Source organism: Halomonas sp. DP3Y7-2, assembly GCF_019800795.1.
Classification (GTDB): domain Bacteria; phylum Pseudomonadota; class Gammaproteobacteria; order Pseudomonadales; family Halomonadaceae; genus Halomonas; species Halomonas litopenaei_A.
On record NZ_JAHVKJ010000014.1, the window covers coordinates 169,364 to 225,593 of the forward strand.

Below are 56,230 nucleotides of genomic sequence, written 5' to 3' on the forward strand. Positions count from 1 at the left end.
GCCGCTGCGACTCGGGACCTGAGAATCCGGAGCTGAGGACCTTGAACCGAGGATGGTGACTAGAGTCTCTTGAAGACAGGGCTTTGAAGACAGGGCTTTGAAGACAGGGCTTTGAAGACAGGGCTTTAAAGACAGTGCCTTGGTAGAGAGGGGGCGGAAAACAGCCCCTGAAACTGGGCCCTTGAAAAAAGATCCGGTAAGCCCTCCCGGAAGAGGGCTTGTCATGCCGGGCCCCGGCGCTTCGGCCGCTGCCTCAGGCGGGGGTGTCGCGGGTGAACACCAGGGTGTTGCCCTCGGATTCGGCGGCGCTGAAACGGTAGCCGGCCACGTTGAAGTCCTTGAGGCCTTCCTTGTCATCCAGGCGCTGCTGAATCATCCAGGCGGCCATCAAGCCACGTGCCTTCTTGGCGTAGAAACTGATGATCTTGTACCGATCGTTTTTCCAGTCCTTGAACACCGGTGTGACCACGTCTGCGTTGAGGGTCTTGGCGTCGATGGCCTTGAAGTACTCGTTGGAGGCCAGGTTGACCAGCACCGGGGAGCCACTGCGCGTGACTGCGGCATCCAGCTCGGCGGTCAGCAGTGGCTTCCAGAACGCATAGAGGTCCTTGCCGCGCTCGTTGGCAAGCCGAGTGCCCATTTCCAGTCGATAGGGCTGAATCAGGTCGAGCGGGCGCAACAGGCCATAGAGACCAGACAGAATCCGCAGATGCTCCTGAGCGAAGGCATTGTCGTCATCGCTGAAGGTGTCTGCCTGCAAGCCGACATAAACGTCGCCCTGAAAGGCTTGGGCCGCGACCTTGGCGTTGTCCGGCGTGAAGGGTGTCTGCCACTGACCAAAGCGCGCTGCATTGAGGCCAGCGATCTTGTCACTGACTCCCATCAGCTCCGAGATCCTGGCCGGGCTGTAGTCCCGCAGGATGTCGATCAATTCGCGAGAATGCTCGAGATAGTCGGGCTCCGTCCAGGTGGCAGTGGTGGCCGGGGTCTCGAAATCCAGCGTTTTGGCAGGTGAGATCACGCTCAGCATGGGCGGGCTCCTGGGGTCGTTATAGGCCGTCAATCAAAGAGGGGTAGTGTATCAAGCCCCGGCGAAGGCCGGGGCTATGATGCAGATAAGGCCAGAGTATCAGGCTAGCTGGCTCACGCCCTTATGCCTGGGACGTCATGGCAAGGGCGTGCGCCAATGGTGTGTCGAAGGAAAGTCGCAGCTCACGACAAAGCCTAGGCCTTGATCAGGGGCTAGGGTTCGGGATCCGCTGGTGGATCGCCTCGATGCCCTCCAGCACTTCTTCCGACAGTGTCAGTGCCTCCGAGGCCAGGTTGCTCTCCAGCTGATCCATGGTGGTGGCGCCGATGATGTTGCTGGTCAGGAAGGAGCGGGAGTTGACGTAGGCCAGTGCCATCTGGCCCGGGTCGAGGCCGTGCTCGCGTGCCAGCGCCACGTAGGCTTCGGTGGCGGCCGTGGCCTGTTCGGAGCTGTAGCGGCTGAAACGGTCCCACAGCGTCAGGCGTGCTCCCTCGGGGCGAGCGCCGTTCAAGTACTTGCCCGTCAGCACGCCGAAGGCCAAGGGAGAGTAGGCCAGCAGGCCCACCTGCTCGCGCTGGGCAATCTCCGCCAGCCCGACTTCGAAGGTGCGGTTGAGCAGGCTGTAGGGGTTCTGGATCGATGCCACCCTGGGTACGCCGAGAGTGTCAGCCAGCTTAAGACAGCGCATCACCCCCCAGGGCGTCTCGTTGGACACGCCAATGGCACGTACCTTGCCCGCGTCGACCAGTTCTTTCAGGGCTGACAGCGTTTCCTCTAAAGCGGTGGCCTGCTCGTCCTCGTCGTGGGTGTATCCCAGGCGGCCGAAGAAGTTGGTGGAGCGATCAGGCCAGTGCAGCTGGTAGAGATCGACGTAGTCCGTGTTCAGCCGCGACAGGCTGCCATCGATCGCCTCGTGCAGGTGCTGGCGGTCCAGGCGAGGGCCGCCGCGGATATGGCTGATACCGGGGCCTGCGGCCTTGGTGGCAATCACCACGTCATCGCGGCTCTGGCGGCCCTTCAACCAGGAGCCGATGTAGGACTCGGTCAGCCCCTGTGTCTCGGCCTTGGGTGGCACCGGGTACATCTCGGCGGCGTCGATGAAATTGACCCCAAAGGCCACGGCTCGGTCGAGCTGGGCGTGGGCTTCTGCTTCCGTGTTCTGTTCGCCGAAGGTCATGGTGCCAAGACAAATGCGGCTGACGTCGATACCGGTAGTGCCGAGAGGGCGGGTCTGCATGGGAGCTCCTTGTGTCGGTGCGTGCACAATGGCACGACCGAACGGTGAATGCTGCATAGCACCGAAATGTTACCTTTGCCCGATATACGTCGCCACCCTCAGGGGTTGAGTCCTCTTCGGGCCAGGCGTATGCTTGCCAACCCGTTGCCCCGGAGGAGTCCGTGGCACCGCAGATTGAACCAGAAGAGCGCCCGTGACACAGGAGGTGTCCGGTCCGACTTCCACGCTTTGGATTCAAGGTTGTTGCCATGCAGCAGGCATCGTCACTGAAGACGCGGCTCGAGTATCGTCTGGCCCAGCAGTTGTTTCATACCCGCTGGCTGCCCCGCTCGCCGCGAACCCAGAGGCTGACCATGCGTCTGTTTCAGCGTTGTGCGGACGCCGGCCATCCGGCGGCTCTATCCCTTTATGGGCACATGCTGTTTCACCGGTCACGGGCTCCCCAAGACAAGGCACGTGGCGCCCGCTATGTGCTTCAGGCCGCTCACGGCGGAGACGCTCGCGCCCAGTATCAGGCCGGGCAAATCCATGAGAATGGGTGCGCCCTGTATCCCGCCCGTCACGACCATGCCGTCACCTGGTACGCCAGAGCCGGCGAGGCCGGTCATGCGCTGGCCGCCGCGCGTCTTGAGCGGGCCTACCGCCATGGAGAGCTGTCGCTGCCCGTTGATCGGGAGCGCGCTGACTACTGGGCATCCTTGGCCCGCCCCGGCCAGGCTCCGGCGACAAGCGACGGTGGAGACGATGTCGCTACCGCTTCGCTGGACAAAGCAGAAGGCCAGCAGCGACACTAGGGTGATCTAGCGCGACCACGGGTTGCGCGCGGGTCCCGGTAAGGCCGATGCGAGCGGCGGTTCAGGCTACCCTGACCGCCGCTGACAGTTTGGGCGTCGGGAAGGGTTTTCGTTGTCGGATAACGTCGAGTCGGCGTTTCGGCCGGCAGTCACTTCGAGGTTCTCAGCCTGTGGCGTTACCGACTCTGCTCGATATCGAGGCGTCTGGTTTCGGGCGCGGTAGTTATCCCATCGAGGTTGGGCTGGCCCGCCCTGATGGCAGTTGCTGTGCCTTTCTCATTCAGCCGCTTGATGAGTGGACCCATTGGGATCCCAAGGCCGAGCTGTTGCATGGCATCTCCCGCGCACGCTTGCAGCGGGAAGGCTACCCCGTGCGGCACGTGGCGCGCTGGCTGAATGATGAGCTGCATCAGGTGGGTATCGCCTATAGCGACAGCTGGGGCTATGACAACACCTGGCTGTCACTCCTCTTTCATCATGCCGGAATGATCCCCGCTTTCCGTCTGGAAGCCTTGAGGCGTTTGCTGGACGAGGCCCAGATGGCCATGTGGAGCGACGTCAAGGAAGCGATGATTGCCGAGCAGGGTATTCAGCGTCACCGAGCCGGTGACGACGCCAAGCTGCTGCAGATGACCTTTGCACGGACCCAGGCGCTCAGTGCGCGACGCTGAGCGCTGGCGTCAGTCAGACAGCTTGTCCACAGTGGCCAGTCAGTGACTGTCTGTGGACAAGTCGTGTTTCAGAGCTCGGCCACCTGGAGCAGCACCTTGCCGGTGTTGGCGTTGGCGTCGACGTGGCGATGGGCGGCCTCGACTTCCTGAATGGGCCATTGGGCATCAATCTGCGGTATCAGATCCCCGCGCTCTATCCTGGGCCACACGTGGCGTGCCAGCTGATCCAGTATCTTGCCTTTGGCCTGGGGGGATTTGGCGCGCAGGGTGGAGCCGATCAGGCGCTGGCGTTTCATCAGCATTCGCCCTAGATCCAGCTCGGCGTGGCGCCCTCCCATCAGGCCGATGAGCACCAGTCGGCCATCGGCGGCGAGCACGCGCTGGTTGTCTGCCAGATAGCTCGCGCCTACTGGGTCGAGAATCACATTGATTTCGCCAAACGCCTTCACCGCTTCGACAAAACTTCCGTGATGACGATTGACCCCGGACTTGGCGCCCAACGCGAGGCAGTGCGCCAGCTTGTCGTCGCTGCCCACGGTGACAAAGCAGGGGTGGTCGAACTCTCGGCATAGCTGAATGGCGGCAGTACCGACGCCGCTGGCGGCCGCGTGGATCAGCACGCGCTCTCCCGGCTCCAGCGCCCCCTCCATGAACAGGTTCAGCCAGGCGGTGGCATAGACCTCCGGCAAGGCAGCGGCCTCGCGCAGGTCCACACCGGCCGGAACGGGCAGGACCTGGCGCTCGTCGACGCACACGCGCTCGGCATAGCCACCGCCGGCCAGCAGGGCACATACGGGCTGTCCACGTCTGAGCTGCTCGACGTCGGGACCGACGGCTGCCACGCGGCCACTGACCTCCAGCCCCAGCACGCTGGAGGCCCCCTCAGGGGGAGGATAGTGCCCGGCGCGTTGCATCAGGTCGGCGCGGTTGACGCCGGCCCAGGCCACCTCGATATGCACCTCTCGACCTTGCGGTGGAGCGAGATCCTGGCTGCGTTGCCACCGTAGCTGGTCGCCGTCTGGTTGAATGGCGTACATGTGACATCCTCCTTGTCGGTGTTCAGTGGTGGCGCAAGGCGCCGAGCCGACGGCTCCGCGGTCAGCCCGGCAGATGGGCCAGCCGTTGCTCCAGTCGGTCCAGTAACTCGTCCGGGGTAGCGGCCGTGACCAGCGTCTGCAAGGTACGGGCGTCCAGGAAGCCCTGGGCAACGCCGGCTTCCAGAAAGTCCAGCAGCGGACGGTAGAACTGGCAGCTATCCAGGATGCCGATCGGTTTGGCGTGCAGTCCCAGGTAGTGCCAGGTCCAGGTCTCGAAGAATTCTTCCAGCGTGCCGATGCCACCAGGCAGCATGACGAAGGCGTCGGCACTGGCTGCCATCTGAGCCTTGCGCTCGTGCATGTCGGCGACCCTGATCAGCTCGCTGAGACCCGTGTGGGCCAACTCTCGATCCACCAGGTGATGGGGCATGACGCCAACGACCTGGCCACCGGCGTCCAGCGCTGCATTCGCCAGCGCCCCCATCAGGCCGACGCTGGCGCCCCCGTAGACGAGTCCATGTCCGCGCTCGGCCAGGCGACGGCCAAACACGCGTGTGTCGTCGATAAAGCGTGGATCCTCTCCCTGGCGCGAGCCGAGATAGACGCAGATCTGGGCCATTTGAGGCCTCCCTGAGGTAATGATGGGGTCGCGAGGAAGGCCCGAGATGAGGCACGGGCCAGGGGATTACGGCAGCAGGTCGATGATGCCGTAGTGCTCGTCGACCCATTGTCCGATCACATTGTGGCCGCACAGGTGGTGGGCGTACTGCGTGTGCAGGCAGCGAACCTGGTCGTGGTTGGCGATGCCGCCGATTCCTCGCTCGCGCAGTACCCGGTCATAGCCCAGGCGCTCGACCTCGGCGCGCTGGGCGTCGCTCATCAGCGCCCAGCGGGTGTCGATGTAGTCCTGGTGGCTGGCGTGATAGGCCGCGCGAAATTCCTCGTCTTCCTGCAGGCGCGCTTCCAGCGACTTGATCACGCCGGCGGCTTCGATTCTCGACAGCTCGACCTTGAGCAGGTCGGAGCTCAGCCAGAACAGGGTCGGGAAGGGCTTGCCATCGACGATGGGAGCCATGCGCAGGACCAGAGGAGTGCCTTTGCCGTCGGTGGCCGCCAGGGCCTCGATGCCGCGAGGCTCGCGTCCCAGCTGCTCGGCGATGATGGCCATCTGGGCAGCGTCGGGGGTCGTGTCAGGATGGATCACCATCGGGGTTGTCTCTTACAAATTTGGTGGAGCGGCCCACGGCACGGAAGAACGCGCGATTGAGCTGTTCCGGGGTGGGTACATAGGCATGTTCGCGCTCGAGGTACTCGCTGCCTCGTGCGATCAGAACGTCGTAGAGTCGATTGAAGGGCGCATCATAGTCGTAGGGATCAGCACCGAACAAGCGGATGTGCGGGTAGTCCGCGAAGCGCTCGAGAAAGAAGGTCTCGAGGCTGGTCTCAGCCGCGCGGTGGCGCACCTTATCGTCCGGATCGAGCCAGAGGGTATAGCGGATCGCCATGCAGTGCATCCTAGTTGACGTTGCGCCAACCTAGCATTTTTTGCGCCTTAGACCCAGCGTATCAGGACCTCCGCCATCGCCTGGCCGCCGCGCCAGACCCCGTGGCTGCGGATAGCGCACTAGTGGCAACGGACTAGCGCAAGAGCGGAGCCACGGTTGCCCGCGTCAACACCACCAAGTCCTCCGGGGCCAGGCAGATTTCAAGGCCCCTACGTCCTCCGCTGACGTGCATCTGGGGCAGCCTCTGGCAGCTGTCGTCGATGAAGGTAGCCAGGCGCTTCTTCTGCCCAAGGGGACTGATTCCCCCGACGATATAGCCCGTGGCGCGCTCGGCGTCGGCGGGGTCAGCCATGCTGGCCTTGCGGGCGCCCGCCGCGCGGGCCAGCGCCTTGAGGTCGAGCTTGGCAGAGACCGGGACGATGGCCACTACCAGTCGATGGCCGTCCAGGTTCGCCAGCAAGGTCTTGAACACACTCTCGGCGTCTAGCCCAAGCTGTTCGGCGGCCTCTTCGCCGTAAGCCGCCGAGCGGGCATCGTGTTCATAGCTCAGTACGCTGAAGTTGACCTTGGCCCTTTCCAGGGCCTTGATGGCGGGGGTCATGGCGATGAAGGTTCCTTGGGGTGGGGCAGGCAGGCCATTATCCGCGAGGCCAGGCGAACGGCCAACCGTACCCTTATCGGATGATCTGGCCTGCCATCGGGGCAACGTGCTCAGGCTTCGGTCATTGCCGCCTCGTGCAGGTGTTCCATCAGCGCCTCACGCAGCGCGCCGGTAATTGGTACCGACGCCTTAGTGTGATGGTCGAAATGCACCAGCACGGTATGGCCGATGTTGGTCATGACCCCTTGCTGGTGCGCTTCCTGGGTCACGGTAAAGGAACTCTTGCCGAGTCGCGACAGATAGGTGCGGATCTCGATGTCGTGACCGTAATGAAGCTCAGCCCGGTAGTCGATCTCCATGCGCGCCATGATCAGCCGCCATTTGGCGGGATCCAGGTCTGGAGTGAACAGCCGGAACAGCTCGTTGCGGGCCAGCTCGAACCAGGCCGGCAGGCGTGTGTTGTTAATATGGCCGAGGGCATCAGTGTCGTAGAAAGCGGGCTCGATGGTGCGGGTCAGCATGGACATTCTCACGTGCAGGAAGGTGTGCTTCAGGATTGACCCAAGCAAGCGCTAGGTCAAGCCCGCTTCCAGGTCACGACGTGCGCTGCTGGCGCCGACGATGGCGGCGAGCTGCCCACCACTGTTGCAGTCGCATCCAGCCCAGCAGCCACAGCGTGGCGGCGACGAAGCCCAGCAGCGTGCCCTGCCAAAGTCCCATCGTCGCGTAGGTCAGCGATACCACCAGGGCATAGCACAGCAGTGAGCCAAGACCGGCAGGGTAGTGCTTGATGACCGTGGCCACTGGAGCGGTACCCTGGGTCAGGTGCAGAATCACCAGAAAGGGGTACATGGTCACCGGGAAGGCGGCCATGACCCCGGCCCAGGCGCTGGGAACGGCGTGGGCAAGACCGGTGATCAGGAAAATGATGGCGGCAGCGAGCCCAGCCCGGAGTGCCAAGGCAGGCCAGGAAAAGCCACCCTTGGGACTGGCCTTGATGTCCGGGACCCCGCGATAGAGCCAAGTGAATAGCGCAATGGCGACGAGGGTGATCAGGGTTCCGCTGATGCGATTGAGGTCGAGCTGGGTCAACAGACTGCTGGCGGCCAGCCAGGCAACGAGCCCTCCCGCAGTGCCCGTCAGGACTCCTTTGAGGCCATCCCCACGGGCCGCGAGCAGGTAGCCGCCGCCCAGCGCCAGGGTGGCCGTGAAGCCTGCCAGGGTATGCACGGCGCTATCAGCGGCAAACTGGGGGGAAAGCTCCAGCCCGATAAAGAACAGGGCGATGGCCGTGCCCAGGGGATAGCCGGAGAGCAGTCCAGCGACGCGAGTGCTGACTCTTTCGGCGATGACTGACAGGCCGAGCACGACGCCGATGGAAATGAGCAGCTTGGCCAGCTGCCAATGGAAGGGAACGTCCATAAGAAAAATGCGATCCTTAAGCTATCGTTAAAGCATGATGCCGATCCGGGAGGTCGACATGACAGAGCTGTCGCCGCCGCCGCGCCCCGAATGTTGCGAGCTGTGTGAGCGAGCCGCGCCCTTGACCAAGCACCATTTGATCCCGAGGTCACTACACGGCAAGGCGCGCTATCGACGGCGGCACGACCGCGTCGAGCGACTGACGGCCATCCTGTGGGTATGTCATGGTTGCCATCGCCACTTGCATGCGGTGCTCAGCGAGAGGGAACTGGCGGACCATTATCGCAGTCGAGACGCGCTGCTGGCACACCCTGATATTCGTTCCTTCGTCGAATGGCTGGCGACCAAGCCCGCTGGATTTCGGCCGAAGCGACCGACCCGGCGGCGGCAATGATCTGGTCGCGACGGCGACGCGGCGGGGTTATACCAGGCGCAATCCCTGACGGTCCGTCCAGGCTGCTGTCAGGGCCGGTGCCAGGGATTCCCGGAGGTGCTCCGGCAACGCATCCAGGGCCTGGTCGCGGCTGGTGAATTCACGATTGCGCAGCCAGCAGTAAGCCCATGCGCAGGCCTCGTCTTCATCTCCTGGCGTCGGGCGAGCGGGCATCTGGACCAGCAGGAACAGCGCGGTGCGCACCGCCCAGTGAGGGGGAAGGTCCTCGTCCTGGCGGTCTGCCCACAGAGCAAGCGTCGCGCCGTCGGGAGTTTCGCCCGGCTCGCCGAGTCCCGCCACCCTGGCCGTTTCGGCCAGGATCAATGCCAGTCGATCGGGATCACCGCGACCCAAGGCCAGCCATTGGCCAATCAGCGCCGGCATTCCGCGACACACCTTGGCGAAGAATCCGTGATGCGGCATGGTGCTTGTCATGGAAAATGCGTCCTTCAAATACTTGGCCAGGGTAACCTGGTAATCGAACAGCCATCGTCAGGGAGATGACCATGAACTTCGATTTTGCCACGCCGATTGATCGACGGCAGCCCCGGGATGCCGATCAGTGCCCGCCGTGGCCGTCACAGAAGTGGCATCGCTACGCCGATGACGTGCTGCCGCTGTGGGTGGCCGATATGGATTTTCGTTCACCCCCTGCGGTGATTGATGCCCTGTCAGAGCGCGTCGGTCACGGGGTCTACGGCTACGGCAAGGTGCCAGAAAGCCTCGAGCAGGCGCTGGTCGACTGGAGTCGCGAGCACTACGGCTGGGAAATCTCCCCCCGCTGGCAGCACTGGTTGCCGGGGGTGGTGCCTGCCCTTCATCTGGCGAGCTTGGCATTTACCGAGCCAGGCGATGGGGTGCTGACGATTACCCCGATCTATCCTCCTTTCCTGCAGGTGGCCGAACGAACCGGTCGCCTGGCGCAGCAGGCCGAGATGACGCCGCCGACGTCTGCGGAACAGGCCTGGACGCTGGACCTGGATGCCATCGAGGAGGCCATCACCGAGCGCACACGACTGCTGTTATGGTGCCATCCCCATAACCCCACCGGGCGCCAGTGGCGACGGGAAGAGCTCGAAGGCCTAGCAGCGCTGGTAGAGCGCCATCAACTGATCGTGGTGTCCGACGAGCTGCATTGCGATCTGCTGCTTGAAGACGGGGCGCGGCACGAGCCACTGGCGGCCGCACTGCCGCAGCTTGCCGAGCGCACCGTGACGCTGTGGGCACCGTCCAAGACCTTCAATCTGGCGGGACTCACCGCTGCCTGCGCGGTGATACCCGATGGGCGATTGAGGCAGCGTTTTCGTGATCGGGCAAAAGGGCTGATGCCGGACGCCAATGTGTTGGGACTGGTAGCGGCAGAGGCCGCCTATCGTCACGGCGAGCCCTGGCGCCAGGCGCTGCTGGAAGTGCTTCGAGAAAATCGCCAGCAATTGGCCGAACATGTGGCCGGCTGGCCGGGCGTGGTCTGTGCGGCTCCGGAATCTACCTATCTGGCGTGGCTGGACCTGCGGCAGTCGGCGCTGTCGGGCCAGGAGTCACCCGCCAAGGTGCTGCTCGAACGCGCTGGCGTGGCGTTGTCTGACGGGGCCGACTTTGGCTGGCCGGGCTTTGTCAGGCTCAACTTTGGTACCACCGCCGCCCAGCTGGGTGAAGCCTTGGCGCGGATGGATCGTGTGCTCGCTGGCTGACCATGTCGGCAGCCGTGCACCCGCTAAATGCCAGCAGGGCCCATCAAGGGCCCTGCTGGTGGTTGCTGGCAGACGCTGCCGGGTGAGGGGGGTGGTATTCAGCCTTCAGTACAGCAGGGCGAACAGCTTGCGCCGGTAGCTGACGGTCAGCGGATGGTCTGCCCCCAGGGCGTCAAACACCCGTAGCAGGGTCTTGCGAGCCAGGTCATCGCCGTATCCACGATCACGCTTCATGACCGTGAGCAGTCCTTCCAAGCCGTTCTCATAGTCACCGTCGGCGACCTGGCGCAGGGCTCTCTGGTAGTGGGCTTCACTGTCATCGCGCCCTTCCAGAGACGCGAGTGTGGCCGCATCGGGGGCTTCCTCGCTGAACTCGATGCTGGCACGAACGCCCCGGGCTTCGGGGCCGTCGCGATCCTCTGGCGCTAGGGCGTCGAGCAGCTGGCGTGCCTCGTCATTGCTGCCCTCTGCGACCAGAACCTTGGCCAGCTGGATACGATAGGCCACGTGGTCAGGATATTGCTCGCTCAGCTCCTGGTAGATGCCGCGCGCCGTCGCGGTATCGCCGGACGCCAGGGCCTGCTCTGCCTGTTCCTCGGGACTTGCGGGGGCATCTTCGGGAGCCGGAAAGTAGCGTGCGAGCCACTCACGGATGTCCTTTTCAGGCAGCGCACCCTGGAAGTGGTCGACCAGGCCGCCCTGGCTGATCAACTTGACGTCGGGCACCGAGCGCACGCCCAGCTGGCCTGCGATGTCCTGGTTGTCGTCGATGTTGAGCTTGGCCAACAGAAAGGTGCCGCGGTACTCGCGCGTCAGCTTTTCCAGCACCGGCATCAGGTTCTTGCAGGGTTCGCACCAGGGGGCCCAGCAGTCGAGGAGGATCGGCACGCGCATGGACAGTTCCAGCACCTGCTGAATATTGCTGCGATCAACGTCGAAGATCAGATCGCTGTCGGCCGGCCCCTGGGTAGCGGCCTCTGCTTGGCCAGCGCTGTGCTGGGCGGGTTCGGTGCTCAACGGCTCGCCGGTGCGCGGGTCGACGATTGGCATGGGGACGCAACCTTGTCTGATAAGTGGATAGAGCTAAGAGATGCGGTCGCTGGTCGCCGACTTCAAGGCCTGTCGCAAGGCCGTTGATGAGCGCTATGCGACTAAAGATGGAGGTCAAATGGGACTTAGTCTTCTGCTAAATAGACCCATGTTTCGCGTGGGGCGGCATAACACTCGCAGCCGAGTGAACGTGCGTGTCGAAGGATGGGGCTGCGCCGGCCCGGTGTCCGATCAGCAAGGCGTCGAGATAGCAGTGGCGAACAAGAAAACGGGGCAATCTCAAGAGATTGCCCCGTTTCATGATGTTTGGTAGCGGGGACCGGATTTGAACCGATGACCTTCGGGTTATGAGCCCGACGAGCTACCAGACTGCTCCACCCCGCATCAACGAGGACGAAGTATACGGATTTTTTGGCCCACGTCAACCCTGTGCGAATTCGCGTGAGATGGCTCGTACCGGTTGAGCGCAGTGGTCCATACTGGGGGGGCTGTCATGGAAATGTCAGTGGCGGACGCTAGCCTGAAGATGACCGTCGGCTTGCCCCGAGGCGTGTGACGTCCACGACGTGTTGCGCGTCATCCGTGACAGGGCTGTCGTCAGGTGTCAGGTTGGTGGCAGGTGGGCGCAACGTGGCAGGAGGCCACGCGCGATGCCTCGACACACTGTGATGAGGATCGTCTCCCGCCGATCCGTCCCAACGTGCTTGCTACAACGTGCTTGTTACAACAAGGTCCGTCGGCAAACGGCGGAAGCATAGACAATCAGGGAGGTCGTCAATGACTCAGCAAAAGCCCGTCGCATGGGTCACCGGTGGCACAGGTGGTATTGGAAGTGCCATCTGTCGCGAACTGGCGGATGCCGGTTATCAGGTGCTGGCCGGTTACAACAACCCCGAGAAGGCCAAGTCCTGGTTGGAGGCTCAGAAGTCTGATGGTTACGACAATATCGATGTTGCCGGTATTGATCTGACCGATTTCGAGGCGTGCCAGAACGGTGTAAAGAAGATCGAGGAGCAGTATGGTCCGATCGCGGTGCTGGTGAACTGCGCTGGCATCACCAAGGACGGCACCATGAAGAAGATGTCGCCCGATCAGTGGAACCTGGTCATCGACACCAATCTGAATAGCGTCTTCAACACCTGCCGTAGCGTCATCGAGAGCATGCTCGAGCAGAATTACGGCCGCATCATCAATATTTCGTCCATCAATGGGCGCAAGGGGCAGTTTGGACAGGTCAACTACTCCGCCGCCAAGGCGGGTATGCACGGTCTGACCATGGCGCTGGCCCAGGAAACCGCCACCAAGGGGATTACCGTCAACACCGTCTCTCCTGGCTATATCGCCACCGACATGATCATGAAGATTCCGGAGAAGGTGCGTGAGGCGATTCGCGAGACGATCCCGATGAAGCGCTACGGCACGCCGGAAGAGATCGGGCGCCTGGTCAGCTTCCTCGCCAGCAAGGACAACGGCTTTATCACGGGTGCCAACATCGACATCAATGGTGGCCAGTTCATGGGCTGAACCCTCTCGTGTCGGAGCCTGGCAGGCTCCGACGTCATTTGGGCGGTCGGCCATGTCGTCGACGACAACCCGCGAACGCCAATGACAGAGCGGCAACAAGAGAAAAGCGAGGCGCAAGCCTCGCTTTCCTGTTGCTGGGCGCTGGAGGGGGGGCTGCGACGTCGCCTTGTCTCCCCGAACTTACCGCAGCGCTATCACGGCGGCGGCAGCTGGCGCAGCCCATCAAGCAGCGCGTCCAACTCCTGAACCTCCTTGTCCCACAGCTGGCGGGATACCGGCCCGGTGGCCAGCAACCCACACAGTACCGACAACAGTTCTTCCTCCCGTGCGGGCATCTGGCCAAGACTGTCGTTGAGACGGTCTACCTGGATGGCCAGGCGCAGGGGTTCGTCATGCTGGCCGATAGGTTGGCCCGCCAACAGCGCCAGGTGAACGCGCAACCGCGCCAGCCGCTCGGCGACGCTGTCCAGAGAGTCCGGGGAGCGGCGTGCGGCATTGCGTTCGGCGTGTGCGGTGGCCAGTTCATTGGGGAGCGTCAGCGTGTCGGGAATCAACACATCCCCGCACTGCTGTCCGGCGAGACAGGCATCGTCGGCTTTCAGGTGCTCCAGGATAAGCGGCTTGAGCTGGTGCCAGCGGCTGACCGTTTCTGCTACTGCGATGCGTTCAAGCCGCTCGCGGCGAGCGCGGACGATGCCCGTCCAACGTTTACGCATTCCCTCGCTGCGTCGTCCCGAGGGCAGCGGTTCCAGAGCGTTGGCTTCGTCGACGGCCTTGTCGAGCCAGTCCTCCTCCTCACTGCTGGTCGGTTGCCAGGCGTCGATGCGATCGATCAGCGCCTGCATGCGATCCAGTCGATCCTTTGCTCGCTGAGCCCGGTCGTCTCGTTCCGCATCGCGCTGGGCAAAGATCTGATCACATAGCTGGCGGAATTCGCGCCACAGGGTCTGCTCTTCACCCTTGGGTGCGCGCCCGAGTTCGCGCCAGCGCTGTTGCAATGCCTTGGCCTGTTCGCCCCGTTGGCGGGCGGCCAGTGACGTCTCCAGCAGCGACCTGGCCTGGTCGATAAGCGCGCGCTTAGATTCGGCAATCTCGTTGGCACGACGATCGATCAGCGCCTGCAGCTGATGACGGATGCGGCCAAACCGCCGGCCGATAGCCTCGGCTTGATCCCGGGGCACCGGGGCAGTGCGTCGCCATTGATCGCGGGCGTGTTCGCGAATGTCCCGCAGGGCATCTGGGTCGGCGTGGTGAGAGGGCTGCGCCAGCAATGCTTCGAGCTGTTCGCACAGGGCGACGCGCTCAGCCAGGTTGGCCTCCCTCAACTGCTGCTGCTGTTGGCGCCAGCCAGCCAGGGACTCGCGAATGCGGTCAGAGGCGGCACGAAAGCGCTCTGACTGCTCCTTGTTGGCTGCGGCATCGGCCAGGGCTTTCCATTCCTTGACCAGCTGGCGGTGTCGGCGGTCCCGATCCCGATCGCTCAGGGTGCTGTCCTGCTCCAGAGCCTCGATGGCCTGGCACAGTTGCTCACGTTTGGGGCCTGCGACGAAACCGCGCCAGTCGCGTAGTTCTGCCAGCCTGGCACCCAGGCGCTTGAGCCGGCTTCGTTCCGACTCGGCTGAGGCGGGCAGGGCCTCGGCCAGGTGACGCAGGCGTTGATGCAGTCGGCTGGCCCCCTTGAAGGAGCCCTCATCCAGCAGCGCGTCAAGGCGGTCGAGTTCTTCAGCGAAACGTGCCAGCTGCTCTGCCGACGGCGCCGGGGCGGCCAGGTCGCGCTCCAGCCGCAGGTAGTGACGAGCCCGTGCGAGCCGCGGCTCTGGCGGCAGGTTATCAGGCCAGCGGCAGGCCTCCACGAGCTGTCTGAGGGTGGCTTCGTCGCCGCTCTTGATGGCCTCTTCCATTGCCGGAGAGCGCTCCACCAGGCGCTGATACGCCTGGTTGATGTTGTCAAAGGTCTTCAGGGCGGCGTCGTAGCGCTGGCGCAGCGCGTCGTCGGCCAGGTGAATCTCCGATAGCGCCTGCCAGCGGCTGGCCAGCAGCTGCTTCTGTGCTCGCAGGCTGGCCAGATCCTGCTCGCCCACATGGTCGCCCTGATACAGCGCGGACAAACTCTCTTCCAGCGCCATGACCAGCGCTTCGCGATCGTGGTCGGCCTGCTCGCGGCGCTGTCGATCGGCACGCAGCGCATGCTCCTGGGCTTCGTGATCGTGGATGACCTTGCGACAGCGTAGACAGGCTTCCTGATAGCGCCTTTCCTGCTGGTCCTCGGGCAGATCGGGCAATTTGAGCCACTCGCGCTCCAGATGGCGGAAGCGACCGGCATATAGCGGCTCCCAGGCGGCCCGAGCATGCTGCTCCAGACTCTGCAATAGCTGCTCGCGTCGCTCCTTCGCCTCGGCCACGGCGTCAGCGTCGGCGCGCAGGCGTCCTAGCCGTTCCTTGGCATTGCGGGCGACATGGCGATCACGGCGAGCTGCCTGCACCAGCTGCTTGAGCCCCTCTTCGGACGTCACTCGCTCGGCGGCAGCGTGGCGCACAGCGGCGATGCCGTTGTCGCAGGCCTGGCGGATCAAGGCCTGTTCGTCATCGAGTCGAGCCAGGGCACTGAGCCGAAGCTGCTGGTTATCACCCTGGAGGGCAATTTGCTCAAGCAGCTGGGGATCGTCCAGGCCGTCTACCACACGCTGGCGCTGGCTGAGCTCGATACCGCCCTGGCGGCCGATCAGCAGGCTGATCAGCTGGCGGTCGAGTTCGCGGGAGCCATGACGCGCTCTCAGTGCCAGCAACTGCTGCGGGTCTTCCAGGCGTGCCACGGCTGCCTGCCGAACCTCGGGTTCCGGGTCCTGCACAAGGGTTTCGAGCGCATCGCGCTGGCCATGGGGGTCGAGCCGCTCGGCAGCATCGCGTCTTACCTTGGGATCGGGGTGTCGCCAGCGAGGCGAAAAGAGTCGGCGGAGGAGTCCAGACATGGGGCTTCCTGAAGAAAAATAGACGGTGACGAGACTGCCTCATCATCTTGTTGTAGCGACCGGCTTGTCATGGCAGCCCTGGGTGCCAGGCGTGGAAGACGGTAGAGATCAATCTAAGCATGCGCGCCAGCATCAGAAAAGGTCTCTGCCGAGGCGTGTGGCTGATTGGAGACACTGACAAGGACCCGTTAGAGGCTTATGATCGGTTGCAGGACCGGGTGCTCTGGCATAGCTTGAGAGCAATCCCCGACCAACACCCGACGTGGAGTTCGGCAATGAGCCTCAAAGTGGACAGGGACAGCATGGCGTTTACGTTCAAGGGCGGGATGCTGCCCATGACGGTGATGGAGCTTTCCAGCGCCGATCCCGAGGAAATTCGTGATCAGCTGGCGGGCAAGTTATCGCAGTCGCCTGCTTTCTTTCAGCATACGCCGGTAGTGCTCAGTGTCGAGAAGCTCGACGAGCCGCACCTGGCACTGGAGCGCATCTGCGCCGTGTGTCGCGCGCACAAGCTGCTGCCGGTGGCGGTACGCGGGGGCACTGACCCGGTCAAGCAGTCGGCATGGGCACTGGGCCTTGGCTGGTTTCCTCCCCAGGACGCGGCGCGGGCACGCACGCTGGAAAGCGTGCCCACCCAGGATGACGAGCCCGAGGTGGCGGACAGCGAGGTCGCTGACATCGCGGCCGAGGACGTCACGACGGCGTTGCCCCGTGGCGGACGCGTGTTTCGTGGCACCGTGCGTTCCGGCCAGCAGATCACTGCTCCCGATGGCGACCTGACCGTGATTGGCGCCGTCAACGCCGGTGCCGAAGTACTGGCGGCGGGCAATGTTCACGTTTATGGCGCGCTGCGAGGACGGGCGCTGGCGGGCATCCATGGGGATCATCAGGCAGGCATCTTCTGCCGTGAACTGCACGCTGAATTATTGTCCGTCGCGGGCAACTACAAGCGTCTTGAGGACATTGATCCTCAGCTGCTGGGGTCATCGGTGCAGGTAGTGCTGAGTGACGACCAGCTAGGGATTACCGCGCTCAAGTAGGCCCACGATGGCATGAACCGTTAATGGCCTGGCCACCCGAGTGGCCACACAGGACCAACAACATTACGACGACAGGATGCGACACTTGGCCAAGATCATCGTTGTGACCTCCGGAAAAGGTGGGGTCGGCAAGACAACCAGTGCGGCAGCCATAGCGACTGGCTTGGCGCTGCGAGGCAACAAGACCGTGGTGATCGACTTCGATGTCGGTCTCCGAAATCTGGACCTGATCATGGGCTGCGAGCGCCGTGTGGTCTATGACCTGGTCAACGTCATTCAGGGCGAGGCAGGTCTCAATCAGGCGCTGATCCGCGACAAGCGGGTCGACAACCTGCATATCCTGCCGGCCTCACAGACCCGGGACAAGGACGCTCTGACCCAGGAAGGGGTCGAGAAGGTGCTCGAGACCCTGACCAAGGATTTCGATTACATCCTGTGCGATTCGCCTGCCGGGATCGAGCGCGGTGCTCAGCTGGCCATGTACTTCGCCGATGAGGCGATCGTGGTCACCAACCCTGAAGTCTCGTCGGTACGGGACTCCGATCGTATTCTCGGCCTGCTGTCGTCGAAGACGCGGCGCGCGGAGCAGGGCAAGGACCCGATCAAGGAACACCTGCTGATCACCCGCTACAACCCGGGTCGTGTCGATCAGGGGGACATGCTCAATCTTGATGATATTCGCGAGATCCTTGCCATCGATCTGGTCGGGCTGATTCCCGAGTCCGAGGCCGTGCTGCGGGCGTCTAACCAGGGCGTTCCTGTGACCCATGACGATAGCAGCGATGCTGGCCAGGCCTACATGGACACGGTCAGCCGCTTGATTGGCGAAGACGTGCCGCTGCGCTTCCACGAATACCAGAAGAAGGGGCTGCTGAGCCGTATGTTCGGAGGGGGAGGTCGCCGGTGAAACTACTCGATTTCCTGAAGCGAGAACGCAAGAAGTCCGCGTCTGTCGCCAAGGAGCGGCTGCAAATCATCGTCGCCCACCAGCGTAGCCAACGGGGCCAGCCCGATTTCCTGCCGATGCTGGAAAAAGAGCTGCTGGAAGTCATCCGGCGCTACGTTGAAGTGGATGACGATGCGATCAATATGTCGCTGGACAGCGAAGACAACTGCTCTGTGCTTGAGCTTAACGTGACGCTGCCCCGCAGCTGAGCCTGCGGAGCCCGCCATCGGCGGGCAAGCGGTTGCGGCGAGTCGCTCTGGCGAGCGGCTCGCCGTTTGCGTTTGATGGCGCCGACAACTGCCCCGATCCAGTGCGACGCGTGGAGATGGGTGGTTATCTGGCTGAGTCAGGCGCCTGCCTGTGCTAGGCTGGCGGGCTCAAGCAGCCCGCGTGGAGACACTATCGCCATGGCGCAGCCGAAAGCCGCTCCGCTCACTTTCCTGTGGCACGACTACGAGACCTTTGGTGCCGATCCTCGGCGTGATCGCCCCTCGCAGTTCGCTGCTATCCGTACCGATGCCGAGTTCAATGAAATAGGTGAACCGGTGGAGCTGTTCTGCAAGCCTGCCGATGACGCTCTTCCCCATCCGATGGCGTGCCTGATTACCGGAATCACGCCTCAGCAGGCCCGGCGCCAGGGCCTGCCGGAGGCCGAGTTCGCGGGTGCCATTCAAGATGAGATGAGCGTGGCTGGCACCTGCGCGGTGGGTTACAACAGCCTGCGCTTCGATGATGAAGTCAGTCGGCATCTGTTCTATCGCAACCTGCTGGACCCCTATGCCCGAGAGTGGCAGAACGGTAACTCACGCTGGGATCTGATCGATGTCGTAAGGGCGTTTCACGCGTTGAGACCTGAAGGTATCGAATGGCCGACCCGGGAAGATGGCAGTCCCAGCTTTCGCCTCGAGGACCTGACCGCCGCCAATGGTATCGAGCATGTAGGCGCCCATGATGCTCTGGCCGATGTGCGCGCCACCATTGCCCTGGCGAGACTGCTGCGCAACGCCAATGCCAACCTGTTCGACTACCTGCTGTCATTGCGGGCCAAGCGCGAAGTGCGCAAGCGCCTGGATGCGACCCAGCGCAAGCCGATCGTGCACATTTCACGTCGCTACCCGGCCAGCCGCGCCTGCGGGGCTCTGGTGCTGCCTCTGGCTGAACATCCCACTAACCCCAACGGGATCATCGTCTACGATCTGTCGTTGGATCCAGAGGATCTTCTGCGGCTATCACCCCAAGAGATTCGTGCCAGAGTGTTTGTCAGCAACGACGACCTGGCGGAAGGAGAAAGCCGTATCCCGCTGAAGGTGGTGCACATCAACAAGTGTCCGGTGATCTTCCCTCCCAGCGCGCTCAAGGACGTGTCGGGTCCTCAGCAGGGAGAATACGGCGATATCGTGGCACGTATGGGCTTGGACATGGAGGCCTGTCGTGGTCACTATCAACGTCTTTCCCGCGATCCGGATATCGCCGCCAAGGTCCAGGAGGTGTTTGCCGAAGGGCCGCCGGAGCCGCCGCGCGATCCTGATCTAATGTTGTATTCCGGTGGGTTTTTCTCACCGGCAGATCGACAGCAGATGGAGCGGGTGAGGGCAGCTAATCCTTGGGATCTGGTCGATGCCCATTTTGCCTTCCAGGATCCACGTCTGGAGGAAATGCTGTTTCGCTACCGTGCGCGCAGCTACCCCGACACCCTGACGGGGGAGGAGCAGGCGCGCTGGGAGAGTTTCCGCTGGGAACGCATGAACGATGCCGCGCTGTCGAGCCTGACTCTGAAGGACTTTGCGCGGGAGATCGAGCGTCTCAATCAGACCTCGCTGAGTGATCGTGAGCGTCAGGTCCTGGAGGAAATGGTGATGTTTGTGGAGTCCATTATGCCGGCACAGGCGTTCGGATAACGGCGACGTCGCAACCGGCGACATCACGCGACCGGTGGAGCTATCTGTGCCATCAAAACGCCCGGCCTGGACGTCATCCTCCGAGCCGGGCGTTGTCGTGTCTGACGGTGACGCTGGGCGCGCCACCGCCATGTCAGCGGCCTGTCAGGTCAGGGGGTGTCGACCTTGACCGCCTGGGCGGACTCCTCTTCGCCGCGCGGCGATAGCGGTGCCTCTTCGTTCCCCGGCAGCACTTCCAGCTCGCCCTTGAGCGCCATGATATCGCTGGGAGTGGCGCCCGGATCGAAGGCGACGTCCACCACCGCGTTGTCGCGCAGTGCCTGCCAGCTAGGCAGCAGGTCGGCAAGCGTCACGTCCAGCACCGCTGCTGCCAGGCGCTCACGGCGGTCGAAGTGGGTATCGCCGAAGGATAGTGCACGCCACAGCCGATTGGTGCGCTCTTCCAGCCCGGCATCGCGCTGGGTAATTTCGTCATGGACCGCTTGACGGTAGGTGGCCAGGGTCGCTTCGTCGAGTCCCTCAAGCTGGGCGGGGACCTGGTCAAGAAAGTCATCGACGTGGGTTTTCAGCTCCTCGCTGGGGGTCGAGGGGGACTGCACCAGCAAGCTGATGCCGGGTGCATGCAGAAGCGGGGAATAGCCCGCATTGACGATATAGCCGAGCTGCTGCTCGGTGCGCAGTCGCTGGTAGAACGGGGTTTCCAAGAGCTTGCCGAGCACCGCAATGCGAGCCTGGGTAGGCAGGCTTTGATCGGGTCCTTGCAGGTAGCGCAGCAGTAACGACTCTTCGCGCTCCGAGTCGGGCGTCAGGCTAGGCAGGTCGGTGGCCTTGAGCACTTCTAGATCGGCGATGGCGTCAGCACCAAGGCTGGGTTCGAGGGCTTCGATGGCGAGTGAGGCTTCTTCTTCTGCGAGGCTGCGAGAGAGGTTGCCGACAGCGAGAAGCTGCAGGTGGAGCTCGCTCAAGAAGAGATCGCGATAGTCGCGCAGGTCCTGCGGTGTGACCTCGGCCAGCGACTCGAGCAATACCTGGGGCGACCACTGCGGGCGGATCAGCGCCTCGGACAGGGTGCGTTGTCCCTGGTGGTAGAGGGGATCGCGAGGGGCGTTACGCCATTCACGCTCCAGCCCGAAGCGGACCCGCGCGACGCTGTCATCTTCGATGCTGCCTTGCTTGAGCTGGTCGATGACCTCGGCCATGACGCGATCCTGCCGGTCGCGCCAGCCGGTAAAGGACAGGGTCATGCCGCGAGAGTGGGCGTAGGCTTCATACTTCTGCCCGGCCAGCCGCGCCGCGTAGAGGCGTTCATTGAGGCTGTCATTCAGCCAGCCCGCCAGCAGTTGCGTCAGCACCGCCTGGCGTGGCGTCTGGCTGGCGCCTGGATGCTGAAGGCTAAAGCGCCAGGACGCCTTTGGCGTGTCGAACTCGGCGTCCGCCTTGTACCACGCATCCGCCTGATCGGTGTCGGTGATGAGAGTGGGTCGTTCGGCGTGATCTTCCAACAGGGCAAGATCTTCGGCGATGAACGGGTTAGGAGCGGGCAGCGCCAGGCCGTCGAGCGGCTCCGCCGTCGACGTCGGCAGCGCTACCTGCTGCCAGCGGGTGTTGTAGTAGGTGGTGCGTTGCTCGCCCTCCACCTCTGGGCCGCTGTACAGCCGAATCATGTTGTCAGGACGCAGCGCGCCAAGCCATTGTCGAACCTCTTCGACGTCCAGCCCATCCATGCGGTAGCCGGCGCGATTGACGTCTTCCAGCGGGTAGTGCGTCAAGCTGATGGACAGGCGCATGGCCTCATCCAGCGCATCGCCGTGCTGCTGGAACTGGAACGCTTGTTCCGAAAGACTGGCCTGTTCGTCATAGCGATCATCGCTGACGCCCTCTTCGCGAATGCGCTCGATGGCGGCAAACAGGCTGGCCTGAATGCGCTCGAGCTGCTGGCGGCCTTCCGGTGTCAGGCTGATATCCACCGCCAGCAATGCATGCTGGCCATCACCGCGGGTCACTCCCGCTGACAGGCCATCGGCCCAGCCAGCATCACGCAGTCGACTCAGCAGGCTGCCGGGCCCCTCGTGGCCGATCAGGTTGGCAATATAGCTGGCGGGCTTGCGCTGATAGCTGAGGACCGGGTCGGGTACCGGAAACAAGAAGCTGACGCGACGGGCGTCACGCAACGAGTGGGCCTCCGCCGCCAGCGGCAGTTTGGCCGTATCCACCAGCGGTGTGGTGATCTCGGGCGCCGTCAGGCCGCGATTTGGCACCTCAGCGAAGCGCTCTGCCACCATCCCCTGCAATTGATCGAGGGGCATCGGCGCGACCACCGCCAAATGCATGACGTTGGCGCCGTAGTGGTTCTGGTAGAAGCTCATGACCCGCTCTCGCAGGCTTGGCTCGCCCTCGGGGCGCTCTGCCAAGGTGTCCTTGCTGCCGACAGAGAAGCCAACGGTCGGGTTTGCCGGGTTAAGCAAGCCGTCGAGTACCTCGTTCTCACGACGTTCATCGTCGCGCAGCCGTGCCTGGTACTCGGAGTGGACGACATTGCGCTCACTGCCTAGCTGGTCTGCATTGAACAGCGGGTCGACGAAGAATCGGCTGAAGCGGTCCAGGGCGCCCTCAAAGGCGTCCGCTTCCACATCAAAGAAGTAGTTGGTGTTGAGCGACGCAGTGAAGGCGTTATGACGGCCACCGTGGCGACTGATGTAGCCCTGGTAGGCGTCTGCTTCAGGATAGGCCTCGGTGCCGAGAAACAGCATGTGCTCCAGCAGGTGAGCCAGTCCCTGCAGGTCGTTTGGATCCTGGGCACTGCCGACGGAGACGTTCAGCGACGCGGCGGCCTTGTCGGCCTCCGGGTCACTGACCAGCAGCACTTCGAGTCCGTTGTCGAGGGTCAGGACGCGATAGTCCCGGTCATCGTGAGGGCTGACGATGGGCGAGGTGGCCGCCGCAATGGACGTGGTGGCGGTAGCTGTCTCGGCGCTGCTGGACGGGGGAGCCTGATCCCCCGGAGCAGCCTGTGCCATGGGTAGCCAAATGCACGCCAGGGCGGTGGCGAGGCAGGGGGCGCCTCGCCTGATACGGATCGAAGCCATCACGTCTCCTAAAGTGTCTGTCGCCACATCTGCCCGATGGGGTGGGCGCAGGACGGATCCTGTTCCAATGGATTGTTCACTCGTCTTGATACCGGAAAAGCGCCCAACAGTTCCCCGGGAGGCGTGCGCAGCATCTGTTCCAGCGGCTCGCTGTCGCTGGCCGGGTCGAGCCAGGCCCGCGCCTGGTGCCGTTCGATGATGGCCGGCACGCGGTCGGTCAGCGGAGTCAACAGCTCGGGGCTGGGAACGGTGATCAAGGCGAACGAATCTGTATAGTCGGTCAAGGTAGTGTGAAACCTACACCAAAGCCCCGCCAACAGCAGTGGTCCCCGGTCCGCCCGGGTGATCAGAAAAGGCTGCTTGTAGTGGGGGCGGGGTTGCCAGGCATAGGCGCCGGACGCGGGCACCAGACAGCGCCGTGCCCGGAAGGCGTCGCGAAACATCGGCCGGGACTCGAGGCTTTCGGCGCGGGCGCAGTGCGGCGCGTGGTCGAGGACCTTGAGCCATGGCGGTGTCAGGCCCCAGAAGCCGGTGCCCAAGGTAAAGCGCCCTGCCTCCAGGCGGATGATCGACAAGGGGCGCCTTGGTGCCATGTTGACGCCGCTGATGGCCTGCACCGGTGCATCGAGGTCATCGAGCGCATGTTCGATGGCGCGAGCGGGGATATAGAGGCGGCCGGTCATGAGGACTCCTGCGATCTGGACGGTCAGCCTACCCAAGAGCTAGACGCCGCGAAAGTCTCGTTGACTGTGGTGAGCCGTGCATACCTCAACGTTCTGTCGAAAACAGTGTTCGATTAATGTATGCTCAGGAAAACGCCGCTTACCCAAGGTCGCCGATGCTCGGCGCGAGTGATTCAGCGAGGAAGAGCAATGGCTCGTCCCAGACAGCACGCCCCCGAGGAGCTCCATGCCCAGGTGATGGCCGCCTGTGATGCCTGGCTGGCAGATCAGCCCGTGCATGCGCTGTCGCTGCGCTCGCTGGCACGCGAGGTAGGCTGTGCACCAAGCACCTTGCTCAAGCTTTACGGCAGCTTCAACAACCTGTTGCAACACGTCAATGTCGAGAGTCTTGCTCGACTGCGCACGGTGATGGAGCCGCTGCTGGTCGATACCACCGAGCCGGAGGCGCGCCTGCGCGCCCTCGCCCAGGGGTATTGGACTTTCGCCCGGGAGGACGCGCATCGCTGGCAGCTGATGTTCGACTATCCCCTGGCCCAGGAAGGTGAGCTGGATCAGCGTCAGACGGACATGATCGGCGCGCTCTTTGCGCGGGTCGAGGACACCTTGACCGAGTATCAGCCGGGTCTTCAGACCATCGAGGCCCAGCGCCTGGCCCGTACCCTGTGGGGCAGCGTGCATGGACTGGTTCAGCTGGGATTGAATGATCGACTCGGCTATTCCCAGGGCGGCGCCTTTGAAGTCGAGGAGCTGCTGGATCAGCTGCTATCCACCACCCTGGCGGGCCTTACGCAGACGAACAGGGTGTCGTGATCGAAATCTTCCTTTGGGGCCTGGTTGGCCTTATTGCCTGTCTCGCCGTCTGGCGCTTCTCTCGGACCCCCGCCGTCTACATCCGACGCCTGGTCTTTGCTCTCATCCACCTGCTGTATCGGCTTCGCTTCCAGGGGCGACGCTTCGTTCCTCCCCGTGGACCCGCCTTGGTAGTGTGCAATCACGTCAGTTTCATGGATGCCCTGGTGATGGGGGGCGGGAGCCCTCGGCCCCTGCGCTTCTTGATGGACCGGCCGATCTACGAGTCGATCTGGCTCAACTGGCTGTTCCGCATGGTGGGTGCCATTCCGGTGGAGTCGGATCGTCGCGACCCCGGCAACGTGCGGCGCGCGCTTGATGAAGTCAGTCGCGCGCTGCGCAATGGCGATGTGGTGATGCTGTTTCCGGAGGGGCGGCTTACCTCGGACGGCGAGATTCGGACCTTTCGTCGAGGATTGGATCTCATTCTGGCCAAGGATCCGGTGCCGGTGATACCGGCGGCGCTGTCCGGCCTATGGGGGTCATGGACCTCCAATCGGCACGGCAAGGCGCTGGCCCATCTGCCCAGACGCTGCCGCGCCCGCGTCGCGCTGTACTTCGGAGAGCCCGTGCCCCCGGGGCATGCCAGTCGCCAGCTGCTGGAAGCCCAGGTGCGTGAGTTGAAGGCCGAGGCCGACCGTTGGGTCGAGACAGGCAAGCCGTAGGGCGGCCGCCCTCCATCGGCGCTGAGCGGTCGCCCTCCATCGGAGCTCGCTGTTGCGGGTCCTCTGGCAAAAGCGCTGGTAGAAACGCAAAGGGACGGCCATGGCCGTCCCTTTCTGGCTGCGTTGTTGTCGCGGGCCTGTCTCAGGCGTCGGTATCGCTAAGCACGCGGCGGGTGCTGGGCCAGCAGCAGACCGAGGTGATCAGGTTGTCGCGCATCTCGAGAATTTCCATGCGGATATTGCCGATCTGCAGACAAGCGGGGCCGTCGGGGAAGGATTCCAGGTGTTCAAGGATGACGCCGTTGAGCGTTTTCGGGCCATCCGTGGGCAGATGCCACCCCAGCGACTTGTTGATATCGCGAATGTTGGCGGTGCCGTCGATCACATGGCTGCCGTCACTCTGGGGCAGCATGTCCTGCTCCTGGCCGGCCACGTCAGTGGTGAACTCCCCGACGATCTCCTCGAGGATATCTTCCAGCGTTACCAGCCCTTCCACGTCACCGTACTCGTCCACGACGATGCCGATGCGGCGTTTCTGCTTCTGGAAGTTCAGCAGCTGCGTGTGCAGCGGCGTTGATTCCGGGATGAAGTAGGGCTCCCGCGCCTCTTGAACGATGGCCGCCTTGGTCACTTCGGGCCGGGACAGAAAACGTGCGGCATTGCGCAGGTGCAGCATGCCGATGATGTTATTGATGTCGCCCTTGAATACCGGCAGTCGCGTATGCTGGCTGGTGCGGATCTGGGTCAGGATATCTTCCAGACTGTCGTCCAGATCGATGCCCACCACCTCATGACGCGGGACCATGATGTCGTTCACCGTGACATTCTCAAGGTCCAGAATGGACAGCAGCATGGCCTGGTGGCGGTGGGGGATCAGGGTACCTGCTTCGTGCACGACCGTGCGGAGCTCGTCGCGGGTCAAGTGGTCGCCGCTGCCGTCAATGCTCTTGACGCCAAGGAGCCTGAGCAGTCCATTGGAGATCACGTTGACCACCCATACCAGCGGGTACAGGAGCTTGAGCAGGGGCTCGAGGATCATTGACGCCGGGTAGGCAATGCGCTCGGGTTTGACGGCGGCAAAGGTCTTGGGCGTGACCTCGGCGAAGATCAGCACCACGATGGTGAGGATGGCCGTTGAAATGGCCGGGCCACTGACATCGCCGAAGAAGTGAATGGCGATGATGGTGGCAATCGACGCCGCCAGGTTGTTGACGAAGTTGTTACCGATCAGGATGACGCCAATCAGCCTGTCTGGCCGTGCCAGCAGGCGCAGGACGCGCTTGGCGTTGCGTTGTCCGCTGTTGGCCTGGTGGCTTAGCCGGTAGCGGTTGATCGACATCATTCCCGTCTCGGAGCTGGAGAAGAAGCCCGACAGGGTAATCAGCAGAAAGAGCAGGCCGAACAGCAGGCCTACCGGAAAGTCGTCGTTCAAGACGTTGGATCCTTGGTCGCGGGTAAGGGACGAGTTGTAGGGGGTCGCTCAGGGAGTGTCAAGGTCGCCCCCGTCACGGCAAGGACGGGTGCGTCACCCTCGCAGGCCTTGTCAGGCCGTACCAAGGCCCTGGCGGGATGCCGGATGTTTAGGCCTAACCCCATGTTTGTAGCACTCTTTATTCTTGGTGGTCAGCGTCGGGGTGATAGTCCTGCCATCAACTGTGCGCGAGCAGGATTTCCAGCACAAACTTGCTTCCGAAATAGGCGAGCAACAGGGCCAGGTAGCCCCCTAGGGTCCAGCGAACCGCACGCATGCCCCGCCACCCCAGGCGATAGTGACACAGCAGCAGGACTGCGAACACCAGCCACGCCAGCAGTGACAGGACCGTCTTGTGGACCAGGTGTTGGGCAAACATGTTGTCGAGGAACACAACGCCGCTGGCGATGGCCAGGGTCAGCAAGGCCTGGCCAACCCAGATCATCTCGAACAATACCCGCTCCATGGTGGTGAGGGGCGGCAGCGCCTGCACCACTCCGCGTATCTTGTGGTGTTTCAGCGCCTTGTTCTGAATGCCCACCAAAATCGCCTGCAAGGCAGCGATGGCCAGTACGGCAAAGGCGAGGGCGGAGCTGACAGCGTGAAAGGCGATACCCGGCGTCATACCGTTCTGCCCGGTGGGTGTCGGGAGCTCGATGCCCAGCAGCAACACGATGCCGGCAAAGGGGAACAGCACCGCGGCGATATTGAGCACCGGCTTGAACAGGCTGGCGCCGAGCAGGACGACGACGGCCAGCGCTGTCACCAGCACGGCGCTGGTGGACAGGCCAGGCAGCATCGAGCCTTCCAGCCCGATAAGGCCTCCCGCCACGACCAGGTGCAAGGCGGCAGCCAGGGTGCCAAAGCTGCGCACCAGAAGATCGCGAGGGGGAACTCGGCGAATCAGCGTCAAGCCTTGCCAGGAAGCGGCTGCCAGATAAAAGACAAAGGCCAGTAGGGCCAGAGGTAACGCCTGCATGCTGTGCTGTCCGTGCGCCACGCTGGCGCCAATGGGTAAGAAGTGAACCGTCGGGGCAGGGCGCTCTCCCTGTCCCCTGGCAATGACTATACCGGATCGTACCTCTTCTGACAGCCAGGGGCCGTGCGCCACGACCTGGTGGCCTGGACTGGGCTGCCAGTGTCAGTCGACAGAGCCAGTCAGCAGAGCCAGTCAATAGAGCCAGCCAACAGAGTCAGGGCGTCTGGCGCTGGTCGTCAACGCCAACCAGCGGGGCTCCCCGTCAGCAGAGGTGATGCGAGACCGGTCACGAGTCAGCGCATGGAGAGTCGGCGCCACAAGGCGTATAATTTGCCCCAACGTCAAGGCCGCGCAGGCATGCGGCCGCCTCGGAGGGTGGTTTGCGAGGCGCGTAAGGCCGGTCGCACCAGCCATGTCGCGTCGCGCACGAGGCCAACGCATTCCGCGTATTTTGGAGAGTTCCATGTTTCAGAACTTGAGCGAGCGTCTTTCCCAGACGCTGAAGTCGATCAAGGGCCAGGCCCGCCTGACCGACGATAACATCAAGGACACCCTGCGCGAGGTGCGCAAGGCACTGCTCGAGGCCGATGTCGCGCTGCCCGTGGTCAAGGCGTTCATCGAACGCGTGCGTGAGCGCGCTGTCGGCCAGGAAGTGTCGCGCAGCCTGTCGCCGGGCCAGCAGTTCATCAAGATCGTCCAGCAAGAGCTCGAAGTCACCATGGGGGAGGCCAATGAAGGGCTTTCTCTCAAGGGGACGCCCGCGGTCGTGCTGATGGCGGGTCTGCAGGGGGCGGGTAAGACCACCTCCGTGGCCAAGCTCGGCAAGTACCTGCGCGAGCGTGAGAAGAAAAAGGTGCTGGTGGTATCCACCGACGTCTATCGTCCGGCGGCCATCGACCAGCTCGAGACATTGGCCAAGGAAGTCGACGTCGATTTCTTTCCGTCTCGCTCGGACCAGGCGCCGGTGGACATCGCCAACGCCGCCCTGAAGCACGCCAAGATCCAGTTCCACGACGTCGTGCTGGTCGATACCGCCGGCCGTCTGGCCATCGACGAAGCCATGATGGAGGAGATCAAGGGGCTCCATCAGGCCATCGAGCCGTCAGAGACGCTGTTTGTGGTCGACTCCATGACCGGCCAGGATGCTGCCAATACGGCCCGCGCCTTTGCCGACGCCCTGCCGCTTACCGGCGTGGTGTTGACCAAGGCCGACGGTGATGCCCGTGGCGGTGCGGCGCTGTCGGTGCGCCACGTGACGGGGCGCCCGATCAAGTTCATGGGGGTGGGCGAAAAGGTCGATGCCCTCGAGCCGTTCCATCCGGACCGGGTGGCCTCGCGCATTCTCGGCATGGGGGATGTGCTGTCCCTGATCGAGGAAGCCGAGCGTACCGTCGACAAGGGCAAGGCCGAACAGCTCGCCAAGAAGGTCAAGAAAGGCCAGGGCTTCGATCTTGAGGACTTTCGTGAACAGCTGCAGCAGCTCAAGAAGATGGGCGGCATGAGCGGACTGCTGGGCAAGTTGCCGGGCATGGGGCAGATGGCCGATATGGCTCAGGGCCCTGGACCCGAGAAGGAGCTGGGCAAGCTCGAGGCCCTGATCAACTCGATGACCCCCAAGGAGCGCCGCAACCCTGACATCATCAACGGATCGCGCAAGCGCCGTATCGCTGCCGGTGCGGGCTTGCAGGTGCCCGACCTCAACCGCTTGCTGAAGCAGCACAAGCAGATGCAGAAGATGATGAAGAAGGCAGGCAAGAAGGGCGGCATGCAGAAAATGATGAGAGGCATGTCCGGAATGATGGGTGGCGGTGGCCCAGGAGGTCCCGGTGGTATGGGCGGAATGGGCGGCCCCGGCGGCATGCCCTGGCGCTGAGGCCGCATTGATACCTGCTCCTGCCGGTGCCGGCCGTCAAGGCCGGTGAGGCAAAAAAGGTTCCCAAGGGGGGCGGTTTTCCGTAGAATACTGCCTCTTCGTTCGAGGACCGTGCATTGGCGCGGCCCTCGTCGTGAGCAAAACACCGGTGGCAGACCCGTCCGTCGCCGTTATCCGTAAAATCCCAACCGAAGGACAGTCAACGTATGGTTACCATTCGTCTGGCACGTGGTGGCGCCAAGAAGCGTCCCTTCTACCACCTCGCCGTGACCGACTCCCGCAATGCCCGTGATGGCCGTTTCATCGAGCGTCTGGGCTTCTTCAACCCGGTAGCACGTGGTCAGGAAGAGCGTCTGCGCATCGACCTGGATCGCATTGCTCACTGGCAGTCTCAGGGCGCGCAGCTGTCTGATCGCGTTGCCGAGCTGGTCAAGGAAGCACGCAAGCAGGCCTGAGGCGAATGCCTTGCCTGTGACAGTCCCGGTGTGAATGAGGTTTGACCCAGATGGCATCGCCCCAAGGCAACAACGCGTCGCCAGCGGCGCAAGACGATCGCCACAGCGATGATTACGTCGTGCTGGGCAAGCTGACCAGTCCTTACGGCATCAAGGGCTGGATGAAGGTGTATTCGTATACCTCGCCCATGGAAGGCATTCTTGATTATGCCGAGTGGGTGGTCCGTCATGACGGACAGCTTTCACGCCACCGCCTCAAGCAGGGGCGCAAGCAGGGACAAGGGCTGGTCGCCCAGCTGGAAGGCATCGATGACCGTGACCGGGCCGAAGTGATGGCCGGGGCGGACATTCTGCTGGCCAAGCAGGACCTGCCCGAGCTCGACAGTGAAGAGTACTACTGGCACCAGCTGGAAGGCCTGCGGGTCGTGACCCTCGAGGGGGTTGTGCTGGGCAAGGTGGCTTATCTGTTCGAGACCGGTGCCAATGACGTGATGGTCGTGAAGGGTAGCGATGCTCCGGACGACCGTGAACGTCTTCTCCCCTATCTGCCCGATGACGTGATCAAGCGCGTCGACCTGGGTGCGGGGGACATACTGGTCGACTGGGACCCGGAGTTTTGATCGCCTGGCGATCAAGCAGCGCGTTGACGGGAGATCAGTGAGATGTGGATTGGGGTGGTGTCACTCTTTCCGGACATGTTCGAGGCGATCACTCGCCACGGTGTGACCGGCAGGGCTGTAGACAAAGGCCAGGTGACGCTGGAGTTCTGGAATCCCCGGGACTACGCCACCGACCGCCATCGTACCGTGGACGACCGCCCTTACGGCGGAGGTCCGGGGATGCTGATGAAGGTCGACACCCTGCGTTGTGCAATCCACGCTGCTCGCGACCGGGCGCACGTCGCGACCGGGCAGCGACCCCGAGTGATCTATCTGTCGCCCCAGGGCCGCAGGCTGGATCAACAGGGCGCGCGCGAGTTGGCGTCAGGCCCGCCCCTGGTGGTAGTGGCAGGACGCTATGAAGGCATCGATGAACGTGTGGTCGAAGCGGACATCGATGAGGAGTGGTCCATTGGCGACTATGTGCTGAGTGGAGGTGAACTCCCGGCCATGGTGCTGATCGACACAGCGGCAAGGCTGGTGCCGGGTGTACTGGGGCATCAGGATTCCGCGGTCGAGGACTCCTTCAATGACGGTCTGCTGGACTGTCCGCACTATACCCGTCCGGAGGAAATCGACGGACGCAAGGTGCCGGATGTGCTGCTCAGCGGTCACCATGGACAGATTCGCCAGTGGCGAATGAAGCAGTCCTTGGGGCGTACCTGGTTGAGACGGCCTGACCTGCTCGAGGGCAGGGCTCTGTCAAAGGAGCAGCAGCGTCTGTTGAACGAGTTCATCGACGAATACGCCGACAAGGCGGAGGTGCAGGACGACGGTCACGAGGTCGACCGGGCGGCCAATCGCCGCTGACGGACCTGCGTCATCAACGACCCGAGCGCTCGAGCTTCGAGTGCCGGGATCACGATCCATCGGCATCCACGACCGATCGATGGATCACAACGATTTCAGGAGCAAGTGAAATGAGCAGCAAGAACAAGGTGATCCAGGCGCTCGAAGCCGAGCAGATGAGCAAGCAGGTGCCGGACTTCGCCCCGGGCGACACTATCGTCGTTCAGGTCAAGGTCAAGGAAGGTAACCGCGAGCGTCTGCAGGCGTTCGAGGGCGTTGTCATTGGCAAGCGTAACCGCGGTCTGAACTCCGCTTTCACCGTGCGCAAGATTTCTCACGGTGTTGGCGTCGAGCGTACTTTCCAGACCTACAGCCCGCTGGTTGACTCCATCAGCGTCAAGCGTCGCGGTGACGTGCGTCAGGCCAAGCTGTACTACCTCCGTGAGCGTAGCGGCAAGTCTGCACGTATCAAGGAAAAGCTGGCCTAAGACGCCTGAGGAAGCGCTGAATACATCAGCCGAGCGGATTGAGGCGCCAGGCGCCCGCAGCGCAGAACCCGGAGCCTATGCGGTATAGGTGAGGAGTTCGAGCAGTGCGCAACGCAGCGATTCGTCCGCGCAGGCATTTATGCAGTGTTTCCCCTAAGCGTCAGTCAGTCCGAGGGAGGACCTTCCTCCCTCTCCCGACACCCCGTCACCACCTCTGTGGGGCGGGGTGTTTGTGCATTGAGGCCCTGGCATTCGTCCGGTCGCCCAGGCAGCGAGGCAGGCAATGAGCGCAGGCCACGGTCAGATCATCGACACCTTTCTCGACACCCTGTGGCTGGAACAAGGGGTGAGCGACCATACCCTGAGTGCCTATCGTCATGACCTCGAGGCCTGGCAGGCCTGGTTGGACGAGGCCGCTCTGACGCTGCTGGCACCGGGGGCGGAGAGTCTGCCGGCCTGGTTGGATCAGCGTCGTGAGGGAGGCTATCAGCTCAGCAGCAATGCCAGGCTGTTGTCGAGTCTCCGGCGGTTCTACCGCTGGGCCCTGGCGGAAGGCCTGATCGACGAGGACCCGTTGGTCAAGGTGCGTCTGCCCCGGGTGCGTCCCGCGTTACCGGATGCCCTGGATGAGGACGAGGTCGAGCGCCTGTTGCAGGCGCCAGATGTGACCGCCGCCCTGGGGTTACGCGACCGGGCCATGCTCGAGGTGCTGTACGGTGCTGGGCTCAGGGTCAGCGAGCTGATCGGCCTGACCACAGACGCCATCAACCTGCGGCAAGGCGTGGTGCGCGTGCGCGGAAAGGGCCAGAAGGACAGGCTGGTGCCGTTGGGCGAAGAGGCATGCGACTGGCTGGAACGCTATCTGCGCCAGGGCAGATCTGAACTGATGAGCGATATCCAGAAGCCAGCGCTGTTTCCCGGAAGGCGGGACAACGCCATGACGCGCCAGACCTTTTGGCACCGAATCAAGCATTACGCCAGTGTTGCGGGTATCGACCGCCCCCTCTCTCCCCATACACTGAGGCATGCCTTTGCCACCCATCTTTTGAATCATGGGGCAAACTTGCGTGTCGTACAGATGCTGCTGGGGCACTCGGACCTGTCGACGACCCAGATATACACCCATGTGGCGCAGGCGCGACTGGAAGCCCTGCATGCCGATCATCATCCTCGAGGCTGACTCATGAATCGCCCCTCCTTCGCGACCCTGCTGACCAGCGTGCTTCCCGCCACGCTGCTCGCCACGTCCCTGGCCGCCGGCAGTGCCGTTGCCGCGCCGCCCGCTGCGCTCAACGAGCTGTCCGTGAATGGCCAGAAGATGCCGGTGAGCCAAGTGCTCGACACCCCGATGAGCGGGATCTACGAGGTTCGTCTGGAAACCGGTGAAACGTTCTACACCAACGCCAGCGGTAGCCATTTTCTGGTGGGCGATCTCTACGAGAATGCCGAGGACGGCCTGGTCAACTTGTCCGAGCAGAGCCGCAACGCCAGCCGCGCCGAGCGTCTGGCCGCCGTCGCCGAGTCCGACCAGATCGTCTACCGTGGGGTGGACGAGCCGAAGGCCACCATCCACGTCTTTACCGATTCGACCTGCCCCTATTGCCGCAAGCTGCACGAAGAGGTGCCGCGCTTGAACGAGCTGGGGATTCAGGTCAACTATCTGGCCTTCCCGCGCGGCGGCATGCAGAGCGAGGGCGCGCGTCAGCTCACTCAGGTGTGGTGTAGCGACAATCGCTCTGAAGCCATGACCGCGGCCAAAGAGGGAGAGGTTCCGAGCGACGCTGCAAGCTGCGACAATCCGGTCGAGCAGCAGTATCATCTGGGGCTTGAACTCGGAGTCCAGGGGACGCCTGCCATCGTGTTGCCGGACGGCACCATGGTGCCTGGCTACGTTCCGGCGGAGCGCCTGGCCGAACGCCTGGGCATCGACGGCTGATCGCCAGCTGTCTGCAAGACGGACCAATAATGAGCGGGAGCGCTGGCGCGGCCGGTGCCTCCCGCATCGACAAGGCTCGACGCAGATTCGGGCCACCACGCATCGCTGACACAACTGCCGCCCGTGGCGGCAGCGAGTAAGGGAGAATGACATTGAAACCGGTAAGAGTGGGAATCTGTGGGCTAGGTACCGTCGGCGGCGGTACCTTCAACGTACTGACACGAAACGCCGATGAAATTGCCCGCAGGGCAGGGCGTCCGCTTGTCATTGAGCAGGTCGCCCATCGCAGCATCAACCCCGACTGTGATCTTACCGGTATCCGTACCACCAAGGATGTCTTCGAAGTCGCGACCAACCCGAACGTGGACGTGGTGGTCGAGCTGATCGGTGGCTACGAGGTGGCGCGTGACCTGGTCATGACGGCGATCGACAATGGCAAGCACGTGGTGACGGCCAACAAGGCGCTGATCGCCGTGCACGGCAACGAGATCTTCAAGGCCGCCCACGACAAGGGCGTGATTGTGGCGTTCGAAGCGGCGGTGGCCGGCGGCATCCCGGTCATCAAGTCCCTGCGTGAGGGTCTTGGGGCCAACCGCATCAGCTGGGTGGCTGGCATCATCAACGGTACCGGCAACTACATCCTGACCCACATGCGCGACGAAGGCCGTGCCTTCGAAGATGTGCTGGCCGAGGCCCAGGCGCTTGGCTATGCCGAGGCGGACCCGACCTTCGACGTCGAGGGCATTGATGCCGCGCACAAGCTGACCATTCTGGCGTCGATCGCCTACGGCGTGCCGCTGCAGTTCGAGAAGGCCTACACCGAAGGTATCTCGCGGATCACCGCAGAGGACGTCGAGCAGGCCGATAACCTGGGCTACATCATCAAGCACCTGGGGATTTCCAAGCGCACCGGCTGTGGCCTTGAGCTGCGGGTGCATCCGACCCTGATCCCCAAGGAGCGCCTGCTGGCCAGCGTGCACGGCGTGAAGAACGCCATCGCGGTGATGGGGGATGCGGTAGGCCCGACCCTGTATTACGGCGCCGGTGCCGGCGACGAACCGACCGCCTCTGCCGTGGTCGCGGACTTGCTGGACGTTGCCCGCGATATCTCCACCGAGCACCGCTACCGGACCCCGTACCTGGCCTTCAGCGGCGTCAGCGACGATTGTGACGAGCTGCCGATCATGCCGATGGAGGAGATCACCACCGCCTACTATCTGCGTCTGCTGGCGGTTGATCGTCCCGGGGTGCTGGCTCGGGTGGCCACCATCCTGTCCGAGGAAGGCATCTCCATCGAGGCGCTGATCCAGAAGGAAGCGACCGAAGGTGAGCTGGTGCCGATTATCCTGATGACGCACCGCACCCTCGAGAAGCAGATGAACGAGGCCATCCGCCGGATCGAGGCCCTGGCCGACATCGCGGGTTCGGTGACCCGAATCCGTGTCGAGAGCCTCGACGAGCAGGATTGACGATGTCCATGGGGCGGCCGCGGCCATGCCCCATGGCGCTTCGCTGGACCCCTCAGGCCGCGCTGCAGCGGCGGCAAGGAATCACAAGATGCGCTATATCAGCACCCGTGGGCAGGCGCCCGCGCTGTCCTTTGAAGATGTCGTTCTCACCGGCATGGCCACCGATGGCGGCCTTTACGTGCCCGAGGACTTTCCCCAACTCAGCGCGGATGATCTGGCCGACATGGCCGGTCTCTCCTATGCCGAGATCGCCTTTCGTGTGATGAAGCCGTTTGTCGGCGGTGAGATCGACGACGACACCTTCCGCGGCCTGGTCCGGGACGCCTACGCCACCTTCAGCCACGATGCGGTCGTCCCGCTCAACCAGCTGGATGCCAACCACTTCCTGCTGGAGTTGTTCCACGGGCCGACGCTGGCGTTCAAGGACGTGGCACTGCAGCTGTTGGGCCGCATTCTCGATCACTTCCTGCAGAAGCGCGGCGAGCGCGCGGTGATCATGGGCGCCACGTCCGGGGATACCGGCTCTGCGGCCATTGAAGGCTGCCGCCACTGTGACAACCTGGATATCTTCATTCTTCACCCCCACAACCGGGTGTCGGAGGTGCAGCGCCGCCAGATGACCACGGTGCTGGCCGACAACGTCTTCAATGTCGCTATCGAAGGCAACTTCGATGACGCCCAGGCCATGGTCAAGGCGAGCTTCGCTGACCAGAGCTTCCTCGAGGGGACTAGGCTGGTAGCCGTCAACTCGATCAACTGGGCGCGTATCATGGCCCAGGTGGTGTATTACGTGGCGTCGGCGGTGGCCGTCGGGGCGCCCCAGCGCCAGGTCAGCTTCTGCGTGCCCTCGGCCAACTTTGGCAATGTCTTTGCCGGCTATGTGGCATATCGCATGGGACTGCCGGTCAAGCAGTTCATCATCGCGACCAACGCCAACGACATTCTTCACCGCACCCTGGCCGACAATGACTTCTCCAAGAAGGACCTGCTGGCCACCCTGGCACCGTCCATGGACATCGTGGTGTCGTCAAACTTCGAGCGTCTGCTGTTTGAAGCCTACGAGCGGGACGGCGCAGCCGTCGATGCGCTGCTCACACGCTTCCAGCAGGAGCCGACCGCGTTGGCCGACGCGCCCCTGGGCCGACTGCGCGACATCTTCGCCAGCCACAGCGTCGATGACGCTACCATTCTGGAGGTGATCCGCGAGGCTCATCACCGGACCCAGGAAATTCTCGACCCGCATACCGCTACCGGCTACCGTGCCGCCGAGCGCGAGCGCAGGGATGCCGCCACGCCGATGATTACCCTGGCGACGGCCCATCCGGCCAAGTTCGCCGAGGCAGTGGTCAAGGCGGGCTTCCCTGGTGTGCCGCTTCCGCCACATATGGAAGACCTGCTGGAGCGTGAGGAACGCTACGAGGTGCTTCCCGCTAGACTCGAAGCGGTACAGGCCTTCGTGGCCGAGCATCGCCGCCGCTAGGCTTGCCCGTTCCGGTCGAGGCGAGGACCTCGCTTCGACCGTTCCGTTTCGCCAGGGAGACAATCATGAAGCTTTGGGGACGCAGCAATTCGGTCAACGTGAAGAAGCCCATGTGGTGTGCCGCCGAGCTCGGTATCACGCTCGAACGGATCGACGTGGGAGGGCCTTTCGGAGGGCTGGATACGCCGGACTATCTGGCCAAGAATCCAAACGGGCTGATTCCCTGCCTTGAAGACGGCGACCTCGTCCTGTGGGAATCCAATGCCATCGTGCGCTACCTGGCGGATGCCTACGGTAACGCTCAGCTGAACACGGCGACCCCCGCCGAGCGCGGTCGCTCGGGCATGTGGATGGACTGGGCCCTGGCCAGCCTGGCGGGGCCCTATCGTGACCTCATCATGAATCTGGTGCGGGGAACGCCCGAGACCTGCGATGATGCCGCGATCGAGCGTGGGCTGTCGGGGTTCGAAAAAGCACTGCGCCTGGCGGACGGGGTGCTGGCCAAGCAACCCTGGCTATCGGGTGATGCCTTTGGCCTGGCCGATATTCCGTTGGGGGCCTATGTCTATCTGTGGTTTGAGCTGGACATCGAACGTCCCACACTTCCCCACCTGGAGGCCTGGTACGGCAAGCTGACCCAGCGCACCGCCTACCGCGAACATGTGATGCTGCCGATCAGCTGAGGCCGATGACGCCTATCGCGTCCGGACGTCGGCACCACCATCGGGATACCCGGTGGTGGTGCCGGCGTCGCCTGCTGAGGGAGTGGCTGTCCTGCCGAGGGGCCAATTTGTCCCGCTGACCCCGGATAGACGCCGGAACGTCACCTACCCCCATATCCCGAGAGTCCGATGTCTGAGTCTTCTGTGATCGACAGTGCCCCGCGCCCCTTTGTCGAGCCACGTCCGAGAATACAGCGCCGCCAGCGCAATGAATCCCTCTACCGTCAGGGCCTGGACGCTGGCCTGTCCGAGCTGCAGGCTCGCCTGCTGGCTGGCCGCCTGGTGGACTACGAAGGTGAGCTCGAGCCCCTGGTCGATCCCAGTCTGCGCTACCTGGTACACCCTGAACGCCTGGCCGATGCTCCGCGTGCCGCCGAGCGCATCGCCAGGGCGGTGGCCGAAGGGGAGCATATCGGTATTCTTACCGACTACGATGTCGACGGCATCACGTCCCACGTGGTGATCCGGCGCACCTTGAACGAGCTGTTTGGCGTACCGGCATCACGACTTCACAGCCTGATTGGTCACCGCATTCATGATGGGTATGGCATCAGCCTGCCGCTGGTGGAGCGTACCCTGCGGCTCAGTCCCCGCCCAAGCCTGGTGATCACCGCCGATTGCGGCAGTAGTGATGAAGCGCGTATTGCCCGGCTGAAGCAGGCCGGCATTGACGTGGTGGTGAGCGACCACCACGCATTGCCCGTGGAGGGTCCGCCGCCGTCGGCCTATGCCACGGTCAACCCGACCCGACAGGACTGTGACTATCCCGATGCCACCATCGCCGGCTGCATGGTGGCGTGGCTGTTGATGTCGCTGACGCGCCAGGCATTGATCGAGCAGGCGGTGCTGTCACCGTCGACGCCCAAGCTGTCGCCCTGGCTGTCCTATGTGGCCTTGGGCACGGTGGCCGATTGTGTCTCCCTGGGCGCAAGCGCCATCAATCGTGCTGTGGTTCGTCACGGTCTGGCCGTGATCAATCGCATGGGCGAGCCGTGCTGGCGAGTGATGGCCGAGCGGCTGGGAGCGGATAGCGTGCCCTTCGATGCCGAGACTCTAGGCTTCCAGATGGGGCCCCGCATCAACGCACGCTCGCGCCTGGATGATCCTTACGCCGCGTTGCATTTCATGCTGGCCAGCGATGACAGCGTGGCGCGGCGCCATCTTGAGACGCTGGATGCCGACAACCAGTCACGCAAGGCCATCGAGGCGGAGATGGTGGCTGATGCCAAGGCACTGGCCAGAGTGGCGCTGGAGGCCGATGACCCGATGATCATCGTGCATCTGGAGGATGGGCATCCTGGCGTTCAGGGGATTGTCGCATCGCGCCTGGTGCAGGCCTATGGTCGTCCCACGCTGGTGCTCACTCCTGCGGCAGAAGCCGGTATGCTGACAGGTTCCGGGCGTTCAGTAGACGCCTTGCATCTGCGTGATGCGCTGCAACGTGCCCATCAGCTTGCCCCCGATGCTCTGGTCCGTTTTGGCGGCCATCGCGGTGCGGCTGGAGTCGGTGTGGTGCAGTCGCGTCTCGACGCTTTCCGAGGTGCGATGCTGACCGCGGTACGCGAACAGTTGGGCGAGCGGGAATTGGTACCCTGTATCGACACCGACGGGGAGCTCTCTGAACAGCAGTTACGTCTCGAGACCTTGGTCGAGATCGAGGGGCTCGGTCCCTTCGGTCGCGAGTTCGAGGCCCCCCTGTTCGAGGGACGCTTTGTGGTGGAGCGGCTCAAGCCGGTAGGGGATGGCAGTCACCTGTCACTCGAACTGTCGTGTCAGGGGCTGACGATGAAGGCCATCTGGTTTCGCTGTCTGACGCCCGGCCAACTGCCCGACTTCGATGTGGGGTCGACGTTGCACTGTGCCTACAAGCTCAATCGCAATCGCTACCGTGGGCGCGAAACCCTGCAGCTGATGGTCGAACACGCAGACCCCGTCGATTGATACCTTCCAAGCACAGGCCAGCGTCGAGCCCTGAACCGCGCCAGCTAGCTAAGTGAAACGGCCGTGATTGAGGTGGAACGGTCGTTCCCTGGGGGGACAGTGACGGGGCACTGAGGGGCTCGCCCCCTGTGCCCAACGATGTCGCCGTCAGTAATGGGGCCAGACTCCCGGGGTCGCCAGTTCCAGCAGATGGCCATCCGGGTCTCGGAAGTAGAGGCTTTCTCCGCCACGCGACCAGCGCGTTCGGCCTTCGATCTCGACACCATGGGCATGAAGTCGGGACTCCCATGCCGCCAACTCTGCGTGGCGAATGGCAAAGGCCATATGGACCCAGCCGCGACCGTCGTGGGGCGGAATGGTGCCTCCGTTGTCCGGCAGTACGACGGTTTCGAGGGTTCCCCCTTCCAGAAACAGCAACAGTACCGAGGGCCCCACCTGATAGGCGGTAAAGCGATGGTCTGCGGTAAAGGGGGACAGGCCCAGTGCCGACTCGAAGAACTGTCGTGCCTTGGCCATGTCGGCCACATACAGCGCCGTTTCCAGCACTCGATCGAGGGTGGGGCCCGTGGGCGATTCCGCTTGGCTCATGGTCTTGCCTCCTTTTCCCGTCTTCAGGCCTGTCTGGCCCAGCGATGTGGTCCTTACGCCGGGAGTGCTCTTTCAGGATAGCCAGAACCACCAGATGATCAGCGCGATGAGCCCCAGCCCCGCCAATGTCACGATGATACTCATGAAGAGACTCCTGACGCTGTAGAAGAGTCAGCGTTTGCCGAGGGCTGCGTCACAGCACCCTGCAGCCGTTTAAGACGCAGTCGGTTGGCGTTGGCGACCACGGTGATGGAGGAAGCGGACATTGCCGCGCCGGCGATCATCGGTGACAGCAGGGTGCCTGTCAGCGGATACAGCAGACCTGCAGCGATGGGGATACACAGGGCGTTGTAGCCGAGGGCGCCCCACAGGTTCTGGCGAATGTTGCTCAAGGTTGCCTGGCTGATCTCGATGGCCGCTGCGATCCCGTGGAGAGAAGGCCGCATCAGCGTGATGCCGGCGCTTTCAATGGCCACGTCGGTGCCCTGGCCCATGGCAAAGCCCACGTTGGCGCGGGCCAGCGCTGGCGCGTCGTTGATGCCGTCACCTACCATGCCGACGATCTCCCCTTGGGCCTGGCGTCGTTCGATGTCGGCATGCTTGTCACTGGGCGACAGCTCCGCATGGACCTCGTCGATGCCGACGGCTTCGCCGATGGCTGTTGCGGTGGCGGCGTTGTCGCCGGTCAGCATGACCACCTTGATGCCATCGGCCTGGAGGCGAGCGATGGCGTCTCGGCTGTCCTGGCGCAGCGGATCCTCGATCGCGAAGGCTGCTGTCAGTTGATCGTCTAGCGCAGCATAGACCAGGGTGCGTGCCTGCTGTTGCCAGTCAGGTAGCGTGTCAACAGCGGCGTGCAGATCGACGCCTCGTGCCTCCATCAATGCCCCGTTGCCGATCGCCAGCGTAGGCCCTTGCGCTGTTCGTGCCTTGACCCCCTGACCGGTGATGCTCTCGAAGTCGTCGATGGTGACGTCGCCGTGGTGGGCGGAGGCGGCTTGCTGCTCGGCGAAACGCGCCAGCGCTTCCCCCACCGGGTGTTCGGACCGGCTCTCGAGATTCGCGATGAGTGCCAGCAGCGATGAGCGTTCGAGCCCACGCGAATCGAACCAGTGCACGTCGGTCACTCTGGGACGTCCCTCGGTCAGTGTGCCGGTCTTGTCGACCACCAGGGTGGTCAGCGTACTGGCCGTCTGCAGCGCCTCGCCCGAGCGGATCAGTACGCCGTGGTCGGCCGCCTTGCCTACCCCGATCATGGTCGACAGCGGCGTGGCCAACCCAAGGGCGCAGGGACAGGCGATGATCAGCACCGTGGTGGCAGTGACCAGCATGTGAATCACCGCCGGTTCGGGGCCCAGGTGGTACCAGGCCAGAGCGGTCAACACCGCGATAATCATGACGCTGGGCACGAAGACCGCAGACACCCGGTCCGCGAGATTGCCGATGGGCGGCTTCGACCCCTGGGCCGTCGCCACCTGTTCGGTGATCCGCCCCAGCCGCGTGTCCGCGCCAATGCGGGTGGCGCGGAATACCAGTGAGCCGCGTCCGTTGACGGTGCCGGCGCTGACCTCGTCCCCTGGCCCGCGGGCGACGGGGGCGGGCTCCCCTGACAGCATCGATTCGTCGATGTAGCTGCTGCCTTCGGTCACCTGGCCGTCCACCGGCAGGCGTTCGCCGGGTCGTACCCGGATCAGGTCGCCCTCGGTGACGTCGTCGATGGCGACTTCTTGATCACCATGCTGGGTCACCAGGCGGGCGGTTTGACTCTGCAAATCGAGCAACCGATGCAGCGCCTCGGAGGTATGCCCCTGGGCGCGCAGCTCCAGCGCCTTGCCCAGCAGCACCAGACCGATGACCATGGCGGACGCCTCGAAATAGAGGCCTCGGGCGGCCTCGGGTAGCCAGGGCGCTGCCAGCACCACCACCATGGAATACAGCCAGGCGGTACCGGTGCCCAGGGCAATCAGGGTGTCCATATTGGCCTGATGATGACGCAGGGCTTTCCAGGCGCCACGGAAGAACTGGCGCCCCGGGCCGATCAGCACTGCCAGGGTCGCCAGACCGACCAGTCCCCAGCCAAGACGCGCCACGCCGGTTGGGGCCGGGTGATGGATCAGCATCATGATCATCAGGGGGACGGCGAGCCCCAGGGAGGCGATGCTGCCCTTGAGCATGCGCCGGTAGTCCCGTTGGTTGCGCTGTGCTCGCTGCTTTTCCGCCTCGCGCAGGTCGACAATGGGCGTGGCGCCATATCCCACCGACTCGACCGCTTGCACCAGTGCCTGGGGATCGACGCTGCCCCGCACCCGTGCTGTATGAGAGGCAAAGTTGACGTCTGCCTGTTCGACACCGGGGGTATGCGTCAGAGCCTTTTGAACGCTAGCGACACAGCCAGCGCAGGTCATTCCGTGAATGGCCAGGCGAGTGGCCTTGCTCGCACCGGCGTCCGAGGACGCCGCCTGAGAAGAGGCGGATGGCTCGGGCGCGACTGTCGACGTTTCGCCATGGGATGATGCGGAGGCCTCTGACGGGTCCGTCTCGGTGCTTTCTGACTCTGCCCCTGTGGATGCGGCCGGCATTGGCAGTGCGGGATAACCGGCCTCGTCCAGTCGCTGCAGGATGTCGTCGAGCGGCAGCCGGGAGGTCACCGTCAGTTTCGCGCTGGCAGGGTCGCCGGAGACCTCGGCCCCCTCATCGCCTGCCTCGACGGCGCGACGCATGCGTCCGACGCAGCCCTGGCACGACATGCCGCTGACCTGAAGCTGTCTGGTCTCTGCACGGTTTCCCGCTGGTTCCCTGCTGGCTGCGCTGTCCATGTCAGTGGAGCGGCTGTCACAGGACGACGGGCGGGGAGAAGGGCGGCTGGGGAGTGTCATGGCGCCTCCTGCCGATGGGCCAGGGAAGGACAGGAAGAGCCCCCTGTTGCCGGGGCGTCTGCGGGGACGCTCTCGATCAGTCGACACAGGCTATGGCCATTGGGCATGCCGTCCGGCATGTCCTGCCAGCTGGTCATGGCGTCTTCCATGCGCTGAGCCAGCGCTTCCAGTTCCGCAATACGCTGGCGTATCTTCGGCAGCCGCTCCGCCAACAGGTCGCGGACCAGTGGGCAGGGAGAGTCACCCTGGTCTGCATGAACCAGGATCTGGCGGATGTCGGCCAGGCTGAAGCCCAGGGTGCGGGCGCGCTGAATAAAGCTCAGGCGTTCACGATCCTGCTCCGAGTAGCGGTGATAGCCGTTCGCTGGGTCCTTGCTCGGGGACAGCAAGCCCTCTCGGGTGTAGTGACGAACGGTCTCGGACGTGACCCCTACGGATGTGGCCAGTTCACTGACTTTCATCTTGTCTCCTTGGGCGGGGTGGCGCGGGACAGGGAGCGATGTGGTGCAATGTCAGTGTAAAACCTTTGTGTTACCCAATGGTCAAGGGGATATTTTTATGCCGTAAACAACAAAGCATGAAGTCCTAAGTCACTGAATTGACGTTATCAGCAAAATTCGTTGGACCAAAGTATGAGCAAATTAGCTATTAAAACGAACGTTTGGCCTTGAACTCTCGCCCGCCTTCGCAAACACTGCGATCAAGCCCGCTAACAAAGGCGGTGCCAGCCGATAATAAATGCGCCGACACGCTTGCTGATATTAAGGACGTCGAGATGATCTATAACAAAGTCAAGCCGTTGACCCTGGCGGTTGCCGTGGCCGCCTCCGCTCTTTCTGGTCAAGCCATGGCCGGTGCCTTCCAGCTGAATGAGCAAGGTGTCAGCGGGCAGGGCACTTCCAATGCGGGCCGCGCCTCTACCGTCAATGATGCCAGCATCGTGTTCGGCAACCCCGCCGGCATGTCGTTTCTTGATCGCGCTCAGGTCACCGCCGGTGCCGCCTTCCTGACCGTAGATACCGATATCAAGAATGCCGATGGCAGCGCGACGGGTTCCAACGAAGGCGATATGGTGCCCAACAGTGTGATTCCGTTCGGTTTCTACGTGCAGCCGATCAATGACAACCTGCACTTCGGTCTCGGCGTGTATGCGCCCTTCGGTTTGATCACCGACTACGAAGGTCAATTCCAGGGCCGCTTCTTTGGCGATCGCAGCAAGGTTGAGGTGGTGACCGTCCAGCCGACCATCTCGGTCAAGTTCAGCGAACAGTTCTCGGCGGGCTTCGGTCTGACCTATAACCAGATCGACGGCGAGCTGACCGCCAATACCCAGGGTGGCCCCGTAGGCCTGTTCGACGCCGCAACCGGTGCGCCTCTGGGCGGCAATGGTATCGCGGGTGAAGGCGATGTCGACATTGAGGGTGATGACAACGCCTGGGGCTATACCCTGGGCGCCATGTACAAGCCCTGGGAACACACCACCTTCGGCTTCGCCTATCACTCCGAAGTGGAGTATGACCTGGAGGGCAAGGCGCGCTTTACCAACGTCCGTGGCGCGCAGGCCGGCCCCTTCCCTGGCACAATCGCGGCAGGTACGCGGACCCAGGCTGCGGACGCCGCCCTGTCCATTACCCTGCCTGCCGTCTGGGATTTCTCGGCCACTCACCAGATCAACGACCGATGGACGGTGATGGCCGGTGCCGCCATGACCAACTGGAGCGAGTTTGACGAGCTGCGCGTCGAGAATGATGTGCGTGAAATCGTCGAGGCCCAGAACTACGAGGACAGCTGGCAGTACTCCGTGGGTACTACCTACCAGCTGAATCCCCAGTGGGTCCTGCGTACCGGCCTGGCCTACGACGAGACACCGATCAAGGACGAATATCGCAGCGTGCGGGTGCCGTCCGATGATCGCATCATCTTCTCACTCGGTGCCGGCTGGACGCCGATGCCGGATCTGACCGTGGACGTGGCCTACAGCTACATTCATGAGTCCGACGCGGAACTGTCCCAGGAAGAGGAAAACCGCGGCACCTACGAGGCGGACTTCGAGAACACCGCCCAGGCCTTTGGTGCCCAGGTCACCTACCGCTTCTGATCCGTTTGGTCGCAAGACCACGGCCACTGGCATTGACCCCGCAGCGCCCCTCCCTGGAGGGGCGCTGTCGTTGGTAGCCCTGGGCCTGCTGTTAAGCGGCTCCCTGGCGCAGGCTTGACCCGCTTGGGGGCATCTGGGGGAAGACGCCCATGGATCGCGCAGCGTACCGGTGGTGTCAAAGATAGTCGCGCAGCTCTGGAATCGGCGTGCTGGCTTCACTATGCAAGATGGTCTTTACGCGAATATCGTAGTGCGCTTCCAAACGTTCCTTTTCTGGTTTGGAGAGCTGACCGTTGCTGACGATGACCGCCATTTCTCTGACCTGGTGGTCTTCCATGCTCTGCAGCAGCTCTTGATATTCCGCCCGGGTCCTGGCGTGAGCAAGCTGTTCGAAGGCATGTCGAATGTCACCTGCGCCCTTTAGCTCGACAAGTACAGCCGCAGCAGTCCGGCGTCTTTTCCACAAGAACAGGCCATCGCACTTCAGGTGGTTATCCGTCATGACGCAGCCATCAAGTACCACTGCCACGGCAGTTTCTCCAGCTTTTGGTGTCAGCCGAACCTGCTTGCCTCGCTCAGAAAAGGTCAGCTCCGCCGCACACAGAGGTTGAGTGTTGTCCAATCGTGTACAGACACAGTGCTGGTAGCGCCCGAGGTTCATCTATTGTGATGCTCCCACTCGATATCTCGCATCTGGTCGTAAAGGCGGTTGATGTCATTGAAATGGACGAGCAGCTGATCGTCGATGAGTCCACGGTCTTCTGCCATCAGCGAGAGGATGTCCTCGCCATCGAGACGATAGGCTGCAACCTGGCGTGGTGAGAGAGGAAGTAGTGATACAGCTTCCGTGTCATTCAGCGCGCCGTTTTCAAACTTGCTGCGCATGAGGTGATTGTTCAGCGCCTCTACGATGTAGGGGCTGTGGGTCGTCACGACAAACTGGGTGTTGGGGAAGGTTGTCAGTAGGTCACCAATGACTCTCTGTTGCCACTGGGGATGGAGGTGGAGGTCGACTTCATCGATCATCACCACAGCCTCCGCCGTCAGCGGATCGTCAAGGTGGGGGTTGGCCATGGCCATACGTGAACTTAAATCAATGACGAGACCCAGCAGTGTCTGGTGGCCATCACTCAGCTGTGCGATGTTGAGCCATTCCTCCCGCTGTCTCACCACGAAGCGCAGTGGGTTCAGCTCGATATGAGGTTCGGATAAATCGGGAAACATGCGCGTGATGGCGCGGCGAACCGCGTCGAGCTCTGGCAGAGTGACGTCGAAGCTCTTGTGCTGTTTCTGAAGCCGGTGTTCTTCGTTTTCCTTGTTATAGAACCAAATGAAAGCCGACTTGAACCGAGAGTCCGCATTCAGTGCATTGGTCAAGGCGTCGAAGCGTTCGTGGGATTTGGGAAAGCCCTTGCGGCTGAGAGGAAGATCCAGCAGGGCGCGACTGACGCCGTAATACGCGAAGACCGGCAAGTCGAAGGGCTCACCGGCTGACCAGGGGGTGATCACCTGAGCATCCAGATAGTGCTTGAGGTTCTTGATGCCCCGGCCCGCCGGGATTTCTTCGGCGGTATTTTTGCTGTTGTCGCGTCGCTGCATCCTATCCCAGGTCAGTCCATGCAGGGCTTCCAAGGTGATCCTGGTATAGGGCGCCTGGCGGTTGTGTTGCTGAAGAATCTCTCCGCGCTTCTTGAAGGAGATGCCAGAGACACCTGGCAGGTAAGTCAGCACCTCGCCAAGACCAATGGAAATCGCATCAAGCAATGTGGTCTTGCCGCTGCCATTTGAGCCAAGCAGCAGGGTAAGACGTTGGCCCAGTGCCATCGATAGGTAGGCCTTGGCGCGGAAGTTTTCCAAAGTCAGGCGCTTCAGTTTCATTCAGAGGCATCTCGCCAGAGCTGATGAGATAAAACAAGTCTCGCACGAACACTAGGAGTGGTCGACTGCTCTCCCACTCCCTCGTTCTCTCCCCACCCCAGGGGTGAAGGCTCTGGCAGCGCCTTTCCCGCCTACGCCACCTGGTCGAGCATGGCGGCGGCCAGCAGGCGCTTGGTGTACGCGGTCTTGGGTGCAGCAAACAAGTCCTCGGCGCTGCCCTGTTCCACCACCTGGCCGTCCTTCATCACCAGCACGGTGTCGGCCAGCGCCCGCACCACGGCCAGGTCGTGGCTGATAAACAGATAGGTCAGCCCATGCTTGTGCTGCAGCTCGCGCAGCAGGTCGATGACGGTGACCTGCACCGAGCGATCCAGCGCCGAGGTGGGTTCATCCAGCAGCAGGAATTCTGGCTTGAGGACCAGTGCCCGAGCGATGGCGATGCGCTGGCGCTGGCCGCCGGAAAACTCGTGGGGGTAGCGGTTGCGCATGGCAGGGTCCAGCGAGACTTCCTTCAGGCTGGCCATCACCTGGGCGTCGCGCTCTGCCCGGGACAGGTGCGGAGCATGGACCTTGAGCCCCTCGCCGATAATGTCGCCCACGGTCAGGCGTGGCGACAGCGAGCCGTAGGGATCCTGGAACACCACCTGCAGCTTCGAGCGGATCGGCCGCATGGCAGTCTTGTCGAGCACGTCGAGTCGGGTGTCGTGGAAGCGTATCTCGCCCTGACTCTTGAGTAGCCTGAGCAGGGCACGCCCCAGGGTCGACTTGCCCGAGCCGGATTCCCCGACGATGCCCACCGTCTGACCGCGGCGGATAGTGACATCGATACCGCGCACCGCCTCGAAATACTCGCTGGGCCCAAACAGGCGCTTCTTGAGGGCGAAGCGCACTCGCATATCCTTGGCTTCCAGCACCATGGGCTCGCTGTCAGGCACCGTGGCCTTGCGTCCTCGCGGCTCGGCGTCGATCAGCATGCGGGTGTAGTCATGGCGCGGGTTGGCGAAGACCTCCCGGGTCTCGCCCTGTTCCACCAACTCGCCGTGGCGCATCACGCAGACCCGGTCGGCGAAGTGCTTGACGATGGTCAGGTCGTGGGTGATGAACAGGATCGCCATGCCATAACGGCGCTGCAGGTCCTTGAGCAGATCCAGAATCTGGGCCTGGACGGTGACGTCCAGCGCGGTGGTGGGCTCATCAGCGATCAGCATCTCTGGCTCGCCGGCCAGCGCCATGGCGATCATCACCCGCTGGCGTTGGCCGCCGGACAGCTCATGGGGATAGCTCGCGATGCGCCGCTTGGGTTCGGGAATACCGACCTGCTCGAGCAGGTCGATGGCCTTGGCGGTGGCCGCCTTGCCTTTCACGTTCTGGTGGCGGTCGAGGACTTCCTTGATCTGGTCGCCGATGCGGTGCAGTGGATTGAGCGAGGTCATCGGCTCCTGGAAGATCATGGCGATGTTGCCACCGCGAATCCGGCGCATGCGCTTGGGCGTGGCGCTCAGCAGTTCCTCGCCCTTGAAGCGAATTACCCCTTCGGCCCGGGCCAGCTCCGGCAACAGGCGCATGGCGGCGGTGGAGGTCACCGACTTGCCGGAGCCAGATTCACCCACCAGCGCCAGGGTCTCGCCGGGATTGATGGCAAAGCTCACGTCCTTGACCGCCTGGACGGTGCCGTGGGGCAGCTCGAAGCTGACGCTGAGCCCCTCGATCTCGAGCAGCGCCTCGCGGGCGGGACGACGGGGTGGCTTATGTTGTGTGTCGGTCATGGTCGCGTCTCCGTCGTCACTTAGCGGGTCTTGGGGTCGAGGGCGTCACGCAGGCCGTCGCCGAGGAAGTTCAGGCAGAACAGCGTCAGCGCCAGGAACACCGAGGGCACCAGCAGCATCCAGGGTGAGGTCTGCATCATGTCGGCCCCCTCGGAGATCAGCACGCCCCAGCTGGTCAGTGGCTCCTGCACGCCGAGGCCGAGGAACGACAGGAAGCTCTCCAGCAGGATGACCTTGGGTACCGTCAGGGTGACATAGACGATCACCGGGCCGATGGCGTTCGGAATCAGGTGACGGGTGACGATCTTGCCGTCCTTGACGCCCAGCGCGTGGGCCGCCTCGACAAATTCACGCTGCTTGAGCGCCAGGGTCTGGCCGCGCACGATGCGGGCCATGTCGAGCCACTCCACCGCGCCGATGGCGGCGTAGATCAGGAAGATGTTGCGGCCGAATACCACCATCAGCAGGATCACCAGGAACATGAAGGGCAGCGAGTACATGATGTCGACGAAGCGCATCATCAGGTTGTCCAGGCGACCGCCGACATAGCCGGAGATGGCGCCATACAGCACGCCGATGATCAGGCTGACGAAGGTCGCCACCAGCGCCACCGACAGCGATACCTGGCCTCCGTAGAGGGTTCGGGTCAGCAGGTCGCGGCCGTTGGCGTCGGTGCCGAGCCAGTGGCCACCCTCCAGGGTGGGTCCTACATCAAAGGCGTTCCAGTCAACGTCGGCCAGCCCCCAGGGGGTTAGCCAGGGGCCGATAAAGCAGGCCAGGGTCATGGCGCCCAATAGCCACAGGCTGACCATGGCGGCGCGGTTCTGAGTCAGGCGCCGCCAGGCATCGCGGCCAAGGCTGTCGCCGGCAGGGGCGCTGGGGGCGAGGGTATCGGTGGTCATGGCGTCGCCTCAGTCGTCGTAGCGGATTTGGGGGTCGAGGGCGGAATAGATCAGGTCGACGATCAGGTTCATCAGCACGATCAGCGCGCCGTAGAACACCACCGTGCCCATCACCAGGGTGTAGTCCCGGTTGAGCGCGCCTTGGACGAAGTAACGCCCGATCCCGGGGATGCCGAAGATCTGTTCGATCACCACCGAGCCGGTGATGATGCCGGCGATGGCCGGACCCAGGTAGGAGGTCACCGGCAGCAGCGCCGGACGCAGCGCGTGGCGCCAGACCACCTCGGCCTCGGTCAGGCCCTTGGCCCGGGCGGTGCGAATATAGTGACTGCCCATCACCTCGATCATGCTGGCGCGCATCATGCGGGCGATGTAGGCGATCTGCTGGATCGACAGGGCGATCACCGGCAGGATCAGATTGGGCAGGGCGCCGTCGTTCCAGCCGCCGGCAGGCAGCCAGCCCAGCATGACCCCGAAGACCAGCGCCAGCACCGGGGCGACCACGAAATTGGGCACCGCTATCCCGGCCAGGGCCGTGCCCATTACCGCGTAGTCCACGGCGGTGTTGCGTTTCAGCGCGGCAATGATGCCCAGCGGCAGCCCGATCGCCAGCGCCAGCAGCATCGCCAGACCGCCGATCTGAAGGCTGACCGGAAAGCCCTGCATGATCAGCTCGGTGACGGTGAAGTCCTTGTACTTGAACGAGGGGCCGAAGTCGCCCTGGGCCAGGTTACCCAGATAGCGGAAGTACTGCTGCCACAGCGGCTCGTCCAGGTGGTAGGCGGCCATCAGGTTGGCCTCGATCTCTGGTGGCAGCGCGCGTTCGCCGTCGAAGGGGCCGCCGGGAGCGATGCGCATCAGAAAGAAGGCGATGGTGATGACGATCAGCATCGTCGGAATGGCCTGAGCCAGGCGCTTGAGGGTATAGCTCAGCATGGTGCCGTTCCTCGCTTGCGGCGGCGGGCGGGGCGTTCGCGGCCGCGCCCAATGGGTTCATGGATCGGGGCTGGGCGAGGGTGTCCCAGCGGTAGGGTGGGGCCGGGCTTGCTCATTTTGCGGCTGCCTCGTCCACGGACACATAGCGCAGCGGATGCACATCGAGTGCCGTGGGCTGCCAGCCCTCGACGTCCGGCGAGACCAGATTGACGACCACGTAGTCGTAGATCGGCAGCATCACGTCGGCGTCCAGCAGGCGCTGCTCGGCCTCGGTCATCAGCGCGGCGCGTCGAGCCACGTCGAGCTCATGGGTGCTGGCCTCGACCAGGGCGTCGTACTCGGGATCCGCGTAGCCGGTGCTGGCCGCCGCCGAGCCGCCCGCCGCGTAGGCGTTGAGGAAGTCGTAGGGGTCGTTGACCGTGGCCACGAAACCGTAGCGGGCGATCTCGAAGTCGCCCTGGCGCAGGCCGGCGAAGTGCACCGCCGCCTCGCGATTGACCAGCTCGATCTCCACACCCAGCGGGCGCCACATGGCGGCGATGGCCACGGCGATCTTCTTGTGGTCTTCCAGGGTGTTATAGGAAAGCTCAAGTTCAAGCGGTCGATCGGGCCCGTAGCCGGCCTGATCCAGCAGCTCGCTGGCACGGGCCCGGCGGCTGTCCATGTCCTGGTCATGGAAGTCGAGGCGGGCCGAGGTGGGCGAAGCGATGGTGCGCGGCACGAACCAGTAGGACGGCGTCTGGCCCATGCCCAGCAGGCGTTCGGTGATCACCTCGCGGTCGAGCGCCAGATTCAGCGCCTCGCGCACCCGCTTATCGCTGAGCGGCGTGCCGTCACGCAGGTTGAGCATATAGAAGTAGCTGCCGATCAGCGGACCGACCCGCAGCGATTCGCTCAGGTTCTCCTGGGCCCACTCGAACCGCGCGGAAGGCACCGCGCCGTAGGCGATGTCGAGTTCGCCCGAGCGAAAACGGTTCATCAGCGCCGAGGTGTCCTCGATGGCGTGGAAGTCGACGCCGTCGAGGGTCACCTCGTCGGCGGCGTAGTAGTGGGGGTTGCGGGTCACTTCCACCTTGTCCTGGGGCTTCCAGTCGGCCAGCACGAAGGGGCCGCTGGCCACCAGGGTGTCTGGCCGGGTCCAGTCCTCGACGCCGCTTGTCAGCAGGTGACGGGGCAGTGGGGCGGCCTCGGTCATCGCCATGGCCTGAAGAAAATAGGCGGTGGGCTCGGACAGCCGGATTTCCAGGGTGTGGGTGTCCAGCGCGCTGACGCCGAGGCTCTCCGGCTCGGCCTCCCCGGTGTTGATCGCCCGGGCGTTGACGATGGGGTAGTAGAGGTTGGCGTTGTGATTGGCGGTGGTCGGCGTCACCAGACGTTGCAGCGCGAAGACGGCATCGTCGGCGGTGATCGGCTCGCCGTCGGACCAGTAAGCCTGGCGCAGTGTGAAGGTGTAGACCAGGCCGTCGTCGGACAGCGTCCAGGATTCGGCCAGGCCCGGTTCCAGAGAGCCGTCGGGGCCGTAATTGATCAGCCGATCAAACAGCTCCCGGGTGATCCGGCTCTCCCAGTTGCCGTTGACCTTCTGCGGATCCAGGGTACTGGGCTCGGCACCGTTGCCTACCTGCAGCGTGGCGGCTTGAGCGCCGAGGGCCAGTGAGGCGGACGCCAGCGTGAAGATCGCACGGGCCACGGACCGCAAGGTCGAGAACGAGCCAGCACGAGAATCGGCATGCAACATGGGGGGTATCCTTTGCGGAGCGGCGAGGAGGCAGTGGCCCGGTCCCGAGAGGGCCTCGGGACCGGGGAAGCTCAGGTTGTCGGTGACAGCCTCGTCTATTCCTCGAAGGAAACCCAGCGTGAGGGGTGGTCGTCCTCGATGTTGTCTTCCCAACCACTGATCGCCGGGTTCACCAGGTTGCGTGAGACGTAGTACAGCATCGGGATCAGCGCGTCGTCGTCCATGGCCAGGGCCTCGGCACGTTCCAGGATGGCCTTGCGCTCGTCCAGGTCGAGGGTCGTGGCCGCCTCGTCGTACAGGGTATCGAACGCCTCGTTGGCATAGGCCCCGTAGTTGTTGCCGACGCCGGAGCGCAGCAGCGCGAGGAAGTTCTCGGCGTCGTTGTAGTCGGCAATCCAGCCAGCCCGGGCCACGTCGAAGTCGCCCTCGGCGATGGTCTGGTAGTGCACCGTGGCCTCGGCGTTGACCAGCTCAACCTCGACCCCCAGCGGTCGCCACATGGAGGACACTGCTACCGCGATCTTCTTGTGCTCGTCAGTGGTGTTGTAGCGCAGGCGCAGGGTCAGCGGGTTGCCCTGGTCGTAGCCGGCGTCTTCGAGAAGTTCCTTGGCGCGGGCCATGCGGGCGTTCAAATCGCCGGTGATGTCGTTGCCCTCGGCGTCGTCGAAGGCTGCGTTCTGGACCTGGTAGTGATCGATGCCATCGGGCACGAAGGACAGTGATTTCTGGAAGGTACCGCCCATGATGTTGTCGGCGATGACGTCGCGGCGTACGGCCATGTTGAGCGCCTCGCGTACCCTGGGGTCGGCGGTGGGATGGCCGTCGCGATGGTTGAACACGTAGTAGTAGCTGCCCAGGTAGGTGGCCATGTGGGTGGCCTCGGGGATCTCTTCCTTCAACAGCGGATACATGCTCGAGGAATACTCGCGCATGATGTCCAGCTCGCCTGCGCGAAAGCGCGAGACGCCGGCGTTGCGATCCTCGATGGTATGGTAGCGCACGCCGTCCAGCGCCACCTGGTCGGCCTCGTAGTACTCGGGGTTCTTGACTGTGGTGATGCGTGACTGGGAGATCCACTCGGTAGGGGTGAAGGCGCCATTGGTGACGATGTGCTCGAGATCCACGTACTCCTTGCCGTACTGCTCGAAGGTGTGCTGCGGCTGTGGGTAGGCGGTGTAGTGGGTCAACAGCTGCAGGAAGTAAGGCGTGGACTGGTTCAGCTGGACGACCAGGGTGCGGCCATCGTCGCGGCTTTCCACGCCCAGTTCTTCCAGTGCAAGCTCGCCGGTGTTGACCTCCCGGGCATTGACCAGCGGATACAGCATGTAGGCGTACTTGGAGGCGTTGGCCGGGTCCAGCAGGTGGCGCCAGCCGAACACGAAGTCCTCTGCGGTGACCGGTTCGCCGTCGGACCAGCGGGCATCCTCGCGCAGGCTGAAGGTCCAGGTCTTGCCGTCCTCGGAGACCTGCCAGTCGCTGGCCATGCCGGGCAGGACCTTACCTTCCGGAGACTTTTTGACCAGGCCCTCGTAGACGTCCATCAGGATCTGTGATTCCCAGATACCACCCGAGATCTGGGAGGTGTCGAAGGAGGCGAGTTCGCCGGTGACGCCCAGGTCGAGAGTCTCGGCCATGGCCGGTGCGGCGATGACGGCAGCCAGTGTGGACAGGGTCAGGCCAGAGGCCAGCCCTAGCTGGCGCACCCAGCGAGGACGGATCGCGATCATGTCAGTTCCTTGTTGATGTTGGCATTGTTGTGGCGGGCAGGGCCGTTGGTAGCGCCTGCGGCTAGCCTGAGAAGGTCGCACAAGGTGTACGACATCGGCTAAGCCCGCTTAGTCGCTAATGACCATCGCGCTGAGTCGCTGGTGCTGTCCAGACGAAAATTTTCATAGCGTCTTGCGTTTCGTCGATAGCCCAGCGCGAGCCCTTTTGCCATGAGGGGTGGCCGCCCTGGTCAGGATGACGGGGTTAGACGTTTTGGCTACAATGCTCCCCCTTTATCGCGTTGCCCCTGGCGACGTTCGACCAAAGCCCATTTCACGTGCCCTGGCCGCCCTGTGGCGAGGGACAACACAAGGCGAGCACCATGTTGGAAACCAATCCGATTCACAACCAGATCAAGGACCTGTCTGAGCGGACAGATGTTCTTAGGGGGTATCTTTGACTATGCCGAAAAGAAAGATCGGCTAGAAGAAGTGACCCGCGAGCTTGAGGATCCGGCGGTCTGGAACGACCCGGACTACGCTCAGAAGCTCGGGAAGGAGCGCGCCTCGCTGGAACTGGTGGTCGCCACCATCGACGAGCTGGACCAGGGACTCGGCGACAGCCGTGACCTGCTGGAACTGGCCGAGATGGAAGACGACGAAGCGACCGTGGCGGAAGTCGAGAAGGAGCTTGATTCGCTTCAGGCCAATCTCGAGAAGCTTGAGTTTCGTCGCATGTTCTCCGGTGAGATGGATGAGAACAGCGCGTACCTGGACATTCAGGCAGGCTCTGGCGGCACCGAGGCTCAGGATTGGGCCAACATGCTGTTGCGTATGTATCTGCGCTGGGCCGAGGCCCACGGTTTCAAGGCCGAGATCACTGAGCTGTCTGCCGGTGAAGTGGCGGGCATCAAGTCGGCGACGGTGCATATTCAGGGCGAGTACGCCTTCGGCTGGCTGCGCACTGAGACCGGCGTACATCGCCTGGTGCGCAAGAGTCCGTTTGACTCTGGCGGTCGCCGCCACACCTCGTTTGCGTCGGTGTTTCTGTCGCCTGAAATCGACGACAGCTTCGAGATCGAGATCAATCCGGCGGACCTGCGGGTCGACACCTATCGCTCCAGTGGCGCCGGTGGTCAGCACGTCAACACCACCGACTCAGCGGTGCGCATCACCCATGAGCCGTCCGGCGTGGTGGTGTCCTGCCAGAGCCAGCGTAGCCAGCACGCCAACCGCGACTTCGCCATGAAGCAGTTGAAGGCGAAGCTGTGGGAGCTGGAGATGCAGAAGCGCAACGCCGCCAAGCAGGAAGCGGAAGACTCCAAGGCCGACATCGGCTGGGGCAGCCAGATTCGCTCCTATGTGCTGGATGACCAGCGCATCAAGGATCTGCGTACCGGCGTGCAGTCCAGCAACTGCGACAAGGTGCTCGACGGCGACCTCGACCAGTATATCGTCGCCAGCCTCAAGCAGGGGCTCTAAGCGACCGTCGACGCCGCCACCCAGCCCCAGGCGCTCGTGCCTGGGGCCTTTCGCCACCATCATTCATGGGTCCCTGCCGGGACCATCCGGGAAGGTCGCTCGTTGGCCTTCCCCTTCGTGACAGAGACGACTAGCCATGGCCCAACAGGATACGCCTTCCCCTCAGGACGCCGCCGCCGAAGAAAACCGTCTGATCGCGGAACGCCGCGCCAAGCTTGCCGCCCGTCGCAAGCTGGCCGAGGCCGAAGGTGGCAGTGCTTTTCCCAATAACTTTCGCCGTGACAGCCTGGCGGCCGAACTCGATGCCGAGCTTGGCGACAAGGACAAGGAAGCGCTGGAATCGCTGGGGCGTGAGGCGGCCGTGGCCGGGCGCATCATGCGCAAGCGTGGTCCCTTCATCGTGATTCAGGATGTCAGCGGCCAGATTCAGCTCTACGTCGACAAGAAGGGGCTCGATCCCGCCCTGCTCGAGGACATCAAGAGCTGGGACATCGGCGACATCGTGGCTGGCCATGGCCCGGTGCACAAGTCCGGCAAGGGCGACCTGTACGTGATGATGCGTGAGGCCAAGCTCCTGACCAAGAGCCTGCGTCCGCTGCCGGACAAGTTCCACGGCCTGACCGACATGGAAGCGCGCTACCGCCAGCGCTATGTCGATCTGATCATGAACCCGGACTCGCGTCGGGTGTTCGAGACTCGCGCCGGCATCATCAGCGCCATGCGCCGCTTCTTCGAGGATCGCGGCTTCATGGAGGTGGAAACCCCGATGCTGCAGCCGATTCCCGGTGGGGCCACCGCGCGTCCCTTCGTCACCCACCATAATGCGCTGGACATCGACATGTACCTGCGTATCGCGCCGGAGCTTTA

52 protein-coding genes and 1 tRNA gene (2 of these 53 cut by a window edge) are annotated in these 56,230 nt (G+C 63.3%); 26 read left to right on the forward strand and 27 right to left on the reverse strand.

Annotation, left to right across the window (positions count from 1 at the left end; translation table 11 throughout):
* On the forward strand, positions 1-22 hold the end of the coding sequence (locus KUV45_RS19830; protein ID WP_222164004.1) for an isochorismatase family protein. The gene continues 560 nt to the left of window position 1, outside the view; 22 of the gene's 582 nt are visible here — the last part of the coding sequence; the start codon falls outside the window, past its left edge; its stop codon occupies positions 20-22.
* A gap of 231 nt (positions 23-253) precedes the next feature.
* Here KUV45_RS19830 and yaaA read toward each other — a convergent pair whose 3' ends face one another.
* Together yaaA and KUV45_RS19840 are read right to left on the reverse strand one after the other, a co-directional pair.
* A complete protein-coding gene (gene yaaA / locus KUV45_RS19835; protein ID WP_222164005.1) occupies positions 254-1,030 on the reverse strand; it encodes a peroxide stress protein YaaA in 777 nt (258 codons plus the stop codon).
* Between the two features lie 205 nt (positions 1,031-1,235).
* On the reverse strand, positions 1,236-2,267 hold the full coding sequence (locus KUV45_RS19840) for an NADP(H)-dependent aldo-keto reductase (RefSeq protein WP_206940509.1): 1,032 nt from the start codon (positions 2,265-2,267) through the stop codon (positions 1,236-1,238).
* Between the two features lie 248 nt (positions 2,268-2,515).
* On the opposite strand from KUV45_RS19840, the gene KUV45_RS19845 reads away from it, so the two are divergent.
* Together KUV45_RS19845 and KUV45_RS19850 are read left to right on the forward strand one after the other, a co-directional pair.
* On the forward strand, positions 2,516-3,061 hold the full coding sequence (locus KUV45_RS19845; protein ID WP_224852123.1) for a tetratricopeptide repeat protein: 546 nt from the start codon (positions 2,516-2,518) through the stop codon (positions 3,059-3,061).
* Positions 3,062-3,231: 170 nt separating this feature from the next.
* A complete protein-coding gene (locus KUV45_RS19850) occupies positions 3,232-3,732 on the forward strand; it encodes a hypothetical protein (protein ID WP_206940507.1) in 501 nt (166 codons plus the stop codon).
* Positions 3,733-3,800: 68 nt separating this feature from the next.
* On the opposite strand, the gene KUV45_RS19855 is transcribed toward KUV45_RS19850, so the two are convergent.
* From KUV45_RS19855 to KUV45_RS19885, 7 genes are all read right to left on the reverse strand, one after another.
* The gene (locus KUV45_RS19855) at positions 3,801-4,769 is read right to left on the reverse strand and encodes an NAD(P)H-quinone oxidoreductase (RefSeq protein WP_222164006.1); all 969 of its coding nucleotides are present in this window, start codon (positions 4,767-4,769) and stop codon (positions 3,801-3,803) included.
* Positions 4,770-4,830: 61 nt separating this feature from the next.
* A complete protein-coding gene (locus KUV45_RS19860) occupies positions 4,831-5,388 on the reverse strand; it encodes a TIGR00730 family Rossman fold protein (RefSeq protein WP_206940503.1) in 558 nt (185 codons plus the stop codon).
* Between the two features lie 66 nt (positions 5,389-5,454).
* Entirely contained in the window at positions 5,455-5,976 is a 522-nt protein-coding gene (locus KUV45_RS19865; RefSeq protein WP_206940501.1) for a DUF501 domain-containing protein, read from the reverse strand.
* On the reverse strand, positions 5,960-6,274 hold the full coding sequence (locus tag KUV45_RS19870) for a hypothetical protein (RefSeq protein WP_206940499.1): 315 nt from the start codon (positions 6,272-6,274) through the stop codon (positions 5,960-5,962). The genes KUV45_RS19865 and KUV45_RS19870 overlap by 17 nt, the downstream gene beginning before the upstream one ends.
* Positions 6,275-6,407: 133 nt before the next feature.
* Positions 6,408-6,875 (reverse strand): Cys-tRNA(Pro) deacylase, encoded by a 468-nt coding sequence (ybaK, locus tag KUV45_RS19875; RefSeq protein WP_206940497.1) that lies wholly within the window; start codon positions 6,873-6,875, stop codon positions 6,408-6,410.
* Between the two features lie 110 nt (positions 6,876-6,985).
* Positions 6,986-7,396 (reverse strand): thioesterase family protein, encoded by a 411-nt coding sequence (locus KUV45_RS19880; protein ID WP_222164007.1) that lies wholly within the window; start codon positions 7,394-7,396, stop codon positions 6,986-6,988.
* 73 nt (positions 7,397-7,469) lie between these two features.
* Entirely contained in the window at positions 7,470-8,297 is an 828-nt protein-coding gene (locus KUV45_RS19885; RefSeq protein ID WP_222164008.1) for a hypothetical protein, read from the reverse strand.
* Positions 8,298-8,355: 58 nt separating this feature from the next.
* On the opposite strand from KUV45_RS19885, the gene KUV45_RS19890 reads away from it, so the two are divergent.
* Complete coding sequence (locus tag KUV45_RS19890; RefSeq protein WP_206940481.1) at positions 8,356-8,691, forward strand: hypothetical protein; 336 nt, start codon at positions 8,356-8,358, stop codon at positions 8,689-8,691.
* A gap of 27 nt (positions 8,692-8,718) precedes the next feature.
* On the opposite strand, the gene KUV45_RS19895 is transcribed toward KUV45_RS19890, so the two are convergent.
* Positions 8,719-9,153, reverse strand: coding sequence for a hypothetical protein (locus KUV45_RS19895; protein WP_206940852.1), 435 nt, complete (start codon positions 9,151-9,153; stop codon positions 8,719-8,721).
* An 83-nt stretch (positions 9,154-9,236) separates the two neighbouring features.
* Between KUV45_RS19895 and KUV45_RS19900 the strand changes: the two genes are divergently transcribed.
* Positions 9,237-10,421 (forward strand): MalY/PatB family protein, encoded by a 1,185-nt coding sequence (locus KUV45_RS19900; protein WP_222164009.1) that lies wholly within the window; start codon positions 9,237-9,239, stop codon positions 10,419-10,421.
* Between the two features lie 105 nt (positions 10,422-10,526).
* Here KUV45_RS19900 and KUV45_RS19905 read toward each other — a convergent pair whose 3' ends face one another.
* Positions 10,527-11,471, reverse strand: a complete 945-nt coding sequence (locus tag KUV45_RS19905; protein WP_206940471.1) for a co-chaperone YbbN — start codon at positions 11,469-11,471, stop codon at positions 10,527-10,529.
* A 307-nt stretch (positions 11,472-11,778) separates the two neighbouring features.
* Positions 11,779-11,855 (reverse strand) — tRNA-Met (locus tag KUV45_RS19910).
* Between the two features lie 393 nt (positions 11,856-12,248).
* Between KUV45_RS19910 and phbB the strand changes: the two genes are divergently transcribed.
* The gene (gene phbB, locus KUV45_RS19915) at positions 12,249-12,995 is read left to right on the forward strand and encodes an acetoacetyl-CoA reductase (RefSeq protein WP_206940469.1); all 747 of its coding nucleotides are present in this window, start codon (positions 12,249-12,251) and stop codon (positions 12,993-12,995) included.
* Between the two features lie 194 nt (positions 12,996-13,189).
* Here phbB and KUV45_RS19920 read toward each other — a convergent pair whose 3' ends face one another.
* Positions 13,190-15,964 (reverse strand): DUF349 domain-containing protein, encoded by a 2,775-nt coding sequence (locus tag KUV45_RS19920; RefSeq protein WP_222164010.1) that lies wholly within the window; start codon positions 15,962-15,964, stop codon positions 13,190-13,192.
* A gap of 275 nt (positions 15,965-16,239) precedes the next feature.
* Here KUV45_RS19920 and minC point away from each other — a divergent pair, with 275 nt between their 5' ends.
* From minC to sbcB, 4 genes are all read left to right on the forward strand, one after another.
* A complete protein-coding gene (gene minC / locus KUV45_RS19925) occupies positions 16,240-17,004 on the forward strand; it encodes a septum site-determining protein MinC (protein ID WP_222164011.1) in 765 nt (254 codons plus the stop codon).
* A gap of 85 nt (positions 17,005-17,089) precedes the next feature.
* Complete coding sequence (minD, locus tag KUV45_RS19930) at positions 17,090-17,911, forward strand: septum site-determining protein MinD (RefSeq protein ID WP_206940463.1); 822 nt, start codon at positions 17,090-17,092, stop codon at positions 17,909-17,911.
* A complete protein-coding gene (gene minE, locus KUV45_RS19935) occupies positions 17,908-18,159 on the forward strand; it encodes a cell division topological specificity factor MinE (RefSeq protein ID WP_206940461.1) in 252 nt (83 codons plus the stop codon). Before minD ends, minE begins: the two co-directional genes overlap by 4 nt.
* Positions 18,160-18,357: 198 nt before the next feature.
* Complete coding sequence (gene sbcB / locus KUV45_RS19940; RefSeq protein ID WP_222164012.1) at positions 18,358-19,848, forward strand: exodeoxyribonuclease I; 1,491 nt, start codon at positions 18,358-18,360, stop codon at positions 19,846-19,848.
* 149 nt (positions 19,849-19,997) lie between these two features.
* Here the strand turns inward: sbcB and KUV45_RS19945 are convergent, their stop codons facing one another.
* Complete coding sequence (locus KUV45_RS19945; protein ID WP_224852122.1) at positions 19,998-22,934, reverse strand: insulinase family protein; 2,937 nt, start codon at positions 22,932-22,934, stop codon at positions 19,998-20,000.
* A gap of 8 nt (positions 22,935-22,942) precedes the next feature.
* A complete protein-coding gene (locus KUV45_RS19950) occupies positions 22,943-23,617 on the reverse strand; it encodes an SOS response-associated peptidase (protein WP_206940457.1) in 675 nt (224 codons plus the stop codon).
* Positions 23,618-23,806: 189 nt separating this feature from the next.
* Here KUV45_RS19950 and KUV45_RS19955 point away from each other — a divergent pair, with 189 nt between their 5' ends.
* Entirely contained in the window at positions 23,807-24,427 is a 621-nt protein-coding gene (locus tag KUV45_RS19955; RefSeq protein WP_206940455.1) for a TetR/AcrR family transcriptional regulator, read from the forward strand.
* Positions 24,424-25,131, forward strand: a complete 708-nt coding sequence (locus KUV45_RS19960; protein WP_308126730.1) for a 1-acyl-sn-glycerol-3-phosphate acyltransferase — start codon at positions 24,424-24,426, stop codon at positions 25,129-25,131. Before KUV45_RS19955 ends, KUV45_RS19960 begins: the two co-directional genes overlap by 4 nt.
* Positions 25,132-25,273: 142 nt before the next feature.
* On the opposite strand, the gene KUV45_RS19965 is transcribed toward KUV45_RS19960, so the two are convergent.
* Complete coding sequence (locus KUV45_RS19965; protein WP_206940453.1) at positions 25,274-26,563, reverse strand: HlyC/CorC family transporter; 1,290 nt, start codon at positions 26,561-26,563, stop codon at positions 25,274-25,276.
* A gap of 217 nt (positions 26,564-26,780) precedes the next feature.
* Positions 26,781-27,581, reverse strand: a complete 801-nt coding sequence (locus KUV45_RS19970) for an inner membrane protein YpjD (RefSeq protein ID WP_222164013.1) — start codon at positions 27,579-27,581, stop codon at positions 26,781-26,783.
* Positions 27,582-28,044: 463 nt separating this feature from the next.
* On the opposite strand from KUV45_RS19970, the gene ffh reads away from it, so the two are divergent.
* The 11 genes from ffh (at position 28,045) to recJ (ending at position 39,393) form a co-directional block, all read left to right on the forward strand.
* Positions 28,045-29,454 carry a signal recognition particle protein gene (gene ffh, locus KUV45_RS19975; protein WP_206940442.1) on the forward strand — a complete coding sequence of 470 codons (1,410 nt, stop codon included), beginning with the start codon at positions 28,045-28,047 and terminating at the stop codon, positions 29,452-29,454.
* Positions 29,455-29,660: 206 nt separating this feature from the next.
* Complete coding sequence (rpsP, locus tag KUV45_RS19980) at positions 29,661-29,909, forward strand: 30S ribosomal protein S16 (RefSeq protein WP_206940440.1); 249 nt, start codon at positions 29,661-29,663, stop codon at positions 29,907-29,909.
* Positions 29,910-29,959: 50 nt separating this feature from the next.
* Entirely contained in the window at positions 29,960-30,529 is a 570-nt protein-coding gene (gene rimM, locus KUV45_RS19985; protein ID WP_206940438.1) for a ribosome maturation factor RimM, read from the forward strand.
* Between the two features lie 42 nt (positions 30,530-30,571).
* Positions 30,572-31,378 carry a tRNA (guanosine(37)-N1)-methyltransferase TrmD gene (gene trmD, locus KUV45_RS19990; protein WP_206940436.1) on the forward strand — a complete coding sequence of 269 codons (807 nt, stop codon included), beginning with the start codon at positions 30,572-30,574 and terminating at the stop codon, positions 31,376-31,378.
* Between the two features lie 110 nt (positions 31,379-31,488).
* Complete coding sequence (gene rplS / locus KUV45_RS19995) at positions 31,489-31,845, forward strand: 50S ribosomal protein L19 (protein WP_045991330.1); 357 nt, start codon at positions 31,489-31,491, stop codon at positions 31,843-31,845.
* 283 nt (positions 31,846-32,128) lie between these two features.
* Positions 32,129-33,025, forward strand: a complete 897-nt coding sequence (gene xerD, locus KUV45_RS20000) for a site-specific tyrosine recombinase XerD (protein ID WP_222164014.1) — start codon at positions 32,129-32,131, stop codon at positions 33,023-33,025.
* 3 nt (positions 33,026-33,028) lie between these two features.
* Positions 33,029-33,781, forward strand: a complete 753-nt coding sequence (locus KUV45_RS20005; RefSeq protein ID WP_206940432.1) for a DsbC family protein — start codon at positions 33,029-33,031, stop codon at positions 33,779-33,781.
* Between the two features lie 152 nt (positions 33,782-33,933).
* Positions 33,934-35,250 (forward strand): homoserine dehydrogenase, encoded by a 1,317-nt coding sequence (locus tag KUV45_RS20010; RefSeq protein WP_206940846.1) that lies wholly within the window; start codon positions 33,934-33,936, stop codon positions 35,248-35,250.
* Positions 35,251-35,338: 88 nt separating this feature from the next.
* Entirely contained in the window at positions 35,339-36,730 is a 1,392-nt protein-coding gene (thrC, locus tag KUV45_RS20015) for a threonine synthase (protein ID WP_206940429.1), read from the forward strand.
* A gap of 65 nt (positions 36,731-36,795) precedes the next feature.
* Positions 36,796-37,413 (forward strand): glutathione S-transferase family protein, encoded by a 618-nt coding sequence (locus KUV45_RS20020; RefSeq protein WP_222164015.1) that lies wholly within the window; start codon positions 36,796-36,798, stop codon positions 37,411-37,413.
* 168 nt (positions 37,414-37,581) lie between these two features.
* Positions 37,582-39,393 carry a single-stranded-DNA-specific exonuclease RecJ gene (gene recJ / locus KUV45_RS20025; protein WP_222164016.1) on the forward strand — a complete coding sequence of 604 codons (1,812 nt, stop codon included), beginning with the start codon at positions 37,582-37,584 and terminating at the stop codon, positions 39,391-39,393.
* Positions 39,394-39,540: 147 nt separating this feature from the next.
* Here the strand turns inward: recJ and KUV45_RS20030 are convergent, their stop codons facing one another.
* The 3 genes from KUV45_RS20030 to KUV45_RS20040 form a co-directional block, all read right to left on the reverse strand.
* Entirely contained in the window at positions 39,541-39,981 is a 441-nt protein-coding gene (locus KUV45_RS20030; protein WP_206940423.1) for a VOC family protein, read from the reverse strand.
* Between the two features lie 140 nt (positions 39,982-40,121).
* Complete coding sequence (locus KUV45_RS20035) at positions 40,122-42,797, reverse strand: heavy metal translocating P-type ATPase (RefSeq protein WP_374107048.1); 2,676 nt, start codon at positions 42,795-42,797, stop codon at positions 40,122-40,124.
* 56 nt (positions 42,798-42,853) lie between these two features.
* Entirely contained in the window at positions 42,854-43,318 is a 465-nt protein-coding gene (locus KUV45_RS20040; RefSeq protein WP_222164017.1) for a MerR family DNA-binding protein, read from the reverse strand.
* Between the two features lie 314 nt (positions 43,319-43,632).
* Between KUV45_RS20040 and KUV45_RS20045 the strand changes: the two genes are divergently transcribed.
* Positions 43,633-44,955, forward strand: coding sequence for an OmpP1/FadL family transporter (locus tag KUV45_RS20045; RefSeq protein WP_206940419.1), 1,323 nt, complete (start codon positions 43,633-43,635; stop codon positions 44,953-44,955).
* A gap of 175 nt (positions 44,956-45,130) precedes the next feature.
* Here KUV45_RS20045 and KUV45_RS20050 read toward each other — a convergent pair whose 3' ends face one another.
* From KUV45_RS20050 to KUV45_RS20080, 7 genes are all read right to left on the reverse strand, one after another.
* A complete protein-coding gene (locus KUV45_RS20050) occupies positions 45,131-45,616 on the reverse strand; it encodes a hypothetical protein (protein ID WP_222164018.1) in 486 nt (161 codons plus the stop codon).
* On the reverse strand, positions 45,613-46,833 hold the full coding sequence (locus tag KUV45_RS20055) for an AAA family ATPase (RefSeq protein ID WP_222164019.1): 1,221 nt from the start codon (positions 46,831-46,833) through the stop codon (positions 45,613-45,615). Before KUV45_RS20055 ends, KUV45_RS20050 begins: the two co-directional genes overlap by 4 nt.
* Positions 46,834-46,964: 131 nt before the next feature.
* Entirely contained in the window at positions 46,965-48,599 is a 1,635-nt protein-coding gene (locus KUV45_RS20060; RefSeq protein WP_222164020.1) for an ABC transporter ATP-binding protein, read from the reverse strand.
* A 20-nt stretch (positions 48,600-48,619) separates the two neighbouring features.
* Positions 48,620-49,501 (reverse strand): ABC transporter permease, encoded by an 882-nt coding sequence (locus KUV45_RS20065; protein ID WP_206940411.1) that lies wholly within the window; start codon positions 49,499-49,501, stop codon positions 48,620-48,622.
* Positions 49,502-49,510: 9 nt separating this feature from the next.
* A complete protein-coding gene (gene oppB / locus KUV45_RS20070) occupies positions 49,511-50,437 on the reverse strand; it encodes an oligopeptide ABC transporter permease OppB (RefSeq protein WP_222164021.1) in 927 nt (308 codons plus the stop codon).
* A gap of 112 nt (positions 50,438-50,549) precedes the next feature.
* Positions 50,550-52,175, reverse strand: coding sequence for a peptide ABC transporter substrate-binding protein (locus KUV45_RS20075; protein ID WP_222164022.1), 1,626 nt, complete (start codon positions 52,173-52,175; stop codon positions 50,550-50,552).
* A 95-nt stretch (positions 52,176-52,270) separates the two neighbouring features.
* On the reverse strand, positions 52,271-53,902 hold the full coding sequence (locus KUV45_RS20080; RefSeq protein WP_206940405.1) for a peptide ABC transporter substrate-binding protein: 1,632 nt from the start codon (positions 53,900-53,902) through the stop codon (positions 52,271-52,273).
* 362 nt (positions 53,903-54,264) lie between these two features.
* Between KUV45_RS20080 and prfB the strand changes: the two genes are divergently transcribed.
* Positions 54,265-55,363, forward strand: a protein-coding gene (gene prfB, locus KUV45_RS20085) for a peptide chain release factor 2 (RefSeq protein WP_347401316.1) whose coding sequence is annotated in 2 segments (ribosomal slippage) — positions 54,265-54,339 and positions 54,341-55,363 — 1,098 coding nt in all. Because the reading frame shifts where the segments join, the coding sequence is not laid out codon by codon here.
* Positions 55,364-55,499: 136 nt separating this feature from the next.
* A protein-coding gene (gene lysS / locus KUV45_RS20090; RefSeq protein WP_222164023.1) for a lysine--tRNA ligase crosses the window boundary here: on the forward strand, positions 55,500-56,230 show its 5' portion. Its footprint extends 799 nt past the window's final position; the window shows 731 of its 1,530 coding nt (coding positions 1-731); it begins with the start codon at positions 55,500-55,502; its stop codon lies beyond the right edge, outside the window.

Bases quoted from the DNA above. Each gene is read 5' to 3' on its own strand.
- yaaA (WP_222164005.1), bottom strand. From the start codon at position 1,030: ATGCTGAGCGTGATCTCACCTGCCAAAACGCTGGATTTCGAGACCCCG.
- KUV45_RS19840 (WP_206940509.1), bottom strand. From the start codon at position 2,267: ATGCAGACCCGCCCTCTCGGCACTACCGGTATCGACGTCAGCCGCATT.
- KUV45_RS19845 (WP_224852123.1), top strand. From the start codon at position 2,516: ATGCAGCAGGCATCGTCACTGAAGACGCGGCTCGAGTATCGTCTGGCC.
- KUV45_RS19855 (WP_222164006.1), bottom strand. From the start codon at position 4,769: ATGTACGCCATTCAACCAGACGGCGACCAGCTACGGTGGCAACGCAGC.
- KUV45_RS19860 (WP_206940503.1), bottom strand. From the start codon at position 5,388: ATGGCCCAGATCTGCGTCTATCTCGGCTCGCGCCAGGGAGAGGATCCA.
- KUV45_RS19865 (WP_206940501.1), bottom strand. From the start codon at position 5,976: ATGGTGATCCATCCTGACACGACCCCCGACGCTGCCCAGATGGCCATC.
- KUV45_RS19870 (WP_206940499.1), bottom strand. From the start codon at position 6,274: ATGGCGATCCGCTATACCCTCTGGCTCGATCCGGACGATAAGGTGCGC.
- ybaK (WP_206940497.1), bottom strand. From the start codon at position 6,875: ATGACCCCCGCCATCAAGGCCCTGGAAAGGGCCAAGGTCAACTTCAGC.
- KUV45_RS19880 (WP_222164007.1), bottom strand. From the start codon at position 7,396: ATGCTGACCCGCACCATCGAGCCCGCTTTCTACGACACTGATGCCCTC.
- KUV45_RS19885 (WP_222164008.1), bottom strand. From the start codon at position 8,297: ATGGACGTTCCCTTCCATTGGCAGCTGGCCAAGCTGCTCATTTCCATC.
- KUV45_RS19890 (WP_206940481.1), top strand. From the start codon at position 8,356: ATGACAGAGCTGTCGCCGCCGCCGCGCCCCGAATGTTGCGAGCTGTGT.
- KUV45_RS19895 (WP_206940852.1), bottom strand. From the start codon at position 9,153: ATGCCGCATCACGGATTCTTCGCCAAGGTGTGTCGCGGAATGCCGGCG.
- KUV45_RS19900 (WP_222164009.1), top strand. From the start codon at position 9,237: ATGAACTTCGATTTTGCCACGCCGATTGATCGACGGCAGCCCCGGGAT.
- KUV45_RS19905 (WP_206940471.1), bottom strand. From the start codon at position 11,471: ATGCCAATCGTCGACCCGCGCACCGGCGAGCCGTTGAGCACCGAACCC.
- phbB (WP_206940469.1), top strand. From the start codon at position 12,249: ATGACTCAGCAAAAGCCCGTCGCATGGGTCACCGGTGGCACAGGTGGT.
- KUV45_RS19920 (WP_222164010.1), bottom strand. From the start codon at position 15,964: ATGTCTGGACTCCTCCGCCGACTCTTTTCGCCTCGCTGGCGACACCCC.
- minC (WP_222164011.1), top strand. From the start codon at position 16,240: ATGAGCCTCAAAGTGGACAGGGACAGCATGGCGTTTACGTTCAAGGGC.
- sbcB (WP_222164012.1), top strand. From the start codon at position 18,358: ATGGCGCAGCCGAAAGCCGCTCCGCTCACTTTCCTGTGGCACGACTAC.
- KUV45_RS19945 (WP_224852122.1), bottom strand. From the start codon at position 22,934: ATGGCTTCGATCCGTATCAGGCGAGGCGCCCCCTGCCTCGCCACCGCC.
- KUV45_RS19950 (WP_206940457.1), bottom strand. From the start codon at position 23,617: ATGACCGGCCGCCTCTATATCCCCGCTCGCGCCATCGAACATGCGCTC.
- KUV45_RS19955 (WP_206940455.1), top strand. From the start codon at position 23,807: ATGGCTCGTCCCAGACAGCACGCCCCCGAGGAGCTCCATGCCCAGGTG.
- KUV45_RS19970 (WP_222164013.1), bottom strand. From the start codon at position 27,581: ATGCAGGCGTTACCTCTGGCCCTACTGGCCTTTGTCTTTTATCTGGCA.
- ffh (WP_206940442.1), top strand. From the start codon at position 28,045: ATGTTTCAGAACTTGAGCGAGCGTCTTTCCCAGACGCTGAAGTCGATC.
- rpsP (WP_206940440.1), top strand. From the start codon at position 29,661: ATGGTTACCATTCGTCTGGCACGTGGTGGCGCCAAGAAGCGTCCCTTC.
- rimM (WP_206940438.1), top strand. From the start codon at position 29,960: ATGGCATCGCCCCAAGGCAACAACGCGTCGCCAGCGGCGCAAGACGAT.
- trmD (WP_206940436.1), top strand. From the start codon at position 30,572: ATGTGGATTGGGGTGGTGTCACTCTTTCCGGACATGTTCGAGGCGATC.
- rplS (WP_045991330.1), top strand. From the start codon at position 31,489: ATGAGCAGCAAGAACAAGGTGATCCAGGCGCTCGAAGCCGAGCAGATG.
- xerD (WP_222164014.1), top strand. From the start codon at position 32,129: ATGAGCGCAGGCCACGGTCAGATCATCGACACCTTTCTCGACACCCTG.
- KUV45_RS20005 (WP_206940432.1), top strand. From the start codon at position 33,029: ATGAATCGCCCCTCCTTCGCGACCCTGCTGACCAGCGTGCTTCCCGCC.
- thrC (WP_206940429.1), top strand. From the start codon at position 35,339: ATGCGCTATATCAGCACCCGTGGGCAGGCGCCCGCGCTGTCCTTTGAA.
- KUV45_RS20020 (WP_222164015.1), top strand. From the start codon at position 36,796: ATGAAGCTTTGGGGACGCAGCAATTCGGTCAACGTGAAGAAGCCCATG.
- recJ (WP_222164016.1), top strand. From the start codon at position 37,582: ATGTCTGAGTCTTCTGTGATCGACAGTGCCCCGCGCCCCTTTGTCGAG.
- KUV45_RS20030 (WP_206940423.1), bottom strand. From the start codon at position 39,981: ATGAGCCAAGCGGAATCGCCCACGGGCCCCACCCTCGATCGAGTGCTG.
- KUV45_RS20035 (WP_374107048.1), bottom strand. From the start codon at position 42,797: ATGGACAGCGCAGCCAGCAGGGAACCAGCGGGAAACCGTGCAGAGACC.
- KUV45_RS20040 (WP_222164017.1), bottom strand. From the start codon at position 43,318: ATGAAAGTCAGTGAACTGGCCACATCCGTAGGGGTCACGTCCGAGACC.
- KUV45_RS20045 (WP_206940419.1), top strand. From the start codon at position 43,633: ATGATCTATAACAAAGTCAAGCCGTTGACCCTGGCGGTTGCCGTGGCC.
- KUV45_RS20050 (WP_222164018.1), bottom strand. From the start codon at position 45,616: ATGAACCTCGGGCGCTACCAGCACTGTGTCTGTACACGATTGGACAAC.
- KUV45_RS20055 (WP_222164019.1), bottom strand. From the start codon at position 46,833: ATGAAACTGAAGCGCCTGACTTTGGAAAACTTCCGCGCCAAGGCCTAC.
- KUV45_RS20060 (WP_222164020.1), bottom strand. From the start codon at position 48,599: ATGACCGACACACAACATAAGCCACCCCGTCGTCCCGCCCGCGAGGCG.
- KUV45_RS20065 (WP_206940411.1), bottom strand. From the start codon at position 49,501: ATGACCACCGATACCCTCGCCCCCAGCGCCCCTGCCGGCGACAGCCTT.
- oppB (WP_222164021.1), bottom strand. From the start codon at position 50,437: ATGCTGAGCTATACCCTCAAGCGCCTGGCTCAGGCCATTCCGACGATG.
- KUV45_RS20075 (WP_222164022.1), bottom strand. From the start codon at position 52,175: ATGTTGCATGCCGATTCTCGTGCTGGCTCGTTCTCGACCTTGCGGTCC.
- KUV45_RS20080 (WP_206940405.1), bottom strand. From the start codon at position 53,902: ATGATCGCGATCCGTCCTCGCTGGGTGCGCCAGCTAGGGCTGGCCTCT.